Consider the following 57,317-nt stretch of genomic DNA (forward strand, 5'->3'; position numbering starts at 1 on the left):
CTGTGGGGCTATCTGTTCGGGTCCGTGCGGGGTGCTCGATCCTGCGACACGCCGGAGGCGCTGGCTCGGTTGGGGGGCTTGTGGCTGCGAGCATGGGTGGCGGTCTGTGCCCAGCCAGCCGAGGAGCGGTGACGACCCAATGAGCGACGTACGGGCACGCGTGTCCGGTGCGGATGCCGGTGACGAACCCGGTGGGGGCGAGGTCTCGGCCGAGCCCGCGGTACGGCCGCTCGCGGTCTCCGGCATCGTCGCCGCCGTCTGGTGCGCCGGGCTCGGGCTGACCACGCTCACCACGGTCACGCTCATTGGGTGGATCGCCGCGCCTCGTACCGCGCTCGGCACCGGGTTGCCCGGTGTGTTCCGTACCGCGGTGAACTTCTGGCTCGTCTCACACCACGCCGGTTTCTCGGTGCCGCACGGCCGCGTCGGGCTGCTTCCCCTCGGTCTGACCGTGCTGCCGGGCGCGCTGCTCTTCCGCGGCGGCGGGTGGATCACCCGGACCGGCCGTGTTCGCGGGCGGTACCGCATCGGCGTCGTGCACGCCGCGCTCGCGCTCGCCGTCCCGTACGCGGTGCTGGCCTTCCTCCTCGCCCTCCTCGCTCGCTCCACGGTGGTGTCGCCGTCGGCGTGGCAGGCGCTCCTGGCGTGCTTCCTGCTCGCCCTCGTCGCGGGCGGGCTCGGCGCGGCGCGGGCCCTGGTCGCCTCGACCACGAAGCGCTCGCCGTGGGTGGCGATCTTCATGCTGCTGCCGCACCGTGCGCGGTCGCTCGCCGCCGGGGTCACCGGCGCCATGACCGTGCTCATCGCGTCCGGGCTGCTGATCTTCCTCGTCTCGCTGCTCTTCCACATCTCGGAGCTAACCCACATCTACGGCATGCTCGGCACCGGCATCGTCGGCGGCATCCTGCTGACCATCGTCGCGATCACCTACCTGCCGAACGCCGCGATCTGGGCCGTGTCGTACGCCGTCGGCCCCGGGTTCGCGGTCGGCGCGGGCACGAGCGTGGCGCCGTCCGGCGTCTTCGTCGGCATGATCCCCTCGTTCCCCCCGCTCGCGGCGCTGCCGTCGCCCGGCCCGGCGCCGCTGGTCTCACTGCTCGCCCTGGCCGTTCCGTTCGCCGCGGGCGTCGCCGGAGGCGTGCTGACCGTCCGGTCCCTGCCGAGCGCGGTGGGCGAGGCGGCGCCGCTGTGGGGCTTCGTCTGCGGGGTGCTGACCGGCGGCGTGGTGGCGTTCCTGGCGGCGCTGTCCGGCGGGCCCGTCGGCGGTCACCGCATGGCGGTCATGGGGCCCTCCGCCTGGCAGGTCGGCCTGATGGCGGCCCTCGAGGTCGGCGTCTCGGCCGCCATCGCCGCCTGGGCGGCGAACTGGCACCTGCTGCGCCGCATGCCGCCGGCCGAGGACGACGCGCCCGCGCCCGAGCCCGCCGCCGAACCCGCCAAGGTCTCCGACAAGGTGCAGTTCGAGGATCCGGAGCCGGTGCTGGCCACGGTGGAGGTCCCGCCGCCGCTGCCCGACGGTGTGACGCCGATCGGTGAGCGTCAGCGGCTGCCCGGAGTGCCGCGCCCGCGCAAGGAGGCCGAGCCCGGCTCGGTCTCCCCGATCCGCAAGCGCCCACCGCGCGACCGCCCACGCTGACGGCGCGCGGAGGTCAGAACATCGAGCGGTAGCGGTCCATCGACCCCGCCGGCAGGTGCAGCTTGTGCTCGATCTTCGGGAAGTAGCGGTCCTGGCAGGTCTGCTTGTCGGTGATGGTCAGCGCGGAGGAGCGGCAGTTCTCGTAGTCGCTGAACTCCGTCGCGACCATCGCGCCGATGGCGATGCCGGCCACGGCGAAGCACAGCCCGATCGCCCCGACGATGATGCCCCCGATGGCGCCCGGCGCGCGGGTGAGGACGCGCTTGGCGCGGCGGCGGGCGCGTACGCCGGTGACGACGCCTGCGATCAGCAGCGCCAGGCCGAGCAGGGCGAGCCCCGGGATCGGCAGGAACAGCAGCAGCAGGCCGATGATGCTCAGCGACAGCGCGCGCATTCCGCCGCGCTCCACCGGGGTGGGCGGCAGCGGGGGCGGGGGTGCGGAAGGTGGCGGCCCGGGAAGCTGTGTCTGCGGTCCGCTCTCGCCCGGTCCTTGGGCGTCGCTCACGATGTCTCCTGGTTCGATCCGGCTGCTCTTGGGGGTCACGCTATGGCCTGCGGCTGGGGTGCGGGCGCCCGTGGGTGGCCGATCCCGGGCGGTGTGCGGCGCGTGAGGAGGGATTCACCTCGGTCACGGCTGCTGCCTCCTGGTGTCGGCTGAACCCGGCCGAACGCCGGCCGATAGGCTGGTACGGCCCGCCAACCCGTCTGTATCTCCTGGGAGTTACGGTGTCCGCCCGGCTCGTCGTCCTCGTCTCCGGCGCGGGGACCAACCTACAGGCGCTCCTCGACGCGTGTACCGATCCAGCCTACGGTGCCCGGGTCGTTGCCGTCGGCGCCGACCGTGACGGCATCGAAGGCCTGGCGAGGGCCGACCGTGCCGGAATACCGACGTTCGTCGCGCGGGTCAAGGACCACGAGACGCGCGAGCAGTGGGACGCCGCTCTGACCGAGGCGGTCGACAAGTACGACCCCGACCTGGTCGTCTCGGCCGGTTTCATGAAGATCCTCGGCGCGCGTTTCCTCGACCGCTTCGGCGGCCGCGTGATCAACACCCATCCGGCGCTGCTGCCCGCGTTCCCGGGTACGCACGCCGCGCGCGACGCTCTCGAGCACGGCGTCAAGGTGACGGGCTGCACCGCGCATTTCGTGGACTCCGGCGTCGACACCGGCCCGATCATCGCCCAGGAGGCGGTGCCGGTCCTCGACGACGATGACGAAGACACGCTGCACGAGCGGATCAAGGACGTCGAGCGTCCGCTGCTCGTGCGGACCGTGGGCCGCCTGGTCCGCGAGGGATGGACCATCGAGAGCAGCAGGAGAGTGAGGATCGGGTGACCCGGATCGCGATCAAGCGCGCGCTGATCAGCGTCTATGACAAGTCGGGCCTGGAAGAGCTGGCCACCGGCCTGCACCGGGCGGGTGTCGAGATCGTTTCCACGGGGTCGACGGCGGCCCGCATCGCCGCCGCGGGCGTACCGGTCATGAAGGTGGAGAAGCTCACCGGCTTCCCCGAGTGCCTCGACGGGCGGGTCAAGACCCTGCACCCGAAGGTGCACGCCGGGCTGCTCGCCGACCGGCGCAACGCCGACCACGTCCAGCAGCTCGAGGACCTGCACGTCGAGCCCTTCGACCTGCTGATCTCCAACCTCTACCCCTTCGCGGAGACGGTCGCCTCCGGCGCCGGCCCCGACGAGATCGTGGAGCAGATCGACATCGGCGGGCCCGCGATGGTCCGCGCCGCGGCCAAGAACCACCAGAGCGTCGCCGTCGTCGTCGACCCCGCCTCGTACGGCGAGGTCCTGGACGCCGTGCGCCGCGGCGGCTTCGAGGCGACCGAGCGCAAGCGGCTCGCCGCGGCGGCGTACGCGCACACCGCCGCCTACGACGCCGCGGTCGCCTCCTGGTTCGCCAATTCCTACGCGCCCGACGAGGTCGCCGAGGAGAGCGGCTGGGCGCCGATCGTCGCGAGCGTGTGGGACCGCAAGGCCGTCCTCCGCTACGGCGAGAACCCCCACCAGCGCGCCGCGCTCTACACCTCCCACGCCGGAGGGCTGGCCGAGGCCGAGCAGCTCCACGGCAAGGAGATGTCCTACAACAACTACGTCGACGCCGACGCCGCACGCCGCGCGGCGTACGACTTCACCGAGCCCTGCGTGGCGATCATCAAGCACGCCAACCCCTGCGGCATCGCCGTGGGCGCCGACATCGCCGAGGCGCACCGTAAGGCGCACGCCTGTGACTCGCTGTCCGCGTACGGCGGCGTGATCGCCACCAACCGGCCCGTTTCGGCGGAGATGGCGCGCCAGGTCGCCGACATCTTCACCGAGGTGCTGGTCGCCCCCGCCTTCGACGACGAGGCGCTCTCGCTGCTGACCGTGAAGAAGAACATCCGGCTGCTCGTCTGCCCGGAGGGCCCGGCGGGCGTCACGGAGTTCCGGCGCATCGACGGCGGCCTGCTGACCCAGAGCACGGACAAGATCGACGCGGCCGGCGACGACCCCGCCACCTGGGAGCTGAAGGCGGGCGCCGCGGCCGACGAGGCGACGCTGCGCGACCTGGCGTTCGCGTGGCGGGCGTGCCGTTCGGTGAAGTCCAACGCGATCCTGCTGGCGGCCGACGGCGCGACCGTCGGCGTCGGCATGGGCCAGGTCAACCGGGTCGACTCCGCACGGCTGGCGGTCACCCGAGCCGGTGACCGCGCGGCGGGCTCGGTCGGCGCCTCCGACGCGTTCTTCCCGTTCGCGGACGGGCTGGAGGTGCTCACCGAGGCGGGCGTGCGTGCCATCGTCGAGCCGGGCGGCTCCGTACGCGACGCCGACGTGATCGAGGCCGCGGAGAAGGCCGGGGTCACGCTGTACTTCACCGGCGTCCGGCACTTCTTCCACTGATGTGCGTCTCGGCGGCGCCGGCGCGGTTCACCGACACGATCCTGTATCACGGCCGTGTCCGGCACCCCGAGCACGGGCTCGTGCACGTGCTCGGGTACCAGAACGTCGCGGCCAACTACGCCACCGGCCCGAACGCCATGCTGCTGCACCTGCCCGGCGTCGGCATGACGCAGGACAACTTCGTCGACACGAGCGGCGCGCGCCAGGTTCTGCGGCGGATGGCCGACGCGATCATGCCGCGTTCGCCGGGATACGGCATGCCGGCGCCGGGCGGCGCGCCGGCGGGCGCCGCGCCGCCGCCGGTGCAGGTGTTCGAGCACGACATCTACACCGTCGTGCTCGCGACGAATGCCTCGCTGATCCCCGACGCGCTCCGTCTCGTGCCCGAGCATCGGCGGATCCCGGTCAACCGCCCGCTGTTCGACTTCTACGCCCAGAACTATCCCGAGCACGCCATCGCGCTGTGCTGCTTCGACAACCGCGACGCGACCCGCTCGGACCCGCTCCTGCTCTGGTACGTCCCACGGCATCCGGACCGCCGCGAAATGCCGGCCGTCGACTGCCATACCGGCGATGTCCCGCGGATCGGCACCTCCGCGCCGGCCGACCACTGTGTGATCCTCGGCACGGACGAGCCGGTGTCGGTCGAACCCGGCTCCTGGAGCTGGCACTCGGCCCCCATGTTCTGGTCCGATTCCGACCGTAGTGGCCCGGTGGGCCCCTTCCTGCCCGACGCGATCGTCGGCCGGACCTACACGGGCAGCCTGCCCAACGGCGACTTCATGATTCCGCACGCCGATCTGCTGGCGGGTCGCTTGTCGGCGATGAGCCGCGTCGGGCCGGACGGTGAGCCCCTGCCATCCCCACTCCCGTCCACGCCGCTGCCGCCCCCGCCCGTGCCTCCACCCCCCGTGCCTCCGCCGCCCGTGTCCCGGCCGCCGGTGCCTCCGCCACCGCTCCCACCGCCCTATATGCCTTATCGGCCCCGTCGCCGCCGGTGGTGGCCGTTCGGGCGCTGATCGCCGCCTGAGACAATGGCGCACGTGACCGCACAGATACTGGACGGCAAGGCGACCGCGGCGGAGATCCGTACGCGGCTCAAGGAGCGGGTCGCGGCCCTGCGCGAGCGCGGCATCGTCCCGGGGCTGGGCACGGTGCTCGTCGGCGACGACCCGGGCAGCCACGCGTACGTCGCGGGCAAGCACCGCGACTGCGCGGAGGTCGGCATCGCGAGCATCCGGCGCGACCTGCCCGCCACGGCGACGCAGGCGGACGTCGAGGCCGCCGTCGACGAGCTGAACGCCGACCCGGCCTGCACCGGCTACATCGTGCAGCTTCCGCTGCCCAAGGGGCTGGACGAGCAGCGCGTGCTGGAGCGGATCGACCCGGCCAAGGACGCCGACGGCCTGCACCCGGTCAACCTGGGCCGGCTCGTGCTGATGCAGCCGGGTGCGCTGCCGTGCACGCCGCGTGGCATCGTCGAGCTGCTGCGCCGCTTCGACGTGCCGATCCGCGGTGCCGACGTCACCGTGATCGGCCGCGGCGTCACCGTCGGCCGGGCGCTCGGCCTGCTGCTCGGCCGCCGCACCGAGAACGCCACGGTGACGACCTGCCACACCGGCACCAAGGACCTCGCCGCGCACACGCGCGGGGCCGACATCGTCGTGGTGGCCGCGGGCGTGCCCGGCCTCATCAAGCCGGACATGATCAAGCCCGGAGCGGCCGTGCTCGACGTCGGCATCACCCGTACGGACGCGGGGCTGACCGGCGACGTGGACCCCGGCGTCCGCGAGGTGGCGGGCTGGCTCGCGCCGATGCCCGGAGGCGTGGGCCCGATGACCCGCGCCATGCTGCTCACGAACGTCGTGGAAGCCGCAGAGAAGGCCGTCTAAGCCTGTCTCAAGCAGCGAGCTGTGTCAGGCCTAGCTCGCCGCCCGGCGGTTGGGGGCGCCGGGCGCGGCGGGGCGCCTGGGGGCGGGCTGACGTGGGGCTCCGGTCGTTCCGCCGCCCGGCCGGGGGCCGTCCGGGCGCCGCGCGGTCTCCGGCGTACGGCCGCCCTGGGGCGGCACGTGCACCGGCGGCAGCGGGCGTACGAGGCCGAGCGCGATGACCTCGTTGGCCAGCCGGGTGCGCCGGTTGGCGCCCTCCGGGATGCGGAACTTCTGGTAGAGCCGCAGCAGGTGCTGCTTGACCGCGGCCTCGGTCACGACCAGGTCGGTCGCGATCTCGCGCGCCGTGGCGGGCGCCACGAACGCCTCGTCGGACAGCGCCGGCCGGCACAGCGACGTGAGCACGTCGATCTCGCGCCGGGTCAGGTCGGGCGCGACGGCCCGGCGCAGCTCGACGTCGGGATCGACGTCTTCGCGCGGGATGCCGCCCATCCGGCAGCGGGCGGCGCCGAAGCTCACGACGTCGCCGTCTTCGAGGACGCGCCGGGCGATCGGCCGTCCGTTGACACGTGTGCCGTTGCGTGAGAGTCCGAGGTCCACCACGTAGACGTACGGGCCACGCCGGATCAACTCCGCGTGCAGCCGGGAGACGCTGGGCTCGTCGAGCCGGATGTCGACACCCCGCCCCCGCCCGATCGTGGTCACCTCGGGTCGCAGCGGCAGTACGGTGCCGCTCTCCTCGATCCGTATGAACGGGCCCTCCACGGCGGTCCCTCCCAGCTAGTTAGCGACCCCTGTCTGGCGGGTTACCCGGACCGGCCATGGTCACACCATCCTACTCGTCGGTAGGTACGAGTACGACGGGAATCTTGGGGCATGACGAGCATTTTGGACCGGTAAGTGACGGCCGCATTGACACCCTCGTGACAACCGAGACAGGGCCTCCCGACCGTATTGTCAGGGCCGGGCGACGGACGCGGCCCGCCCGGCGCTGCCAAGATAGGAGCCATGTCAGAGCCGTACGGTCCGCCTGAACCGGGCGGGTCGACCCAGCAGCCGTACGTCCCGGAGCCGCGCTCGGGGGCGGCCGATTCCGGCGGGCCTGGAGGGGATCCGGTCGGCCCGCACCCGATGCCGGGACCCTCGACTCCGCCGTCCGCGCGCGGCGGTGACCGGGCGCGGCCACGCCCGGCGGTGCCGCGCTGGCTCGGCCGGCTCCCGTACGCCTTCGTCCTGTGCGGCGTGGCGACGGGTCTCGTCGTCGTGGCCACTAATCACTTCCGGCGAGGGAGCATGCTCATCGCCGCCTCGGTGTTCATCGCGGCGCTGGCGCGGCTGGTGCTGCCGGAGAGCCAGGTGGGCATGCTGGCGGTGCGCCGCAGGTGGCTCGACGTGTTCCTCATGACGGCCGCCGCGGTCGGTATCACACTTGTCGCATTTGTCGCAAAGGGGTCCAGCGGCTGAATTACGTCGGCGCTCCGATAGCCTCATCAGCGAGCCCTACGAAGGACTGCTGACCAGTGTGGAGCGCAAGAGCCGATCGTGCCCTCGCTACCACGACGTAAGAAGGGACAGCTACAGCATGCCCAAGATCAAGGTAGCGGGCCCCGTCGTCGAACTCGACGGCGACGAGATGACGCGGATCATCTGGCAATTCATCAAGGACCAGTTGATCCTGCCCTACCTGGACGTCGACCTGCGGTACTACGACCTGGGGATGGAGCATCGGGACGCGACCGACGACCAGGTCACCATCGACGCCGCCAACGCCATCAAGGAGCACGGCGTCGGCGTCAAGTGCGCGACCATCACCCCCGACGAGGCCCGGGTCGAGGAGTTCGGCCTGAAGAAGATGTGGCGGTCGCCCAACGGCACCATCCGTAACATCCTCGGCGGCGTCGTCTTCCGCGAGCCGATCGTCGTCTCCAACATCCCCCGTCTCGTCCCCGGCTGGACCAAGCCCATCATCATCGGCCGCCACGCCCACGGCGACCAGTACCGCGCCACCGACTTCGTCGTCCCCGGCCCCGGCAAGGTGACGGTCGCGTTCGAGCCCGCCGACGGCTCCGAGCCGATGGAGTTCCAGGTCGCCGACTTCCCCGGCGGCGGCATCGCGATGGGCATGTACAACTACGACTCCTCGATCCGCGACTTCGCCCGCGCGACCATGCGGTACGCCCTCGACCGCAAGTTCCCCCTCTACCTCTCGACCAAGAACACGATCCTCAAGGCCTACGACGGCCGCTTCAAGGACCTGTTCGCCGAGGTCTTCGAGACCGAGTTCAAGGCCGAATTCGAGGCTGCGGGCATCACCTACGAGCACCGCCTCATCGACGACATGGTCGCGCAGGCCCTCAAGTGGGACGGCGGCTTCGTCTGGGCGGCGAAGAACTACGACGGCGACGTGCAGTCCGACGTCGTCGCGCAGGGCTTCGGCTCGCTGGGCCTGATGACGTCCGTGCTGATGACCCCCGACGGCCGTACGGTCGAGGCCGAGGCCGCCCACGGCACCGTCACCCGCCACTACCGCCAGCACCAGCAGGGCAAGCCGACGTCGACCAACCCGATCGCGTCGATCTTCGCCTGGAGCCGGGGCCTGGCCCACCGCGGCAAGCTCGACAACACCCCCGCGGTGACCGAGTTCGCCAACACGCTGGAGAGGGTCTGCATCGAGACCGTCGAGGGCGGCCAGATGACCAAGGACCTGGCGCTGCTCGTCGGCGGCGACCAGGGATGGCTGACCACCCAGGAGTTCCTCACCGCGCTGGACGAGAACCTCCAGAAGAAGCAGGCCTGAGTAGATAACGAGCCCCCTCACCCACGCTCTCGTCGTAGGTGAGGGGGTTTCTCGTCTGTACGCGCCGCTTCGGTTCGTACCCGCCGGAACGGCCGGAAGGGGCGCACGGTAGCCTGACCGGTGGAATGTCTCGACGGCGAGAGACCTCCACGGAGTTTCTGCGCTCGGCGAGGACCTCGTACCGCAGGAGAAACCAACGATGACCGTCAATGTGACCGTGACCGGCGCCGCGGGCCAGATCGGCTACGCGCTGCTCTTCCGCATCGCCTCGGGGCAGCTTCTGGGACCCGACACTCCCGTACGGCTGCGCCTGCTGGAGATCCCCGCGGCCGTCAAGGCCGCCGAGGGCACGGCGATGGAGCTGGACGACAGCGCGTTCCCGCTGCTGGAGGGCATCGACGTCACCGACGACGCCAAGCGTGCCTTCGACGGCACCAACGTCGCGCTCCTCGTCGGCGCCCGCCCGCGGACGAAGGGCATGGAGCGCGGCGACCTGCTCGAGGCCAACGGCGGCATCTTCAAGCCGCAGGGTGAGGCGATCAACTCCGGTGCCGCGAGCGACGTGCGCGTCCTGGTGGTCGGCAACCCGGCCAACACCAACGCCCTGATCGCCAAGAGCCACGCGCCCGACGTGCCGGCCGAGCGCTTCACCGCGATGACCCGCCTCGACCACAACCGCGCCATCGCGCAGCTGTCCAAGCGGCTCGGCGCCGCGGTCGCCGACGTCAAGAAGATGACGATCTGGGGCAACCACTCCGCGACGCAGTACCCCGACATCTTCCACGCCGAGGTCGGTGGCCAGAACGCCGCGCAGGCGGTGAACGACGCCGACTGGCTGCGCGACACCTTCATCCCGACCGTCGCCAAGCGCGGCGCCGCGATCATCGAGGCGCGGGGTGCGTCCTCGGCGGCCTCCGCCGCGTCGGCCGCGATCGACCACGTGCACACCTGGGTCCACGGCACCCCCGAGGGCGACTGGACCTCCATGGCGGTCGTCTCGGACGGTTCGTACGGAGTGCCGGAGGGCCTCGTGTCCTCCTTCCCGGTCGTCTGCAAGGACGGCAAGTGGGAGATCGTCCAGGGCCTGGAGATCAACCAGTTCTCCCGCGAGCGCATCGACGCCTCGGTGCGCGAGCTGGAGGAGGAGCGCGACGCCGTGCGCAAGCTCGGCCTCGTCTGACGGTCGCCGCGACGTAGAGCGGGTAGGCCGCCGGGTCCGTTCGTCGGACCCGGCGGTCTCTTCGTTACCGGCGCGCGCGGCGCAGAAGGTAGACCGCGGTGACGAGAGGCCCGGCGATCGCCAGCACGAGCACGGGGATCCCGACCCAGCCGGGGATCGTCGTGCCCGTGCAGTTCCCGACGCGATCGGACGGGCCGTCGACGTAGACGCACGTCTGGGTCGGCGAGAAGGCGATGATCCCGACCGCGACGGCGAGCCCGCCGGGCCACACGAGCAGGCCGACGAGCTTGTCGCGGAGCGTCCACCGCCGCGAGACGAGCAGCATGACCGCCCCGGCCACCCAGCCGGCCACCGGGACGATCACACCTCCGACAAGGAGAAGGAACACCGTCAACGCGTCATACCGCCGCATGCGTCCCAGCATGGCGGTTCCGGCCCACCGGCCACGCCGGTTTCCGGTGATCGGCCGGCACGGAGAGCCGGCGCGGAGAGAAGGGGGTCATTCTCGCGGCCGTCTCTTCGCGTACCGTGGAATTCGCGTTCGACTCACCACAAGGTCCGCAAGACTCGCGCGATGGGGGGCGCCGTGCCCGATCCCCAGGCTCTGCGTTCCGCGTGGCAGGCGCACACGGACGCCGAGTTCATCTCGCAGGACATCGACGCCGTCATGGCGACCATGGTCCCCGAGCCCGCAGTGATCCACGTGCCCACCGCCATGGGCGGCATCGGGTACCAGGGGGTACGGGACTTCTACACCCGGCTGTTCGTCGGCCACAATCCGGCGGACTTCACCATCGACTCGCTGTCCCAGACCGTCGGCACCGAACAACTCGTCGACGAGATGATCGTCTCGTTCACCCACGACAGCGCCGTCCCGTGGATCCTGCCCGGCGTGCCGCCGACCGGGGTTCGCGTCAGCGTCCCGGTCATCGCCGTCGTCGGCTTCGACGCCACCGCCGTACGCAGCGAACACATCTACTGGGACCAGGCGTCCGTGCTGGCCCAGGTCGGCCTGCTCGCGCCGGCGACGGTCTCCTCGCTGCCGGTGCTGGCCGACCAGCCGGCGGTCCTGGACGGGCGGGTCACCCTGAACGAGCTGGCGACCCCGGCAGGCCCCCGTCCGACCCCACACGAACCCTGAGCGCCAACGCGCCGCCGGTCAGGGAGCGTCGGTGCGGGCCGCGGTGACCACCATGGTGGTGTAGTGCATCGTGAAGCCGCCGCCGAGCGCGTCGATGGCGGCGCCGACGGCCTCCAGCACCACCGCCAGCTTGTCCGCCGGGAGGCGGGTGACCGAGCCCTGGGTGGGGATCTGCTCCAGCCACTCGTCCCGCGTGTAGAACCGCTCCCACTCGAACGGCCACTGCTCCGGCTCGCCGAACGCGCCCGCCTGCCGGATGCTCTCGGCGGCCTTGTCGAATCCTCTCTTGTAGACGTCCAGGGTTCGCGTCGTCGCGGTGAGATCGAACGGTGCGTCGGGCACGACCTGCTTGTAGGCCGTGCCGAACGCCTCCGCCACCTCGGGCGGAAGCTGGAACACGTGCCAGAACGGCGCCAGCCGGCCGCCGGGCCGCAGCACCTGCGCCGCCTTGGCCGCGCCGGCGACCGGGTCCACCCAGTGCCAGGCGGTGCCGGCGATGACCGCGTCGAACTTCCGGCCGGCGGGATCCCAGTCCTCGAACTTCGCCACCTCGACCTCGAATCCGCCGCGCCGCGCGAAGTCGGCCATCCGCGCGTCGGGTTCGACGCCGAGCACCGTGCAGCCGGCCGACCTGAACTGCCGGGCCGCCGTGCCGGTGCCGCAGCCGACGTCGAGCATGGCCGGGCCGGGGCTGGCGGCGATGATCGCCTCCACCATGGCGTCGGGATAGCCGGGCCGGGTCCGGTCGTATCGCTCGGCGTCCGTGCCGAACGACTCCGCCATCTCCCGTGCCTGGTGGGCCTCGCGAGGGGAAGCAGGTGGGGATTGCTCAGAAGGTACAGTGGGCATGCGCCCACTGTAAGTGGGCACATGCCCACTCGTCAACGGAGCGGCGCTCGACGCCGCGAGAGGGGAGACGCGGTGCCGACAGGCGTGGCGATCCGTGACGTGCGCGAGCAGCTGTTCGAGGCCGCCGAGCGAATCCTGCTCCGGGACGGGCCGAGCGCGCTGACCAGCCGGGCGGTCACCACGGAGGCGGGCTGTGCCAAGGGTGTCCTGCACCGGCACTTCGCCGACTTCGACGACTTCCTCGCCGAGCTGGTGCTCGATCGCGCGGGCCGGATGGCCGCCCAGGCGACCGCTCTGCGGGATGCGGCCGGGACCGGCACGGTCGTGGGCAACGTCGCCGACGCGCTCACGACGATCTTCCGATCGGTCGCCGTGGCGCTCGTCGCGCTGATCACCTTCCGGGACGAGCTGCGCGCCCGGCTGCGCCGGACCTGGCCGGCCGGCGTCCCGCTCCTCGCGGAGGCGGTGATCATGGTCGCCGACTACCTCATGGCAGAGCGCGACCTGGGTCGCGTCGCGGCCGGCGCCGACGTCGGAATGCTGGCTCCCACGCTGATCGGGGCCGGGCACCTGCTGTTCGCCGATCGCCAGGCGTCCCCACCGGAGCCCGAGGCCGTCCGCACCATGGTGAGCACGGTCCTGTCCGGGGTGCTGCCGAACCCCCCGGTCTCCGGCGGTGCGTGACGCCGACGGCGGCGGGCGCGCCGTCCGGTCGGCGCGCGGCGGCGCTCAGCGCAGGCGGCGGGCTCCGGCGGACGGGGTGGCCTCCAGGAAACGCGGCTCGGCCCAGCCGCGGCGCGCGTAGGCCTCCGTCACCGCCGCGCGTACCCGTTCGGCGCGGGCGGCCGGCGCGAGGGCGATCACCGAGCCGCCGAAGCCCCCGCCGACCATGCGGGCGCCGCGGGCGCCCGCGCGTACCGACTCCTCGACCGCCACGTCGGCCTCCGGCCACGAGACCTCGAACTGGTCGCGCAGCGACAGGTGCGACGCCGTCAGCAGCGCCCCGACCTCCCCGACCACTCCCGCGCGCAGCAGGCCGACCGTGGCCTCCACGCGGTGGTTCTCGGTCACCACGTGCTGGGTACGGCGGCGCAGCACCGGGTCGCCGAGCCGGGACAGGGCCTCGCCCAGGTCGGTGACGTCGCGCAGGGCGGGCACCCCGAGCAGTTCGGCGGCCTTCTCACACGCCGCGCGGCGGTCGGCGTACCCGCCGTCCACCAGCTCGTGTTCGGCCCGCGTGTCGATGACCAGCAACGTCAGGCCGGTCAGGTCGAGCGGCGCCTGCGTCGACAGGCCGCTGCGGCAGTCGAGCATCAGCGCGTGGCCCTCGGTGCACAGCAGCGACGCCGACTGGTCCATGATCCCGCACGGCACGCCGACGAAGTCGTTCTCCGCGCGCTGGGCGATGCGGGCGAGCTCCGGCCGCGGCACCTCCACGCCGTACAGGTCGCACAGGGCCACCGCGACCGCGCACTCCAGCGCCGCCGAGGACGACAGGCCCGCCCCCTGCGGCAGGTCCGCGTCGACGAGCAGCGATGCGCCGCCGACCGGGTATCCGGCCTCGCGCAGCGACCACGCGACGCCGGCGGCGTACGCGGCCCAGCCGTCCACCGACCCCGGCGCCGGGTCCGTCACCTCGGCGGTCGCGGGCGACTGCAGCGAGCGCAGCGCGAACACCCCGTCGTCACGCCGGGCGGCGGCGACCGTGACGCCCTGACGCAGCGCGAAGGGCAGCACCAGGCCGTCGTTGTAGTCGGTGTGCTCACCGATCAGGTTGACCCGGCCCGGTGCGTGCCAGACCCCGTCCGGCTCGCGCCCATAGGTCTCTCGGAAGCCCATCTCACCGCTCCTCGAATCGAGGAGCGATCATAGCGGCAGGCCGGCGGTCCGGCGTGGCCCGCTCCGAGGTGACGCGCCCATTGACTCGGGCACTGACGGGGTCATCATCGAAGAAACTTCCATTGATGAGTGGGGGGCAGGCATGCCGGTCACGTTGGCGGTGGCAGGGGCGGGCATCCGCGGCCGGAGCTACGCGCGCCACGCCGCGGCGGGCGGGCACGCCCGGCTGGTCGCGGTGGCCGAGCCGGACGAGAGCCGCCGTACGGCCATCGCCGCCGAGCACGGACTGCCACCCGAGAACGTCTTCACCGACTGGCGGGACCTCGCCGCCCGGCCCAGGCTCGCCGACGCGGTGATCGTCGCGACGCAGGACGCCCAGCACGTCGAGCCCGCGGTCGCCTTCGCCGATCTCGGCTACCACCTGCTGCTCGAGAAGCCGATGGCGCCCACCGAGGCCGGGTCGCGAAAGATCGCCGAGGCCGCCGAGCGGTCCGGCGTCATGCTCGCCGTCTGCCACGTCATGCGCTACTCCGCCTACACCCGCGCGCTCAAGGACCTGCTCGACCGGCGGCGGATCGGCGACGTGGTCAACGTCCAGCACCTGGAGCCGGTCGGCTGGTGGCACTTCGCCCACTCGTTCGTGCGCGGCAACTGGCGCAGCGAGGTCCTGTCCTCGCCGATGCTGCTCGCCAAGTGCTGCCACGACGTCGACTGGCTCGCCCACATCATCGGGCGGCCGGCGCGGCGCGTGTCCTCCTTCGGCGGCCTGACCCACTTCCGGCCGGAGAACCGCCCCGCCGGGGCCGCCGACCGCTGCCTGGACTGCGCGGTCGAGCCCGGCTGCCCGTACTCCGCCCCGCGCATCTACTTCCGCCTGGCCGGTGCCCCGGAGCGAGGAGACTGGCCGCACACCGCGCTCACCGCCGACACCTCGCCGGAGGGCGTACGCGAGGCGCTGCGCACCGGTCCGTACGGGCGATGCGTGTACACCGGGGACAACGACGTGGCCGACCAGCAGGTCGTCATGATCGAGTACGAGGGCGGCGTCACCGCCTCGCTCACCGTCACGGCGTTCACGCCCATGAGCTCCCGCCGGACCCGCGTGTTCGGCACGCGCGGCGCCATCGAGGGCGACGGACAACGCCTCACGGTCCACGACTTCGTCACCGGGCGGCACGAGACCGTCGAGACCGGCGACGACAAGGCCGTCCTCGACGGTGGTCACGGCGACGCCGACCAGGCGCTGGTGGCGGCGTTCGTCGCGGCCCTCGCCGCCGGCGACCCGGCACCGCTGCTCACCGACGCGCGCGCCTCCCTCGACAGTCACCGGCTCGTCTGGGCCGCCGAGCGCGCGCGGCACACCGGGACCGTCGTGACCATCCCCGAGCAGGTGCCCGAACCCGACGCCCCCCGATCGGAGTGACCATGAATCCTGCACGCTGGGCCGCGGGGGGAGCGGCACTGGCCGTCCTCCTGGCCGGCGGCTGCTCGTCCGGATCGTCGGCGGACTCCTCCGGTCGCGGGCCGATCACCTGGGCCATGTTCAAGGAGCCGACCGGGGCGCTGACGAAGATCGTCGAGGTGTGGAACCGCGCCGGCCGCGCGAGAAGGTCAGGGTGGTCGAGCTGCCCGAGGTCGCCGACGCCCAGCGGCAGCAGCTCGTCCAGAACGCCCAGATCAAGTCCGACGCGTTCGACGTGGTCACGCTCGACGCCGTTTGGACCGCCGAGTTCGCCGCGAACCGCTGGGTCGAACCGATCGACACGAAGACGCTGCCCACCGGCGCTTTCCTCGCGCCGTCGCTGCGCACCGGGGAGTACCGCGGCCGGCTGTACGCCGCGCCCTGGCTGACCGGCGCGGGACTGCTCTACTACCGCACCGACCTGCTGAAGAAGGCCGGCATCAGCCGGCCTCCGGTCACCTGGGCCGAGCTGACCGCCGACTGCGCCAAGGTCCGCAAGATCAAGGACATCGGCTGCTACGCCGGCCAGTACGACAAGTACGAGGGCCTCACCGTGAACTTCACCGAGGCGGTCGCCAGCGCCGGCGGCCAGGTGATCGACGCCTCGGGACGCCCGGCCCTCGGCACGCCCGAGGCCCTCAAGGGCCTGGAGTTCCTCGCGAACGGCTTCAAGGACGGCATGATCCCGCGTGCCGCCATCGGGTACCAGGAGGAGAACGGCCGCCGCGACTTCGAGGCCGGCAAGCTGCTGTTCCACCGCAACTGGGGCTATGTGTACTCCACCGCCGGCAAGAAGAACGGCACCAGCAAGGTGGTCGGCCGGTTCGGAGTGGCGCCGCTGCCCGGCCTGAACGGCCCGGGCACCTCTACCCTCGGCGGCAACAACCTCGCCGTGTCGGCCTTCTCCAAGCACCAGCGGACGGCCCTGGACTTCCTGGCGTACGCGACCGGGAAGGAGGCCGAGAAGAACTTCGGGCTCACGAGCGCCTACCCCATGTCCCTCACGGCGCTGTACTCCGACCCCGATCTGGTCAAGGCGCAGCCGTACCTGCCGACGATGCTGAAGTCGATCCAGGGCGCCCGGCCACGACCGCAGGTCGTCCGGTACGGCGACGTCACCGCGGCGATCCAGAAGGAGGCCTACGCCGCCCTGCACGGCGACGCGAGCCCCCAGCAGGCCCTGACACGGCTTCAGGCCGAGCTCGGCCCGCTGACTCGCTGACGAGCGTGATCAGGACCGGATGAACTCCCACGCGTCGGCCACCATCGCTCGCAGGTCGCGCTCGGGCTTCCAGCCCAGCCGGTCGGCGATCTTGGTGGAGGAGGCGATCAGCACGGCGGGGTCGCCGGGCCGCCGAGGGCTCTCGACCGCGGGGATCGGCTCGCCGGTGACCTCGCGGCAGACGTCGATGACCTCGCGCACGGAGTAGCCCGAGCCGCTGCCCAGGTTGAAGATCTCGTGTTCGCCGGGCGCGCAGGCGTCGAGGGCGAGCAGGTGCGCCACGGCCAGGTCCACGACGTGGATGTAGTCGCGGACGCAGGTGCCGTCGGCGGTCGGGTAGTCGGTGCCGAAGATCGAGACCGACTCGCGCCGCCCGAGGGGAACGGCCAGCACGTTGGGGATCAGGTGCGTCTCGACGGTGTGCCGCTCGCCGTACGTGCCGTACGCCCCGGCGACGTTGAAGTAGCGCAGGCTGACCCCGCCGATCCCGTACATGCGGGCGTACTCGGCGAGGGTCGTGTCGATGGCGAGCTTGGACGCGCCATACGGGTTGGTCGGCCGGGTGGGGTCGGTCTCGAGGATCGGAGTGCGCTCCGGCTCGCCGTACGTCGCCGCCGTGGAGGAGAAGACGATGCGCGGAGTCCGGTGCGCGCGCATGGCGTCGAGCAGGGCGAGCGACTCGCCGAGGTTCTTGTCCCAGTACAGGCCGGGCTTTTCCACCGACTCGCCCACCAGCGACTTGGCCGCGAAGTGCAGGACGCCGTCGAAGCCCTCGGACAGCACGTCGCCGGCCGCCTCACGGAGCGTCGCGCGGACCAGCGGAACGCCTTCCGGAACGGCGTCGGCGTGCCCGGTGGAGCAGTCGTCCAGCACGACGACCTCGTGCCCGGCCTCCAGCAGTTTCGCCGCGACGACACTGCCGATGTAGCCGGCGCCCCCCGTGACGAGAAGCTTCATCAGGACCTCCGGTATTCAGATGCGGGTACGCTTACAGGCCTAGTCTTTCCGACAACCCACCAGGACATGGACGCCCCACATAGACCCTGGCGTCTCCCATGACGGGGACGCTCGCGAGCGCCGCCATCGTCTTGGCGCTCATTCTGATCGAGGCGCTGTTCGTCGCGTCCGAGATCGCTCTTGTCTCACTCCGCGACAGCCAGGTCCGCCGGATCGGCGAGCGTGGCCGCCGCGGCGTCGCCGTGGCCCGGCTGGTCAGCGATCCCAACCGATTCCTGGCGGTCGTGCAGATCGGTGTCACGCTGACGGCCCTGCTGTCCTCGGCGTACGGCGCCGTGACGCTGTCCGACACCGCCAAGAAGGCCCTGGTCGAGCACACCGGGATGTCCGAAGGGCTCGCGGGCTTCGTGGGGGTCGTCGGAGTCACGCTGGTCATCTCCTACGTCACGCTCGTCATCGGCGAGCTGGCGCCCAAACGCCTGGCCCTCCAGCGGGCCGAGGGCGCGGCGTTGCTCGTCGGACCGTTCCTCGACCGTATGGCATTCGTCTCGCGCCCGGTCATCTGGCTGCTGTCCAAGTCCACCAACCTCGTGGTGCGGATGCTCGGCGGCGACCCGGCGACCTCCCGCGAGAAGATCACCGCCGAGGAGGTGCGCGCGCTGGTGGCGGGCACCACCGAGATCGCCCCGGACGAGCGGAACCTGATCGAGGAGGTGTTCGCGGCCGGCGAGCGCCAGCTGCGCGAGGTGCTGGTGCCGCGTACCGAGGTGGAGTTCCTCGACGCCACCACGCCGCTGTGCAAGGCGGCCCAGATCGCGGCCGGCAGCCCGCACTCGCGCTACCCGGTCTACCGCGAGTCCCACGACGACGTCGTCGGGTTCGTGCACGTCCGTGACCTGCTCGACCCGCAGCAGTCCGGCCTCACGACGCCCGTCGGCGACGTCGTACGGCCCGTGCTCTACCTGCCGGCCAGCAAGCGCGTGCTGGCCGTGCTGTCGGAGATGCGGCGCGAGGGCCACCACCTGGCGATCGTCGTGGACGAGTACGGCGGCACGGCCGGGATCGTGACTCTGGAGGACCTCGTCGAGGAGCTGATCGGCGACATCCGCGACGAGTACGACGTCGAGGACTCCCAGGCGCGGCGGCTGCACGGCGGCGCGCTGGACGTCGACGGCCTGCTGAACATCGACGACTTCGCCGACGAAACCGGCGTTGAGCTGCCCGAAGGCCCGTACGAGACGGTCGCCGGCTACCTCATGGCCGTTCTCGGTCATCTGCCCCAGGTAGGGGAGATGACCATGGTCGGCGGGCATCGTCTCTCTGTCACCGAGGTGGACGGGAGGCGGGTCGCACGGGTGCGTGTCACACCGCCGCCGGTCGCCGAGCCGGTCCCTGAGCCGGAGCCCGACGAGTCCTGAGAGAATTCACCTATGCCCACCGAGCCGAATCCGCCGACGACCCGGCCGGACGGCGTGCGTCCGCGCGTACTGTCCGGCATCCAGCCGACCGCTGACTCGTTCCACCTCGGCAACTACCTGGGCGCGCTGCGCCAGTGGGTCGCCCTGCAGGACACGCACGACGCGTTCTACTGCGTCGTCGACCTGCACGCGATCACGGTCCCGTACGACCCGGAGGTGCTGCGGCGGCGCACGCGGGTGGCGGCCGCGCAGCTGTTCGCGATCGGGATCGACCCCGAGCGCAGCACGCTGTTCGTGCAGAGCCACGTGCGTGAGCACGCCGAGCTGGCGTGGGTCCTCGGCTGCCTGACCGGGTTCGGCGAGGCGAGCCGGATGACGCAGTTCAAGGACAAGTCGGCCAAGCAGGGCACCTCCGCGACCTCGGTCGGCCTGTTCACCTACCCGGTGCTCCAGGCCGCCGACATCCTGCTCTACCAGGCCGACCAGGTGCCGGTGGGCGAGGACCAGCGGCAGCACCTGGAGCTGACCCGCACGCTCGCGCAGCGCTTCAACCACCGGTTCGGCGAGACGTTCGTGACGCCGGAGGCCTACATCCCCGAGGCCACCGCGAAGATCACCGACCTGCAGGAGCCGACGGCCAAGATGAGCAAGTCCTCATCGTCGCCGCAGGGCATCCTCGACCTGCTCGACGACCCGGGCCCGCTGCGCAAGAAGGTGATGCGCGCGGTGACCGACACGGGCACCGAGATCGTCGCCGACGAAGAGAACAAACCCGGCGTTACTAACCTTTTGCGCATTTACTCCGCGTTGAGCGAGACGCCGATCCCGGACCTGGAGAGCCGGTACGCGGGTCAGGGGTACGGCGCGCTGAAGAAGGACCTCGCCCAGGCGGTACTCGACACCTTCACGCCCATTCGCGAGCGCACCGAAAAGCTCCTCGCCGACGAAGAACAGCTCGATCGCCTGCTGGCCCGCGGCGCCGACCGCGCGAGCGCCGTCGCCCGGCAGACCATGGACGCCGTTCGCGATCGGGTCGGGTTCCTGGGCCGTGCCTGACCCGGCGGAGCGGACCATCGGGGTGGCCATCCCGATACCCGACCCGTACGGCCGGGAGCTCCAGCGGTCGCGCGAGTCCTTCGGTGATCCGCTCGCCCGCTCGATCCCGACGCACATCACGCTGGTGCCGCCCGTGCGCATCGCCTCGGCGGCGCTGGAGGGGATCGAGGAGCACCTGCGCGCGGTGGCGGCGCGGGAGCGGCCGTTCCGGATCATGCTGCGCGGCACGGGAACGTTCCGCCCGGTCTCGCCGGTGGTCTTCGTCGCGCTGGCCACCGGCATCAGCGAGTGCGAGCACCTGGAGCTGCGCGTACGCCGCGGCCCGCTCGACCACACGCTGAACTTCCCCTACCACCCGCACGTCACGGTCGCCCACCACCTGTCCGACGACCTGCTCGACCGGGCCTTCAAGGAGCTGTCCGAATACCAGGCGGAGTTTCCGGTCCGGGGATTCTCGCTGTACGAGCACGGCGTCGACGGCGTCTGGCGGCCACGGCGTGACTTCGCGTTCGGCACCGCCGGTTCGGGATGATTCCGAAGTCGGGTTTCGGCCTTTTGCATTTTTGTGCCCTGCCGGGGTAGTCCGTCGAAATGACGGCGGTCCTGGACAGCGTGCGCCGGTGGGCCACCGCGGGCGAGGATGCCGTGAAGCGCGTGCTGCGCCGGGCGCGTGCCCGCTGGCGGACGGTCGACCACCTCGGCCGCGCCTACATCCGGTACCGCGACCAGCGCGGCGACCGGATGGCCGCCGCGCTCACCTTCTACGGCTTCCTGTCGTTCTTTCCGCTGGTCGCCCTGGCGTTCGCCGTCACCGGTTACGTCGTGGCGATCAGCCCGCACGCGCGCGAAGCCGTCGCCAAGGCGCTCGACCAGCTCCTGCCCGGGCTGTCCCACCGGCTGCCGGTCGAGCAGATCGCCGCGGCCAAGGCGGGCGCGAGCGTGTTCGCCCTGCTCGGGCTCGCCTGGAGCGGTCTCGGCTGGATCGGGGTCTGGCGCGAGTCGCTGCGCACGATCTGGCAGGGTGCCGAGGGCGAGGGAAACCCGGTCGTCAACCGGCTGCGCGACCTCGGCGTGCTGTGCCTGCTCGGGCTGGTGCTGCTCGCCTCGGTGGTCCTCTCCTCCACGGCCTCCTCGACCACGCACGCCGTGCTCGGCTGGTTCGGCCTCACGGACGTGACCGGTGCCGGCATCATCCTGCGGCTCATCGCCCTGGCCATCGCGGTCGTCGCCGACGGCGTGATCTTCTTCATCCTGTTCACCACGCTCGCCGGCACCAGGGCGTCCTGGCGCCACCTGCTGCGCGGATGCCTGTTCGGCGCCATCGGGTTCGAGGCGCTCAAGATCGTCGGTGCCCTGTTCATCGCGCACACCATGCGCAACCCGGTGTACGCCTCCTTCGCCGTGATCGTCGGGCTGCTGGTGTGGATCAATCTCGCCTCGCGGTTCATCCTGTTCGCCGCCGCGTGGACGGCGACCCGCCGGGTGATCCTCGCGGTGGACGCCAAGCCCTCCGAGGAAGAGGGCAAGGACGAGGACGAGAAGGACGACAAGGACGAGGACGACAAGGGCAAGGCCGACAAGGACGACAAGGACAAGGCCGACAAGGACGAGAAGGGCGACGCCGGGGACTCCTGACGGTCAGGGGCGCGCGGGTTCGTCGCCGTGCGGCTTAGAGCCCGCGCGGATAGGGACTGCGCTACGCGCGCCCCTATCCGCGCGGGCTCTTGTCGCCGTCGGGAGGGTCGAACGGCCCGCGGTGGCTCCGGTCGTCGACCACGGTGTCCTCCGCGTCGTCCCGCACCGTGTCCTCGGCCCGGTCCTCGGCCGTCGCACCGTTGGAGGCGGCGTCGGCGACCGTGTCCTGGCCGGACGGGGTCCCCGGCTCGTCGGCTGGACCGTTCTGCGTCGGGTTCGGCACCGTCGACCACGAGTCCGGGCGGGGGCGGTCGCCCGGGTTCAGGGGCGCACCGGCCACCTTCACGTCGCCGGGCGGCGTGCGCCGGGTGCGCGGCGGGTTCGCGTCCGGGCTCTCGGGCGTGGCCCAGGCGCCGTCGCCCGCGCCGTCCGCGGACGGTGTGTACGGGTCCGGGCCGGCCGCGGCGGGACGGCGTCGGCGCCGCAGGCCCAGCGTCAGGCCGGCGATGATCGCGACGGCCGCGCCCGCGGGCAGGCCGATCTTCCACCAGTCGAGGTCGCCGGAGGACGTGGTCCGTCCGCCGGCCGCCTGCTTGTGCGCGACCGCCTTCGGCGTGGGCTTGGCGGGCGGCGGGATCGGGTCCACGAGCGTGCCGACCGGCTCGGCCTTGTCACGCTCGGCGAAGCCCCAGTCGAGCAGGGCGCGGGCGTCGGGCCAGAAGTCGGACTGGGCGTGCATGAGGGAGATGATGATCGTGTGCCCGTTACGCCGGGCGGCGCCGACGAAGCTGCCCAGCGCGTGGCTCGTCCAGCCGTTCTTGCCGCCGATCATGCCGCGGTAGCGGTTGCCGACCAGGAGATGGTCGTGCGTGCCGATCTCCCAGCCGCCGGTCTTCTTGCCCTTCTTGCGCTCCTCCTTGGTCGGCGGCGCCGGCCAGTGGTAGGTCGTCGCCTTCACGTACTTGATGAAGTCCGGCAGGGTGAGTCCCTGCTTCATGATCAGCGCTAGGTCGTACGCGGAGCTGTGCTGCTGCGCCAGGGTGAGTGGCGGGTCGTCGTCGAGGCCGTTGGGCGTACGGGCCACCGTGTCGTTCGCCCGGATCCGCTTCGCCTCGGCGTTCATCGCCGCGAGTGTCGTCTTCATCCCGCCGCCGGCCTCGGCCAGGGCGATGGCGGCGTCGTTGCCGGACTGCATCAGCAGGCCGTGGAACAGCTGGTCGACCGTGTAGGACATCTTCTCGTCCAGGCCGACCGCCGAGCCGGAGGCGTTGACGGCGTTCAGCGAGGGCCGGACCTTCTTCTTCGGGTCGAGCCGGGGGATCAGCGTGATGGCGGTGAGCGTCTTCAGCGTGCTCGCCGGGCGATAGTGGCCGTGCGGGTTCTTGGCCGCCAGCACGCGGCCGGTCTCCAGGTCCGCGATGACGTACGAGGACGCCTCGATGTGCGGCGGCTCCGGCACGCTCTTGTCCCGGATGTACCCGTGGCTCGCCAGCCTGTCGCCGCCGACGGTGTCCCCGGCGGGAGGAGTGGCGGCGAGCACGGCGCCTGCGGGTGCGGCACCGGCGGGAACCGCGAACCCGCACAGACACCCCGCAGTGCCGCAGAGAGCGAACAAAGAGACGACTTTTCTCATGGCGGCCCATCACTAGACGACCGGTACTTGAGTGACCACTTCGGTCTACCCGCGATAATGGTGCCTGATGAACATCTCTCGGCGCGCATCCGGATTTGTACTTGGTCTTGCCGCATTCATGATCTTTGAATGGCTCATGCTCGCGAAGAATCTGGGTAGCGGCCCGGGCCGGCCCACGGCGTACTACGTGCTGCACGGGATCCTGGTATGTGTGAACATCGTGCTGGCGGTCATCCTCGGCGTCATCGGCTGGCGGGCGTGGGCCTCCCCGCGGCGCGGATAACACCAGGAACCGGAGCGGCGAGCCGACGAGCGAGCGGAGCGGCCGGTGAGGGACGAGCCGTCCGCGTAGCGAGTGAGGAGGCGAGCGCGACCATGGGGACGAGTGGAAGGGTGAGGGGCATGGATTCGGAGTCCGGACTGCCGATCCAACCGGTCTACGGCCCGGGAGCGCCGGCCGGCTGGGATCCCGCGACCGCGTTGGGCGAGCCGGGCGGATTCCCCTACACCCGTGGCGTGTACCCCACGATGTACACCAGCCGCCCGTGGACGATGCGCCAGTACGCCGGGTTCGGCACGGCGGCCGAGTCCAACCGGCGCTACCACCAGCTGATCGAGGCCGGCACCGCAGGCCTGTCGGTCGCCTTCGACCTGCCCACCCAGATGGGCTACGACTCCGACGCGAAGATGGCGTACGGCGAGGTCGGCAAGGTCGGCGTCGCGATCGACTCCATCGAGGACATGCGCCTGCTGTTCGACGGCATCCCGCTCGACCGGGTGTCGACGTCGATGACCATCAACGCGCCCGCGGCGGTGCTCCTGCTGCTCTACCAGCTCGTCGCCGAGGAGCAGGGCGTCTCCGGCGACCGGCTCACCGGCACGATCCAGAACGACATCCTCAAGGAGTACATCGCCCGGGGCACCTACATCTTCCCGCCCAAGCCGAGCCTGCGGATGGTCGCCGACACCTTCCGCTACTGCCGCGACGAGATCCCGCGCTGGAACACCATCTCGATCTCCGGCTACCACATGGCCGAGGCGGGGGCGACGCCCGTACAGGAGATCGCCTTCACGCTCGCCAACGCCAAGGAGTACGTCCGCGCGGCCGTCGAGTCCGGCCTCGACGTCGACTCCTTCGCGCCCCGGCTGTCGTTCTTCTTCGTGGCCCGCACCACGCTGCTGGAAGAGGTCGCCAAGTTCCGCGCGGCCCGCCGGATCTGGGCGCACATCATGCGCGACGAGTTCGGCGCGAAGAACCCCAAGTCGCAGATGCTGCGCTTCCACACCCAGACGGCCGGCGTCCAGCTCACGGCGCAGCAGCCCGAGGTCAACATGGTGCGCGTCGCCATCCAGGCGCTCGGCGCGGTCCTGGGCGGCACCCAGTCGCTGCACACCAACTCCTACGACGAGGCCATCGCGCTGCCCACCGAGAAGGCGGCCCGGCTCGCCCTGCGCACCCAGCAGGTGATCGCGAACGAGTCCGACCTGACGAGGACCGTCGACCCGTTCGCGGGCTCGTACGCCGTCGAGTCGATGACCGACGACATCGAAGACGCGACCCGGGCGCTGATCGACCAGGTCGAGGAGCTCGGCGGCGCGGTGAACGCGATCGAGAAGGGCTTCCAGAAGGCCGAGATCGAACGCTCCGCCTACCGCACCGCGCTGGAGATCGACAACGGCGAGCGCGTCGTGGTCGGCGTCAACAAGTTCCGCATCGAGGACGACGAGCCGTACGAACCGCTCCGCGTCGACTCGGCGATCGGCGAGGCGCAGGCCGCCAAGCTGGCCAAGCTGCGCGAGGAGCGCGACGGCGCCGAGGTGAGCCGGCGGCTCGACGAGTTGCGCGCGCTCGCCGAGAAGGAGGGCGCGCAGGCCGAGGGCGGCGACCTGTCCGCCGGCCACGCCAACCTCCTGTACCCGCTGCGCGAGGCGCTGCGGGCCCGTGCCACGGTCGGCGAGGTGTGCGACGCTCTGCGCGACGTCTGGGGTGTGTACGTTCCGCCGGACGCGTACTGATTCCGGAGCGGCGAGCCGACGAGCGAGCGGAGTGGACGGTGAGGGACGAGCCGTCCGCGTAGCGAGTGAGGAGGCGAGCGCGACCATGGATACGAGCGCGACCATCGAATACTGGAGGCGGGAATGGCCGAGACGGCCTGGCAGGCGAACATCGACGGCTTCGAGCAGGCGGCGCGGTCCATGATCGCGCTGGCGGGCGAACTGAGCCCGGCCGACTGGGACCGCCCGACGGAGTGTCCGGGCTGGTCGGTCAAGGATCAGTACTCTCATATCCTGGGAGTCGAACGCTGGCTGCTCGGCGACGCCGACGACGGTGAGGCCCGCACCACGGCCAACACCGGCCTCGACGTCGAGGCGCGCCGCGCCGACCCGCCGGGTGAGATCCTCGGCGACCTGCGCGACGTCATCGAGCGCCGCATCGCCCAGCTGCGTTCCGGAGCGGTCGACCTGAGCGAGGTCATCACGACCCCGTTCGGGGCGTCCATGCCCTACGGCGACTTCATGCGTCACCGCGCCTTCGACGTGTGGATGCACGAGCAGGACGTGCGCCGGGCGGCCAGGCGGCCGGGCAACCTCGACGGGCTCGCGGCGGACTGCTCGCGGCTGATCCTCGAACGCTCCCTGCCGTACGTGGTCGGCAAGCGCGCGGCGGCCGAACCCGGGCAGGCCGTGGTGGTCGAGACGCCGGAGCACCGCTGGTGTGTCGTCGTCGGCGACGATCGGCGGGCGCGGTTCCACGACGACGGTGTCGATCCGACCGTACGGCTGCGGATGGAGTGGGAGACGTTCTTCCGGCTCGGCGGTGGCCGCGTGACGGGCGACGCGGCCGACGTGGAGGTCAGTGGCGACCCCGACCTGGCGCGCCGCGTGCTGGCGGGCATGGCGATCACGCCCTGACCTGATCAATTTGATCATTAGTAGGGATTGCGCGTAGCCGAAACGGGTGGCGGCGATGAGCGGACGGGTGCTCAGCTTGAGTCAACCGCTCATCGCGGGGCAAAGACGTCGGGAGGCCGGGCGCCATCGGCGGCATCATGGTCACCTGATCCGGCGTGGGGCGCGGTCGCTGCCGCGCGTCGGACGTCCTGGCCGGATTGTGCCACGTACGCGGCATTAACCTGCAAGGATTGAGATCGGAGGTTGGCCGTGGCCATCGAGTTCAACGCATCACGAGGGGCGACTCTCGGCGTCGAGTGGGAGCTTCAGCTCGTCGACGCCGAGACCATGCGCCTGCGCCAGGACGCGCGTGAGGTGCTGGCCGCGCTGCCCGGCCCCAGCGATGCCCGGGAGAACCCGAAAATCCGGCACGAGCTCATGGAGTCGACCGTCGAGATCGTCACCGGTATCTGTGACACGGTCTCGGAGGCCCGCGCCGACCTCGCCGCGACAATCGCCGACCTGCGGTCCGTGACCGACCCGCGGGGCACCGCGCTCGCCTGCACCGGCACCCACCCGATCAGCGACTGGCGCGACGCCGTCATGGCACCGGTCCAGCGCTACGCCGAGCTCGTCGAGCAGATGCAGTGGCTCGCGCGGCGCATCCAGACCTACGGCGTGCACGTCCACGTCGGCGTGCGCTCCCCGGAGAAGGCCGTGCCGATGGTGAACGCGCTGTCGGCCTACCTGCCGCACTTTCTCGCGCTGACCGCCTCCAGCCCCTTCTGGAGCGGCCACGACACCGGCCTCGCCTCGAGCCGGGCGATCGTGTTCGGCCAGCTCCCCACGGCCGGGCCGCCGCACCTGCTCGCCGACTGGGGCGAGTTCGAGGACTACATGGACACGCTGCTGCGGGCCGGCACGATCCGCAGCATCAAAGAGGTGTGGTGGGACATCCGGCCGCATCCGGACTTCGGCACCATCGAGATCCGGATGTTCGACGGCATCCCGACCCTTCGTGAGGTCGGCATGGCGGCGGCGCTCTGCCAGTCGCTCGTCGAGCTCTTCGACCACCAGCTCGACCGGGGCTACACCCTGCCGAGTCCGGCCACCTGGGTCGTACGCGACAACAAGTGGCGTGCGACGAGGTACGGCCTGGACGCCATCGTCATCACCGATGACCAGGGCACGACGGCCCCGCTCCGCGACGAGCTGTACGAACTGGTGCACGAGCTGGAGCCCATCGCGGACCGGCTCGGCTGCGCCGAAGACCTGAAGGTCGTCTCGGAGGTGCTCGACCACGGCGCCCCGTACGAGCGTCAGCGCGGCATCATCGCCGCCGGCGGCTCGCTCGAGGACGTCGTCGGCGCCGGCATCACAGAGTTCCGGGAGGACAGATTCGTGAATCCACGGGAGGTGACACATGCGGGGATCTGAACTCCGCGGAGGTGAGCCCACGGACGAGCCTGGGACGGGAGAGTTGCGGGCGCAGCTCGACTCCTACCTCACCGGTCAGGAAGACCGGCTGATCGCCTTCCGGCGCGACATCCACATGCACCCCGAGCTCGGCTACGCCGAGCACCGCACGACCGCCTGCATCGCGGAGGAGCTGACCGCGGCCGGGCTGCACCCGGTGCCGCTCCCCAAGGGCACGGGCCTGATCTGCGAGGTCGGCTGCGGCGACGGGCCGGTCGTGGCCCTGCGCGCCGACATCGACGCGCTGCCCCTGCCGGACGAGAAGGACGTCCCCTACCGCTCGACGGTGCCGGGCGTCACGCACGCCTGCGGACACGACGTCCACACCACCGTCATGCTGGGCGTGGCACGGTTCTTCGCCCAGCAGGCGAAGGCCGGCCGGCTGCCCGGCCGCGTGCGCCTGATCTTCCAGCCGGCCGAGGAGAACCCCGGCGGCGCCCTCGACGTCATGGCGGCCGGCGGCATCGCCGGCGTCGACCGGATCTTCGCCCTCCACTGCGACCCGCGCGTGGAGGTCGGGCAGGTCGGCCTGCGGGTGGGCCCGATCACCGCGGCGTGTGACAAGGTCACGGTCCGCGTCACCGGCCCGGGCGGACACACCGCGCGCCCCCACCTGACCGCCGACCTCGTGTACGCCCTGGCGAAGATCGTCACGGAGCTTCCGGCCGCCTTCTCCCGGCGGGTCGACCCCCGCTCCAGCCTCAGCCTCGTGTGGGGGCGGGTGTCGGCGGGCTCGGTCGCCAACGCGATTCCGGACGAGGGCATCGCGCAGGGCACCGTGCGCTGCTTCGACGACGAGGCGTGGCACGCGGCACCCGACCTGATGAAGGCGCTTCTGGACTCCGTCGCGAGCGCGTACGACGTGAAGTCCGAGCTCGACTACGTCCGTGGTGTTCCGCCGACGATCAACGAGAAGTCGACCGTCGACCTCCTCCGCCAGGCCGCGAAGAACACCCTCGGCGAGGACAGCGTGGTGCCGACGCCGCAGAGTCTCGCCGGTGAGGATTTCGCCTGGTACCTGGAGTCGATTCCGGGGGCGCTCGCCCGGCTCGGCGTCGCCCCGCCCGGTATGGCCGGGGCCTACGACCTGCACCGTGGGACGTTCGACGTGGACGAGCGCTGCATCGCGAACGGCGTGCGGTTCATGGCCGCCGCGGCGTTGCTTGCGCTCGGCGAGGCCCGCAACAGCCCGGTCGAGCCGGAGGCCGTCGAGAGCGCCGCCACCGTATGACGCCGGTCCTGCGGCGCGCCGACGAGAACGCGCCGCAGGTGACCGTCGGCGACTCACGGCTCTCCGCTCGTGGCGAGGCAAGCGCCCGGACGGCACTCATAGGCCCTGACCTGTGACGATGCGCTTTCGCCTTGATAACGGACACGTTGCGACACGGTAGGTTTGTTTCGTCCGGTCCCCGGGGCCCAATAGGGTCCAAAAGATTCGTGCCAGTGGCACATTTCGGGTGGGGCTGGGACAAACGGAGGAGCTACCTTGCGCCGTGGAGTGAAGATAGTCGCCATCGCGGCGAGCGCGGTCATGGCGCTCAGCGCCGCCGGCTGTGGCGGGAAGAAGGCGACCACCGGTGGCGGCGGTGGCGACGGCAAGAAGAGCCTGAAGGTCGGCCTCGCCTACGACGTCGGCGGGCGGGGTGACAAGTCCTTCAACGACGCCGCGTACGCCGGCCTGCAGAAGGTCCAGAAGGAGCTGAAGCTCGACGTCAAGGACCTCGAGGCCAAAGAGGGCGAGAGCGACAACGACAAGATCCAGCGGCTCGAGCTGCTGGCCAAGTCGGGTTACAACCCGGTCGTCGCGGTCGGCTTCGTGTACGCCACGGCCCTCGGCAAGGTCGCTCCGAAGTACCCGAACACCAAGTTCGCGATCGTCGACGACGACACCATCCAGCAGCCGAACGTGACCGACCTGCTCTTCGCCGAGCAGGAGGGCTCCTACCTCGTGGGCGCGGCGGCGGCCAAGAAGTCCCAGACCGGCAACATCGGCTTCATCGGCGGCGTGCAGACCCCGCTGATCAAGAAGTTCGAGGCCGGGTACGTCGCGGGCGCCAAGAAGATCAACCCGAAGATCAAGGTCCAGATCAAGTACATCTCCCAGCCGCCGGACTTCAGCGGCTTCAAGGACCCGGCCAAGGGCAAGACGATCGCCCAGGGCATGTACGACCAGGGCGCCGACGTGGTCTACGCCTCGGCGGGCCTGTCCGGCACCGGCTCCCTCGAGGCGGCGACGGCCGCGAAGAAGTGGTTCATCGGCGTCGACTCCGACCAGTGGCAGACGGCGTCGGCGGCCGAGAAGCCGTACGTGCTGACCTCGATGCTCAAGCGCGTGGACACCGCGGTGTTCAACTTCGTCAAGAGCGTCGGCGACGGCACCGTCCAGAAGGGCGACGTCCGCTTCAGCCTCAAGAACGACGGCATCGACTACTCCACGTCCAACCCGCAGGCGCTGGGCGACATGACGACCACGCTGAACGACCTCAAGCAGCAGATCATCTCCGGAAAGATCACGCCGCCCGAGAAGTGACGGCGTTCAGTGCTCGGGCCCGGGAGGCCGGCCGACTCGGTCGCTCTCCCGGGCTCACTGGCGTAGGAGCAGCCCATGTCCACCACTGAGCCGGCGGTCGAGCTGCACGGCATCACCAAACGTTTCCCCGGTGTCGTGGCCAACCACGACATCGACATCGAGGTCGCGGCGGGCACCGTGCACGCGATCGTCGGGGAGAACGGCGCGGGCAAGTCCACCCTGATGAAGATCCTCTACGGCATGCAGCGGCCGGACGAGGGGACGATCAAGGTGGCCGGCGTGGAGGTCGCCCTCCACAGCCCGTCCGACGCCATCGCCCGCGGCATCGGCATGGTGCACCAGCACTTCATGCTCGCCGACAACCTCAGCGTGCTGGAGAACGTCGTCCTCGGCGCGGAGAAACTCCACGGCATCGGCGGGAGGGCCCGGCGGCGGATCAGGGAGATCTCCGACCAGTACGGCCTCGGCGTCGAGCCCGACCGCCTCGTGGAGCAGCTCGGCGTCGGCGCCCGCCAGCGCGTCGAGATCCTCAAGGTGCTCTACCGCGGCGCGAAGATCCTCATCCTCGACGAGCCCACCGCGGTCCTGGTGCCGCAGGAGGTCGAGGAGCTGTTCGGCAACCTGCGCGAGCTCAAGCGTGAGGGACTCACCGTCATCTTCATCTCGCACAAGCTGGATGAGGTGCTGTCGGTGGCCGACACGATCACGGTGATCCGGCGGGGCACCACCGTCGACACCGTACGGCCCGGCGACGTCACCGCCCGGCAGCTCGCCGAGCTCATGGTCGGCAGCGAACTGCCCGTACCCGAGCTGCGCGAGTCGACCGTGACCGACGTCCCCGTCCTGACCATGGACGGCGTGACCGTACGCGACGCCACCGGCCGCGCGGTCGTCGACGACGTCTCCCTGACCATTCACGAGGGCGAGATCCTCGGCATCGCCGGAGTCGAGGGCAACGGCCAGGCGGAGCTGGTCGAGGCGATCATGGGCATGCTGCCCCTCGACGCCGGCGTCATCCGGCTCGGCGACACCGAGCTGACCGGCATGGCCACCCGGCGGCGCCGCGAGGCCGGCATCGGTTTCATCCCCGAGGACCGGCACCGGCACGGCCTGCTGCTGGAGTCCCCGCTGTGGGAGAACCGCATCCTCGGTCACCAGACCCGGCCGCCCAACGTCAAACGGGGGCGGCGGGGCGGAGCCACGGGGGGGAAAGCAGGCGTGCTGATCGACCGGCAGGGCTTCCGGAGCGACACCGAGCGGATCGTCCGCGACTACGACGTACGAACGCCGAACATCGACGTCACCGCCGCCTCGCTGTCCGGCGGCAACCAGCAGAAACTGATCGTCGGCCGGGAGATGTCGAACGACCCCAAGCTGCTCATCGCCGCCCACCCGACACGCGGCGTCGACGTGGGCGCGCAGTCGGCGATCTGGGACCACCTGCGGCACGCGAGAGCCGAGGGCCTCGCGGTGCTGCTCATCTCGGCCGACCTCGACGAGCTGATCGGCATGTCCGACACGCTGCGGGTGATCCTGCGCGGCCGGCTCGTCGGCGAGGCCGATCCCGCCACCATCACACCGGACCAGCTCGGCTCCCTCATGACCGGCGCCGGAGAGGGGAGCGCCGCGTGATCTACCGCCTGTTCGCGAGGTCCTGGACCCGCACCCTCGTCGCGGCGTTCGTCGCGCTCGTCTTCTCGATCGCCCTCACCTCGATCGTGCTGTCGATCAGCGGGTTCAACCCGCCGTCGACGTTCCAGGCGATGTTCGAGTTCGGCAAGGAGCCGGACAGCATCGTCAACACGCTGAACAAGGCGTCGAGCTACTACCTGTCCGCGCTCGCCGTGGCGGTCGGGTTCCGGATGAACCTGTTCAACATCGGCGTCGACGGACAGTACCGGCTGGCCGCGATGCTCGCCGCCGCGGCGGGCGGCGCGTGGAACCTGCCCGTCGTGCTCCACCAGATTGTCATCGTCGCCGTCGCGGTGCTGGTCGGCGGCCTCTGGGCGGCCGTTCCCGCCCTGCTGAAGGTGACCCGCGGGGTGAGCGAGGTCATCTCGACGATCATGTTGAACTTCATCGCCACCGGCATCATCGCCTACCTGCTGAATCCCGGCCGGCTCGCGGTGCAGCTCGGCCCGAACAACATCGGCACCAAGACGATCTCCCACTCCGGGCGGGTACCCGGCACCCCCTTCCCCGGCACCGACCTGAAGCTCTACAGCCTCCTGGTGCTCGCGATCCTGGCCGGCATCGGCTTCTGGTTCATGATCAACCGGACGAGGTTCGGCTTCGACCTGCGGGCGACCGGTCTGTCGCAGAGCGCGGCCGTGGCCAGCGGTGTCGACGCCCGGCGCATGGTCGTCATGGCCATGGTCATCTCCGGCGCGATCGCGGGCCTGATCGGCATGCCGCAGCTGCTCGGGGAGTCCTACACCTACTCCCTGAACTTCCCGACCGGCATCGGGCTCACCGGGATCGGCATCGCGCTGCTCGGCCGCAACGGCCCGGTCGGCATCGCGTTCGCGTCACTGCTGTGGGCGTTCCTGGACGTGTCATCGCAGATCCTGGACTTCAACGACATTCCCAAGGAGATCGTGGCGATCACCCAGGCCGCGGTGCTCCTGTCGGTGGTCGTCGTCTACGAGGTCGTCAACCGGGTCGGCCAGCGCATCGACCAGCGGCATGTCGCCGCCCAGCTCGGAGAGGTCGCCGCATGATCGAGCAGGAGATCCGGACTCCGGCGCCGGACACCGGCGACCGCGAGCGGCGCCGTACGCGGGTACTGGTCGTCGGCGGGGGCATCTTCGTCGCGCTGATCCTGCTGCGGCTGATCACCGGCGAGTCCGACATCACCTCCAGCGGCACCATGGGCGCGACCCTGGCCCTCGCGGTGCCGATCGGCATGGCCGCGCTCGGCGGCATGTGGTCCGAACGCTCCGGCGTCATCAACATCGGCCTCGAAGGCATGATGACCTTCGGCACCTGGGGCGCGGCCTTCGCGTCGTACTTCAGCGGCAACCCGTGGCTCGGGCTGCTCGGCGGCATCGTCGCCGGAGCCGTCGGCGGGCTGCTGCACGCGGTCGCGACGGTGACGTTCGGCGTCGACCACATCGTGTCCGGCGTCGCGATCAACATCCTCGCGCCCGGCGTGACGCGGTACCTGTCGGACCTGCTGTTCACCGACGAGAAGGGCGGTGGGGCGACCCAGTCGCCGCCGCTGCCGAGCTTCCCGACGTGGAGCGTGCCCGGGGTCGGCAAGCCGCTCGGCTCGCTGGAGAAGCACCACTGGATCCTCGTCTCCGACCTGGCGGGCCTGGTCCGCGGCGTGCTGACGGACCTCTCGCCGATCACGCTGCTCGGCATCCTCCTCGTGCCGGTGTCGTACTACCTGCTCTGGCGCACCGCGTTCGGATTGCGGCTGCGCTCCTGCGGGGAGAATCCGGTCGCCGCCGAGTCGCTCGGCGTGAAGGTCTACCGGATGAAGTACTCCGCCGTGGTCATCTCGGGCGCGCTCGCCGGTATCGGCGGGGTGTTCCTGGCCATGGTGGCGTCCTCGAACTACCAGGAGGGGCAGGTCAACGGCCGCGGCTACATCGGCCTCGCCGCGATGATCTTCGGCAACTGGCGGCCGGGCATGGTCGCCGGTGGCGCCGGCCTGTTCGGGTACACCGACGCGCTGCAGCTGCGCGGCGGCGCCGGCGCGGTGCACGCCATGCTGTTGCTGATCGGCATCGGGCTGCTGGCGCTGGCGGTCTGGCGTGGGTACCGGCGGCGGGTCCTCGCGGCGGTGATCTCAACCGTGGTCGCCGTGGGCGTGCTCGTGTGGTTCTTCCTGACCGACGCGCTGCCGCGGGAGATCGTCACGTACAGCCCGCACATCACGACGCTGCTCGTCCTCGCGTTCGCCGCGCAACGGCTGCGGATGCCCGCCGCCGACGGCATGCGTTATCGACGAGGCGGAGGACACTGATGGCCGACATCGACTGGCCCGCGCTGCGGGAGGCGGCCCGTGCGGCCATGGCCCGCGCGTACGCGCCGTACTCCGGCTATCCGGTCGGCGCCGCGGGCCTGACGGACGACGGCCGGATCGTGACCGGCTGCAACGTGGAGAACGCCTCGTACGGGGTGGGGCTCTGCGCGGAGTGTGGCCTGGTCTCGGCGCTGCACGGCACCGGCGGCGGACGCCTCGTCGCGGTCTCGGTGGTCGAGGGCCACGGCGACCCGGTGATGCCGTGCGGGCGCTGCCGCCAGCTGCTGTGGGAGCACGGCGGGCCGTCGATGCTGCTGGAGACCACGCGCGGCGTACGGCCGATGAGCGAGGTACTGCCTGACGCGTTCGGCCCGAACGACCTGGAGAAATGACCATGAGTTTCGACGCGGTCGACGTCATCCGTACGAAGCGCGACGGTGGTTCGCTGAGCCCGGAGCAGATCGACTGGGCGGTCGCCGCGTACACGCGCGGTGAGATCGCCGAAGAGCAGATGGCCGCGCTGGCGATGGCGATCCTGCTGCGCGGGATGACCCGGGCCGAGGTCGCGCGGTGGACCGAGGCCATGATCCGCTCGGGCGAGCGGATGGACTGGTCCCGGCTCGACCGGCCGACCACCGACAAGCACTCCACCGGTGGCGTCGGCGACAAGATCACGCTCCCGCTGGCGCCGACGGTCGCCGCCTGCGGCGCGGCCGTCCCGCAGCTGTCCGGACGCGGTCTGGGCCACACCGGCGGAACGCTCGACAAGCTGGAGTCGATCCCGGGCTGGCGGGCGTCGCTGTCGAACGAGGAGATGCTGGGCGTCCTGGACAAGGCGGGAGCGGTGGTGTGCGCCGCCGGCTCGGGCCTGGCCCCGGCCGACCGCAAGCTGTACGCCCTGCGCGACGTCACCGGCACGGTCGAGTCGATCCCGCTGATCGCCAGCTCGATCATGTCCAAGAAGATCGCCGAGGGTACGGGCGCGCTGGTGCTGGACGTGAAGGCGGGCTCGGGCGCGTTCATGAAGAACGTCGGCGACGCGCGCGAACTGGCCCGGACCATGGTCGGCATCGGCAGCGACCACGGCGTGAACACGGTGGCCCTGCTGACCGCGATGGACACTCCGCTCGGCCTCGCCGTCGGCAACGCGGTGGAGGTGGCGGAGTCGGTGGAGGTCCTGGGCGGCGGCGGCCCGGCGGACGTGGTCGAACTGACCGTGGCGCTGGCCCGCGAGATGCTCGCGGCGGCGGGCCTGACCGGCGCGAAGGACCCGGCCGAGGCACTGCGCGACGGCTCGGCGATGGACATCTGGCGTTCGATGATCAGCGCCCAGGGCGGCGACCCGGACGCCGCGCTGCCGGTCGCGAACGAGACCTGTCAGGTGACGGCCCCGGCGACGGGCGTCCTGTCCCGGCTGGACGCGTACGGAGTGGGCGTGGCGGCGTGGCGCCTGGGCGCCGGCCGCGCCCGCAAGGAGGACCCGGTGTCGCACGCGGCGGGCATCACGTTGCACGCGAAGCCGGGCGACCGCGTCCGCGAGGGCGAGCCGCTGCTGACCCTGCACGCGGACACGGCCGACCGCTTCGGCCGGGCCCTGGAGGCGTTGGAGGGCGCGTACGAGGTCGGCGAGGCGTTCACCCCGCCCCCACTGATCATCGACCGCATCGCATGAGAACCTGAGCGCGCCCCGCCCCGTCGCGGTATCGATCTGGAGAATGCTGAGGTGACCCGTTTCCGCGTCGCCGCATACGTGATCAGGCACCGCTCCGTCGCCGAACTCCTGGTCTTCGACCACGTCGGCCTGCCGCAGGCGGGCACCCAGGTGCCCGCGGGCGGTGTCCGTCCAGGTGAGGAGCTGGAGCAAGCCGTATTGCGCGAGGTCGCCGAGGAGACCGGCCTGCTCACCACCTCGGTGATCAGGCCGATCCTCGTGGAGGACAAGCCCCATCCCGACACCCGTCAGCCGCGCCGGACCACCTACTTCCACCTTCAGGCGCCCGCGGACACGGCCGACGCATGGCGGCACACCGTCGGCGGCGGTGGAGACGACGCCGGTCTGACGTTCGCCTGCCGTTTCCTGCCACTGCCGCTCGAACGACCGCTGGCGGACGATCAGGACGCATGGCTGGGTCATATCGATCCCCGGTGGAGGACCCCGACCGGCGACCGTCGATAACTTGTGGATAACTCCGCCCTCCGGACCCTGTGGCGGGGGACAAGGCACTCCACAGTCTGTGGATAACTTTTCCCGCGGGAGAGCGGCCGACAAGGCGGGATAGGGTCGTTCGGCCTGGTGGTCAGGGCTTTCGTGTGGCTTTCCCCAGGGCTCCGGTAATCAACAGCCTGCGCTGGGAACTGTGGATGAAGGTGGTGTTGTCCCCTGTCCCGAGGCCTCCTGCCGCCGGAGGGGGGACTGATCGGCGCCCATCCGGCCTGCCTGCGGGTAATGTGCGACACGTGACCAACCGGCCTTCGCTCGATGACATCCGGCGGGCCCCCAAGGTGCTGCTCCACGATCACCTGGACGGGGGGCTCCGCCCGGCGACCATCGCCGAACTCGCCCGTGAGACGGGCTACGACAGGCTGCCCGCCACCGACCCGGACGACCTGCGCGCCTGGTTCGCCGAGGCGTCCGACTCCGGCTCGCTGGAGCGCTACCTGGAGACCTTCGACCACACCGTCGGCGTGATGCAGACCGCCGAGGCGCTGACCCGGGTCGCGTACGAGTGCGCCGAGGACCTGGCGCGCGACGGAGTCGTGTACGCCGAGGTCCGCTACGCCCCCGAGCAGCACACGCGCGGCGTGGGCGGCGACGGGTCGCGCGGGCTGTCGCTGGAGCAGGTCGTCGAGGCCGTGCTCAAGGGTTTCGCCGACGGGGGCCGCGACTTCGGCATCCGCGTCGGCGTGCTGCTGACCGCCATGCGTCACCAGGCGCGCAGCATGGAGATCGCCGAGCTCGCGGTCCGCTACCGCGACGCCGGGGTGGTCGGCTTCGACATCGCCGGCGCGGAGGCGGGATACCCACCCACCCGGCACCTCGACGCCTTCGAGTACCTCCAGCGCGAGAACGCCCACTTCACCATCCACGCGGGCGAGGCGTTCGGGCTTCCGTCGATCTGGCAGGCCATCCAGTGGTGCGGCGCCGACCGGCTCGGTCACGGCGTCCGCATCATCGACGACGTCACCGACCGCCACGGCGAGCGGCCACAGCTCGGCCGGCTCGCCGCGTACGTGCGCGACAAGCGCATCCCCCTGGAGATGTGTCCCAGTTCCAACGTGCAGACCGGCGCCGCCAAGTCGATCGCCGCCCACCCCATCGGGCCGCTGCGGCGTCTCTACTTCCGCGTCACGGTCAACACCGACAACCGGCTGATGAGCGGCACCACGCTGTCGGAGGAGTTCGCCAAGCTGGTCGAGGCGTTCGACTACGGCTGGGACGACCTGCAGTGGTTCACGGTGAACGCCATGAAGTCGGCGTTCATCGGCTTCGACGAGAGGCTGGAGCTCATCAACGGCGTCATCAAACCCGGATTCGCGCAGCTGAAGTGGCGTTCGCACTCATGAGCGCCGGCGTGTTCCCCAAGGCGGCGCCCGGCGCCCGTACGTTCCGTTCCGGCGGCATCCGGTTCTGCGGCTGGGCCTGGATGGTGTTCGCCGTCCTCAACCTCGCCGACCTGGCCTGGCGGGGCCGCGACATCGCGTCGGCGGTGGCCGCCGCGGTGATGCTGCTGGGCTGCGGCATCGCCTACGCCGTCGCCCTGCGCCCGCGTATCGTCGCCGACGACGAGGCCGTCCGCTTCCACAACCTGCTGCGCGACCTCCACCTGCCGTGGGGGACGGTCGACCGCTTCGAGGGCGGCGACGCGGTCTACGCGTACGTCGGCGAGGAGCGGCACCGCGCCTTCGTACTGCAGACCTCCCCGCGTGCACGGGCCAAACAGGAACTGAAGGCCCGGCGCGAGGACAAGAAGCTGCCCGAGCCCGTAGCCGAGTACATGCGCGGCCGCACCGCCACCGACTTCACCGTAGAGCAACTCCGCGAACTGGCCACCGAACACAAAGACGCCGAACAAACCCCGGTGACCTCGACCTGGGCATGGCCCGCAATCATCGCCCTGGCCGCCCCAGCCCTCCTGACCGCGGTAACCATCATCATCGCCTCAACCTGACACAAGACGACAAAAGCCAAGGAACCCCTCCACCCCAGCCACGCCAAAAGGCCGTCCCGGGGGCAAAAAGAAAGCCCCCTTCTCCTCCGGCAGCAACCGCAGGGGGCGTGGGGGCGTAGCCCTTCACGTCGGCCGTGCCAGGAGGCCAGCCTTTCTGGACAAAAAGAAAGCCCCCTCCTCCGACCCCAACCCGTGGGAGGCGAAGCCCTTCACATCGGCCGCGCCAGGAGGCCGTCCTCGGGCCAAAAAGAAAGGCCCTCCTCGGGCAGCAACCCGTGGGGGGCGTGGGGGGCGAAGCCCCTCACATGGGGGGTTCCAGGGGGTCACCCCCTGGGCTAGCACTGAGAGCGGGCCCCACCCCTGCGCCAGCAGGGCAGGGGAACCCGGCTCCGCGAGCGGACGACGGGATTCGAACCCGCGACCCTCACCTTGGCAAGGTGATGCTCTACCAACTGAGCCACGTCCGCGTGACCCCGTAAGAATACCGGATCCTCAGACGAGTCCGGCGTCATGGGCGAGCAAGGCGACCTGAACCCTGTTGTTCAGATCCAGCTTGGTGAGCAGCCGCGAGACGTGCGCCTTGACGGTCGCGACGCTCATGTACAGGTCGGCGCCGATCTGCGCGTTCGACTTGCCCTGCCCGATGGCGACCACGACCTCGCGTTCCCGTTCGCTGAGCTGGTCGAGCAGCGCCAGCGCGGGGCTGCGCCGCACCTCGGTGACCTGCGCGATCAGTCGCCGCGTGACGCTCGGGGACAGGATCGGATCGCCGGCCGCGACCTTGCGGATGGCGTTGATGATGTCGGCCGGCGGGGTGTCCTTCAGCAGGAAGCCGCCGGCCCCCGCCCGCAGGGCCCGTACGACGTGCTCGTCCGCGTCGAACGTCGTCAAGATGATGATCTCCGGCGCGTCGTCGCGGCGCCGTACCTGCTCGGTGGCGGCCAGCCCGTCCACCCTCGGCATCCGGATGTCCATGAGCACCACATCGGGCGCGTGCTCGGCCACCAGCGCGCCGACCTTGTCACCGTCGTCGGCCTCGCCGACGATCTGCAGATCCTCGGCCCCGGCGAGCATCATCGACAGCCCCGTACGGACCAGGGCGTCATCATCAACGATCAGAACGCGGATGGTCACGCCGCACAGACTAGTGCCGTGTCAGCCAACGTTTGCCTCGTTGGGGAGGTGGGGTTGGCTGATCCTCGCTGTGGTGGGCGAGTGACTCCCCACTTCTGGTGGGGCGGGCCACGGCCGGCCAGGGGACCCCGGGTGCGGTGCCGTGATGGGGGGACCGTCGGGGGTCACGCCGGGACCGTCCGGCACCGGGCAGGTGCCGTCCGGCTCGACGGTGCGTGATCACCACCGGGAAGGGATTGCCGGTGGTGGTGGTGCCGCCCGGGTCACGCCGGGCGATGTTGGCGCCGCCGACCAGGTCGCGGTGCCCACTGAACCCGCAACGAATGCAGGTGAAGTTCCGATTCGAGGGTTTGGGAACCCGCCGGTGGCAGGCGGGGCAGGTCGAGGACGTGCCCCGCTCGTCCACCAATACCAACGCGATCCCGGCTTGTTCGGCCTTGTCGGTCAGGCATCGGATCAGGTGCCCGATCCGCCAGGCCTGGACTCGTTGGTTATGCCTCCGCCCGGCTTTGAGGGCCAGGACGCCGCGCGGGTCACCGACCACCAGCGTCCCGATCCGCCGTGCGACGGCCCAGTCGATGACGGTTTCTGCGGCCTCGTGCTGAGCTTGGCGGACCCGTCGTTTGTGGCGGGCTTCGAGTTTGCGTTGCCGGGCCCGAATTTTCCGCCATCGTCGTGACCCGGCCTGACCCGGATTCGGTGCCCGCTGCACCATCGCGCGCTGCCGGTGTTTGGTGTCTTTGAGGTGGAGGTGGGTTTCGGCGCGGATCGCCCGTCCCGACACCACCAACCCCTCCCCGTCCGGGCCCGCCACCGCGAACGGGTGAATCACCCCCGGGTCGACTCCCGCCACCCGATGTGTGTCTGGCTCCTGGCCCGATGGATAAGTCGTGACGGGGACTTCGGCGGTGACATCGACGAACAACCGGCCGCCCTCGTACACCAAAGTGACCGACCGTACCTGCTCGGGCGGGTAGGGGACCTGTCGGGCCAACCGCACCCACAACGGCGCACTCCCGCGACCGATCGGCAGCCGCAATCGCTGACCGTCGAGGGTGAACGTGCCGTGGTAGTACCGCACCGGCATCAACCGGCGTTTCCGCCGCGGGTACCGTGCCGTTTCCTCGCCGTCTTTTCGGCGTTTGGCCGTGGCGAACCAGGCGTCGCTGTAGCGCCGCAGCACCGACCGCGCCCCGACCGAGTCCAACTCCCCGAACGTGCCGGGGCCCGCCGCCGACAACTCCCGGCACAACGCCTGATACCCCACAATCGGCCGCAGCCCCCGCTGCCGCCGCCAGCGGTTCATGTCCAGCGCACACGCCCATACATCACCCGCGGCGACCAGCAGCCCGAAACACCGGCGACGCTGACCGGCCGAGATCCGCAGACCGACACGGGCGGTCCGCAGCAACACCCGCCCAACACCATCGTCACGTCGAGGCACCAGATGATTACAACAGGCGCCTACGACAAAAACCCGGCCCTCCAAGCCACCGCACAAACTCATCACGCGCCCGCCGACTCGCGCACCGACAGGGCAAACGTTGCCTGCTACGGCAGGTACTAGCCGTGTCCCCGGCCGATCAGCCCCTTTCGTCCGATCCGGGGAACGGCCCTTTCACTCCGGCGGTTCAAGAGGCGGGCCAGGGGAGCCAGGCGCGGACGCGGAAGTCGCCCTGGTGCGTACGGCCGTGTTCGAGGCGGCCGCCGGCCAGCGTCGCGCGTTCGGTGAGGCCGATCAGGCCCGCTCCCGCGCCCGGGATCTCCGGGGCGGCCTTCACCAGCGGGTTGCGCACCTCGACCGTCAGGCCGGTGCCGGCCGACCCGTCCACCATCACCTGGACGGCCGCGCCGGGTGCGTGCTTGCGGGCGTTGGTCAGCCCCTCCTGCACCGTGCGGTACGCGCTGCGGCCGATGTTGGCCGGGACCATCGTCACGTCGCGGATGCGGTTCTCCCAGCGCACGGCCATGCCGGCGCGGCGGGACTCGTCGATCAGGGCGGGCAGGTCGGTGAGGCTGGGCTGCGGGCGTTCGGGTGCGGAGTCGCTCGCGTCGTCGCGGAGAACGCCGATCACCTCCCGCAGGTCCTGGAGCGCCTGGTGCGCGCTGGCCCGGATCACCCCGGCCGCCTGCGCGATCTCCTCCGAGGGCGCGTCGGGGCGGAACTCCAGCGCCCCCGCGTGCACGCTGAGCAGCGAGATCCGGTGGGCGAGCACGTCGTGCATCTCCCGCGCGATGCGGGCGCGCTCCTGGTGGCGGGCCTGTTCGACGCGGAGTTGCTGCTCGGACTCGGCCCGTACGGCACGGTCGCGCAGCGACAGGACGAGCTGCCGCCGCGCCCGGACGAACATGCCCCACGCGACGACGGCGCCGATGACGATGACCGTCCACAGGACGCCGACCCAGTACGACTCTCTCGGATCGGGATAGAACGCCGAGTAGATCGCACCGCTGACGAAGTGCGCGGCGGCGACCAGCGCGACCGTACGGAACCGCCGGTGGACGGCGACGGTGAACACCAGGATGGCCCCCGCGCCGGTCGAGGTGGTCGAGACGGTTCCCAGCAGGGCGAGGACGAGCGCGATCGGCACCGGCCAGCGCCGGCGCCACCAGAGCAGCAGACACGCCACCGCGCCGAGGGCGACGTCGGGAAGCCGCGGCGGATGGTGGGCCGGGTGAGGCCCGTGCCCGGTGATGTACAGCATGAAGGCACCGAAGCCGGACGCCAGCAGGAAGCAGAGGACGTCGATCACCCAGTCACGGGCGGACCGGCGCACGCGGTCCTCGCCGCTTGCCAGCAGTGCGGGAAGCAGCCAGGGGTATTCCGGCCGGGGGGCCTCGGTGCCGCTCATGGTCCCCTACGGTAAGCGGGCCGCCGGGCTGCGCCTAGCGACCAAAGTAGGCGCTCGGCTAGCCGGGAGTAGCAGCCGCTGGCCTGCGGGGATGCGCTCTGTACGACCCGGCCGGAAGCCCGCGCGCCGGCGTTCGCCGAACGCCTCTCAGAGACTGCCCGAAACCCCATGCCCGCCTCGTCGCGTCGACGCTTGGACGGGAGGAGGGCTCCGGGCGGTCGGTCAGAGCCCGAGGGCGTCCGCCACGGCCTCGCGGAGGGCAGTGAGGTCCGCGGCGGCCTTCGTACGGGCCTCGTCCACCGAGGTCGTCACCGGGACGACGACCTCCAGGTAGCACTTGAGCTTCGGCTCGGTGCCCGACGGCCGGACGATCACGCGTCCCCCGCCGGACAGGCGCAGTCGCACCACGTCCGCCGGAGGCAGGCCGTCGAGGCCCTCCGCCAGGTCGTCGATCTCGGTCACCGTACGGCCCGCGAGCTCGCCCGGCGGTGACTGCCGCAGCCGCACCATCGCGTCCGTGATGACCGACAGGTCCTCCACCCGTACGGACAGCTGTGCCGTCGCGTGCAGGCCGTACCGCCGTGCCTGGTCGTCCAGCAGGTCCAGCAGCGTACGGCCCGACTCTTTGGCCGAGGCGGCCATCGCGGCCACCGTGAGGGCCGCGCCGACGCCGTCCTTGTCGTGTACGGGCACGCCGTCGTCGCCGCCGACCGAGTAGCCCAGCGCCTCTTCGTAGCCGTAGACGAGCCGGTCGCGGTCGGTGCCGGCCTTCATGATCCATTTGAAGCCGGTCAGCGTCTCGGCGTACCGGACGCCGTGCTCGGCCGCGATCTTGCGCAGCAGGGACGAGGACACGATCGTCGTGGCCACGAGCCGGTCGGGCCCGTCGGTGTGCCGCAGGACGTACTCCGCGAGCAGCCCGCCGACCTCGTCTCCGGTCAGCATCCGCCCGCCGGCGGCGACCGCGCACCGGTCGGCGTCCGGGTCGTTGGCGATCACCAGGTCGCGGCCCTTGCCGAGGGCGAGCGCCAGGTCCATGGCGCCGGGCTCCTCAGGGTTCGGGAAGGCCACGGTCGGGAAGTCCGGGTCGGGGACGGCCTGCTCGGCGACGACGCTCGGCTCAGGGAAGCCGCACCAGGCGAACGCCCGGCTCAGCACTTCGCCGCCCACGCCGTGCAGCGGGGTGTACGCGGCCGTCACGTCGCGCGCCGTGCCGAGGGGCAGCCGGGCCAGCGACCGCAGGTACGCCTCAACGATCGTCTCGTCCAGCACCCGCCGGCCGGTGTCCCGCGGCAGCTCGTCCACCCGGCCGACCGCGTCGATCGCCGTGGAGATCTCCCGGTCGAGCGGCGGGATGATCTGCGCGCCGTCCTCCCAGTAGACCTTGTAGCCGTTGTCCTGCGGCGGGTTGTGGCTGGCCGTGACCATGATCCCGGCGGCGCAGCCCAGGTGGCGCACGGCGTACGCGAGGACCGGCGTCGGCAGCGGCCGGGGCATCAGGTGCACGGTGATCCCCGCGCCCGACAGCACGGCCGCTGAGTCCTCGGCGAACACGTCGGACTTGTGCCGCGCGTCGTAGCCGATCACGACCGAGACGCCGCCGGAGGACTCCTGGAGGTCATCGCGGGAGGTCAGCACGGCGGCGAGGCCCGCCGCGGCGCGCATGACCGTCACGCGGTTCATGCGGTTCGGACCGGCGCCCAGCGCGCCGCGGAGCCCCGCCGTGCCGAACTCCAGCTTCGCCCCGAACCGCTCGGCTAGCGCCGCCGGGTCGTCGAGCAGCGCCCGCAGCTCCGCCCGCGTCTCCGGGTCGGGATCCTGATCCAGCCAGGCCTCGGCCCGCGCCCTGTCGCCGCCGTGCATGTGCGTCTCCCTCACAGGCCGCGGATGAGCTTTCCGAGGAGTTCGCCCATGCGTGTGGCGGAGGCCCGGCCGGCGGCCAGGACCTCCGCGTGGTCCAGCGGCTTTCCGGCGAGCCCGGCGGCGATGTTGGTCACGAGCGAGATTCCCAGAACCGACGCGCCGCCCTCCCGCGCCGCGATCGTCTCCGGGACGGTCGACATGCCGACGAGGTCCGCGCCGAGCGTCCGCAGCATCCGGATCTCGGCCGGCGTCTCGTACGAGGGGCCGGGCAGCGCGGCGTACACGCCCTCGTCCAGGCTCGGGTCGATCTCCTTGGCCAGGGTCCGCAGGGCGGGTGAGTAGGCGTCGGTGAGGTCGATGAAGTTCGGGCCGGCGATGGGATTGTGGCCGGTGAGGTTCAGGTGGTCGGAGATGAGCACCGGATCGCCGACCTTCTGCCGCTCGGGCCGCATGCCCCCCGCCGCGTTGGTCAGCACGACCGTCTTCACGCCCGCCGCGAGGGCCGTACGGACCCCGTGGGCGACCGCCGCGGGTCCGTGGCCCTCGTACAGGTGCGTGCGGCCGAGGAAGACCAGAGCCGTCTTGTCACCGATCTCGACGAGGCGGATTCGCCCGTAGTGCCCCGGCACCGCCGGCGGCGCGAACCCGGGCAGCTCGGTCATGTTCACCTCGGCCGCGGGCGCGCCCAGCGCGTCGGCGGCGGGAACCCAGCCCGAGCCCATGACGAGGGCGACGTCGAAGGCGTCGGCGGAGATGTGCCGGCGCAGCCCGTCGGCTGCCCAGCGGGCGAGATCGTAGGCGTCGTTGCTCACAGCCGCCAAGATTACCCAGGTCTGGCCCGTTTCCCGATCAGTCGCCGAGGGACTTGCAGGGCCGGGTGCGGAGTTCTTTGACGTAGTCGTCCGGAGCCCCGGCCTTTTCCGCCGCGTCGGCGAGAATACCCAGGTAGCGGGCGGAGGGCAGGCCGCCCTCGTAGTCGTCGAGGACGTAGAGCCACGCGAGCACGTCGCCGTCGAGCGTGGCGATGCGGACGCGGATCTTGCGGTAGACGCCGAGCGCGGCGCCCTCCCACTCGTCCAGCGCCTGCTCGTCGAACTCCGGCACGTCGTACAGCACCACGAAGACGTGCTCGCCGGAGGCCTCGACCACGGTGGCCAGGGCGCCCTCGAAGCCGACGTCCTCGCCCCCGAAGGTCAGCCGCCAGTCCTGGAGCCAGCCGGTGGTGCGCAGGGGCGAGTGCGGAGCCCGCTCCGCCATCTGGTCGGGATCCATGTTGGAGGCGTACGCCGCATACAAGGCCACGATCGCCCAGGGTACGGCCTGGACGGGCGCCGCGGCACGTTAACTCCCGGAGTGCGGGAGAATGAAGCATGTGAGTACACGCATAGCCATCATCGGAGGGGGCCCGGGCGGCTACGAGGCCGCGCTCGTCGCCGCGCAGCTCGGCGCCGATGTGACCGTCATCGAACGCGACGGCCCCGGCGGTGCTTGCGTGCTGACCGACTGTGTGCCCTCCAAGACACTCATCGCGACATCCACCCGCATGGCGACTCTCTCGGAGTCCGCCTCGCTGGGCGTCCGCTTCTCCGGAGGTGCCGACGGCGTCGTCGGCGGCCTCGAGGTCGACCTCCCCCTCGTCAACAAGCGCGTCCGTGAGCTCGCCTGGGCGCAGTCCGCCGACATCGAGGACCGGGTCTCCGCCGAGGGCGTCCGGATCGTCCACGGCGCCGCCCGCCTCGTCGACCCGCAGATCGTCGCCGTCGGCGACGAGCGGATCCAGGCCGACGTCGTCCTCATCGCCACCGGCGCGACCCCGCGCGTGCTGCCGGGGTCCGAGCCCGACGGCGAGCGCATCCTCAACTGGCGCCAGCTGTACGAACTGCCGGAGCTTCCCGAGCACCTGATCGTCGTCGGCTCCGGTGTGACCGGCGCCGAGTTCGCCGGCGCGTACCTCGCTCTCGGGTCCCGCGTGACGCTTGTCTCCTCGCGTGACCACGTGCTGCCCAACGAGGACGAGGACGCCGCCCGCGTGCTCGAGGACGTCTTCCAGCGCCGCGGCATGGAGCTGCTGGCCCGTTCGCGGGCGGCGGGCGTCCGCCGCGTCGGCGACGGCGTCGAGGTGACGCTGACCGACGGCCGCAAGGTCGGGGGCTCGCACTGCCTCATGACGGTCGGCATGGTGCCCAACACCAAGGGCCTGGGCCTGGAGGAGGCCGGCGTACACCTCGACGACCGCGGCTTCGTCCAGGTCGACAAGGTCTCCCGCACGTCGGCGGCCCACGTGTACGCCGCGGGCGACTGCACCGGCGTCCTGATGCTCGCCTCGGTCGCCGCGATGCAGGGCCGGATCGCCATGTGGCACGCCCTCGGCGAGGCGGTGCAGCCGCTGAAGCTCGGCTGGGTGGCCGCGAACATCTTCACCGACCCGGAGGTCGCCGCGGTCGGCGTCACGCAGGCCCAGATCGACTCGGGCGAGGTGCCGGCGCGCATCGTGAAGCTGCCGCTGTCGACCAACCCGCGCGCGAAGATGCAGGGCTTCCTCGACGGCTTCGTGAAGCTGTTCTGCCGGCCGGCGACGAGCATCGTGCTGGGCGGCGTGATCGTCGCCCCGCGTGCGAGCGAGCTGATCCTGGGCCTGTCCATGGCCGTCCAGCAGCATCTGACGGTCGACCAGGTCGCCCACACCTTCGCGGTGTACCCGTCCGTCTCCGGCAGCATCACCGAGGCCTCCCGCCGACTGATGCAGGAGTCGGCCTACTGAGATCCCGATGGCCGGGGCCGTTGCGACGACCCGGCCGGCGACGTCCTGGTCAGAAGGACGTCCTGGTCAGAAGTACGTCGAGGTGAGGTCGCCGGTGGGCCAGGTTTTCACCGCGTTCGCGGCCGTGTGCAACGCGGGGTCGATGTCGGAGTAGCTCGGGGCGCTGCCCTCCTGCCGCTGGTCGAACAGCACCGCCCACGCCAGCCCGTCGTAACGGCGCACCAGCAGCGTGCTGGTGCCCGCCAGGCTCCCGTCGTGCCAGGTGTTCATGCCGGTGCCGCCGGTGACCGGTCGTACCATCCAGCCGCACCCGTAGTACCAGCCGTTGCCGTTGATCCCGGTCTCGGGCTTGGCGAACGCCTGCTTGATCGAGGCCGCGGTCAACACGCTCGTCCCGCCGTCGTAGATCCTCGCGAAGCGGGTCAGGTCCATGGCGGTGGCGAGCCATGCGCCGTGCGAGTCCATGTTCTCCAGGTTGAACCCGCCGTACTGGGTGGGCACCGTCTTGCCGGAGTTGTCGAAGACGGTGGGGGCCGTGTAGATCGAGTAGTAGGGCACCTCGCCGCTCGCCTGGGTGAGCGTCCGGCCACCGTCACGTCCTTCAGCCGTGGGTCGGTACCTTAACGGGATTCGGGGGCTCGACGGCGGCGACGTCGGCGATCCACAGGCTGTGGACGACCGTCAGCGTGCGGAGCCGTCGAGAACCGGTCACGACCGTCAGCGTGCGGGGCCGTTGGGGCCATGACCGTCAGCGTTCGTGGCCGTCGGGGACCGGCAGGCCGTGCTGGCGCAGGCGGGCGCGGCGGATGTCGTTCGAGTTGACCATCACGACGAAGGTGCTGCCCAGCAGGGCCAGCAGGCCGACCGCGACGCGGATGCCCCACGAGGCGGGCAGCAGGCCTAGCAGCACGCAGACCGGCACCATGAGCGCGAGGTGGCGGGCCAGCATGCGGCCGCGCCACCCCGCGTCGGTCAGGTCGTGCCGGACCCAGCTGTGGTTCTCCTCCGGCAGCCGGAACCCCGCGGCGTAGCGGACACGCCGCAGGGGGCCCGGGTCGCCGGGCAGCCGGCTCAGGGCCGGCTCCGGTCGGCGGGTGCCTTACCAGTCGCCCCCGCCGAAGTCGCCGCCACCGAAGTCGCCACCGTCGAAGCCTCCGAAGTCGCCGCCGCCGATGTCGAAACCGCTGTCGCCACCGCCGACGTCGCCGGAGTCGAAGCCACCGTCGAAGCCGCCGCCTCCCCAGCCGCCGCCCCAGCCACCGCCGAGACCGCCGCTGAAGATCGAGCCGAGCGCCGTGCCGATCAGCAGACCACTCAGCATGTCACCACCGCCGAAGCCGGAGTAGTAGCCCCCGGCGTACGGCGCGTACATCGGACCGGCGTCCCAGTAGGGCCGCTGGTAGCCGCCGACGGTCACCATGCGCGCGTCCGGGGCCTGCCCGGACAGCACCCGCTGGGTGTCGGCCGCGCACGCGGGCACCGAGCGCGGCGCACCGCCCGGCGGCGCCCAGGAGACGTCCTGGACCGAGGGGCCGTGCTGCGGGTTGAAGAAGCAGGGCGCCCGCCGTTCGGGCACCGGCCGGCCGTCGACCCGCGCGCGTACGGCGGTCATGAAGTAACGGCCGTCCTCCAGCGCCGTGGTGACGTTGCGCATATCCTCGGGCCGCTGGGCGGCCTCGACCGCGGCCTTCGCCTGGTCGTAGGAGTTCAGCGCCTTCTGGTAGTCGTCGCGGGCCGCAGGGTCGAGGGCGGGGTCCATGACGTTGAGGTTGAGGGCGGAGATGTCCTCACCGAGCCGCGTGACGTCCTCGTACACGCTCTCCTTGAGCTCGGCCATCTCCTGTTCCTTGCGCCGCTTGCGCCGGCGGGAGACGAAGAAGATCCCGAACACCGCACCGAGGACCAGGAGAACGAGGACGCCGAGCAGGACCAGCCCGGCGGTGGTGCCGGAGCTCTTCTTGTCCTTGATCGCCTTGTTGAACTGCTGGTTGAGGTTGAGCAGGAGGTCCTTGAGGCTGGACGACTGGCCGCGCGCCTGCGCGACGAGGTCGCTGACCTTGCTGGTGCCCAGGCCCTCGTGGGATCCGGCGATCACCTTGGAGCCACGGCCGTCGAGCAGGATCAGCGTGCCCTTGCGGCCCAGGGCGCGGTCGAGCTGGGTGAGGCCGCTCGCGCTGACGCGCTCGGTCTTGACGACCGCGATCCGGATCGTGGAGTCGTCGTCCTTGAGCGCGCTGATCACGGCCTGCCGGTCGGAAGAGGACAGCGACGCGCCGGCGTCCTGCGACAGGTAGAACCGCTGGGACTTCAACCCCTGCACGACGCTGTTGAACGGATCCGCGCCGGCCGGCGACGCGAGTCCGAAGAGCATGGCGACGACCACGGCCAGTACGGCGGGGATCGTCAGACGGCGTATCTTCATGAGGCCTTCAGGTGAGCAGTTTTTGCCTTTGTTTTACTACGACGGACGAACGCACGGGTCGGTTCCGGATCAGCGGCGGTGAAGGTCACCGCGCAGAACGCGCTGCACCAGGTCCCCCCTGAACTGACCGTAGCCGGTTGTAGCCCACACGCTACGCGCGGGATCCACCTCGTAGTACGGAGTCGCGCCGTCCCGCAGCACGTCGGGGGTCTCCCGCGCCCGTACGGCCCTCGCGCAGGCCGCGCAGGCGCGTACGGTGATCCGTTCCCGGCCGCCGACCGCGCGCCACCGCACCGACACCGGCCCGTCGCCGTGCAGCGGGTTGAAGAAGCACAGCGGCGTGGGTCCTCGCCCGCCGCGCGCCGCCTCCGACGCGTCGTGCCCCATGTCGATCAGTACCAGCACGCCGGCCAGATCCGGCACCGTACGGGCCGCGTCGAGCGCCTTGCCGGCCGCGCTGTAGGCGTCGAGGGCCTCGCGCAGGCGGGCGGAGTCGCCCTGCGCGTCCTCCAGCGCCTCACCCAGCCTGACCAGTTCGGCCTCGGCGTGTTCACGCAGCGAGGCGGCCGAGCGGGCGTCGGTCAGCACCGGCCGCGGCCGTCGCCGCCGGACGACACGCGTGCGCCGCCACCGCCAGACCGCGAGCGCCGCGACGGCGGCCACGGCGACCGACCCGCCGCCGAGGGCGTACGCGGTGGCGTGCCCACCGCTCCCGCTCTTCCGCCGGGGCTCGCGGATCCGCTGGTCGAGCGCCTTGGACTGCTTCTCGTACGCCGCGTGCGCCTGCCCGGAAGTGATCAGCTGGACACACCGGATCAGCCGGTCCGTGAGCGAGGCGCTGTCCAGGTTCGGGTCCAGGTTCACCGCCCCGGCCGCCTCGATGGAGTCGCGGTCCACGCCGTACTCCTGCGCGCTGATCTCGTTGGGCGAGTCCTCGTCCAGGGTCAGGATGACGCAGTCGCGGGCGAGCCGGTGGTGCACCGCGTCGGCGAGATGCCCGGCGTCGGGGAACTCACCGCCGGCCGCCAGCGGCACGATCACCGCGAACACCGGTACCGGCGCCGCCTTCACCGCCGCCACCAGCCGCCGCGGATCCGGCACCGCGGAGGTCAGCGACGGCGCGACGTACACCGGAGACCGCCGCAGCGACGCGACGATCTTCGTCAGGTCACTTGCCAAGGACCCTCCCGACCAGGTCGCCGAGCTGCCCGTACCCGGTCTCGGCCCAGGGCGTCGCGGCCTCGTAGTACGGGCGGCCCCGGTCGAGGAGGACGTCGGGCGCCCGCCGGTCCCGTACGGCCTTCGCGCACGTGGTGCACACGCTCACCTCGAGCCTCGGGCGCGTGCCGGGCGCCCGCCAGCGCACCGTGATCGTGCCCTCGCCGTGCCGGGGGTCGAAGTAGCACAGCGGCGGGCCGCCCCGGCCCTTCTGGACGAGGGCGAGCACGCCCGCGAGGTCGGCGGTGGAGCGCGCCCGGTCGAAGGCGCGGCCCGCGGCCGTGTAGGCGTCGAGGGCCGGTTCGAGGGGCGGGTCTTCCTCCAGCGACTCGCCGAGCGCGACCAGCTCCGCCTCGGCGCGGGCGCGCAGTTCGTCCTCGCCGGCCTCCCGCGCGGTGCCGAACACGGCACGGGGCAGGCGCAGCGCCTCAACGGCCGCGCGGGCCCGGCGGCGGCGCAGCCACACCAGCCCGGCCGCCGCGAGCACGACGGCGCCCGCCGCGGCCGGTACGACGACCGGGAAACCGCCGTCGTCTTTCGCGTGCGGGCGGGTCTGGGGCCGGGCGGAGGGGCGTGGGGTGAACGCCGCGTCGTGGTCCTTCTCGTACGCCTCGGAGCCCTTGCCCGTCGCGATCAGGTCGACGCAGCGAGCGAGCCGCGCCGCGAGCGTGGTGTAGCGCTTCTCGTACGAGACCGCCCACCCCGCGTCGTTCGCCGCCTGCCGCCGCTCGTCCGTGCCGCCCCACATGGTGACGTCGAAGACGTCGCCGAAGTCCGTGTTGAGCGTGACATAGGCCCCGTCGCGGCCCAGGTACGACTGCACGACCGTCGTGACCTGCGTGGAGCTCTGCCACGTGCTGCCCGCGACGATCGGGACGAGGATCACGAATATGGGGGTCCGCGAACGCCGGATCCGTTTCACGATCTCGTCGCGGCGCGCCTTCGGCAGCGCGCTCTCGTACGCCGGGTCGACGTAGATCGGCGTACGGCGCAGCGCACGGGCGATCGCGGCTCCGTCACTCGACACCGAGGTACTCCAGCACGTGTTCGGGCAGGTCCTTGTTCGTCCCGCGGATCTTCTCCCAGAGACCGGGAGCCTCGTAGTACGGGCGTTCGCGGCCGTCGATCACCAGCGCCAGCGGCCGGTGCCGGTTCGCCTTGGCGCACTCCTCGCACATCGGCTGCCGCCTGCGGGACAGGCTGCCCAAGGCCGTCCGTACGCGGCGCGCCGCGGTGCCGTGGAGCGGGTTGACGACGCAGCGCGGCTCGGGATCGGCGGTCCCGCTCCGCAGCGCGTCCTGCCCGTCGAGGGAGAGCACGACCACGGCGAACCGGCTGCCCGGATCCTGCTTCTCGTCCCACAGCAGCTTGGCGGCGTCATAGTCGGCCATCGCCCGTGGGTACCCCGGATCGTCCTCAGCGGCGGCGCCGATCGCCCGCGCCAGGCGTACGAGCTCCGCCCAGGCCATGCGCCGCAGCCGCCGTGGGCGCAGCGTCGTGGCGGAGCCGCGCGCGCTACGGGCGACGCCGATCACAGCGGCGACGATGGCCCACAGGAACGCGAGCAGCACGCCGCTCATGGCCAGCGCGGGAAAGAACGTCTTGAAGAACTGCCCGGCCAGTCCGACCTTGCCGGGTCTCTTGGTGGACGAGTCGGCCTCGGGCGCGTCCGGCACCGGCGGGTCGGAGGGCTTGGCGGCGGGCGCGCGGGCGAACGCGTCGAGGACGTCGTGCAGCCGCTCCGGAAGCGGCTTGCCGTTCGTCACCTGGGAGAACTCCAGACTGTCGCCCCGCGGCACATGGTAGGAGGTCCAGTCGAGGCTGCCGCGCTGGTCGGAGATCAGGTAGATGCCGTCGCGGCCGAGCCGGCGGTGCAGCAGATAGGTGAAGTAGTCGGCGTCGCCGGCCGACTCGTCGTCGGAGTCCAGCGGGACGACGGCCAGGTAGATCGGCACACCGGCGCCGGCGATCTGCCGGCGGAGCGCGGTGCGTTCATGCGCGTCGAGCAGGGAGGACACGTCGGGATCAACGAACACCGGCGACTGCCGCAACGCCGCCGCGACCCGATCGACCCGCACCATCGAGACGGGCGACCCCGCGTCCGCGAACGCGACCGGCGCGGGAGCGAGGGCGGCGGGGGCGGGGGCAAGAGCAAGGGCGAGTGCGGCCGCCGCGATCAGCCTCATCGTGTCTTTCCGCTCTTCGCGCGGTGGGCGATCTGGGTGCTCTTCCTGCTCTTGCGGCGCAGCCGGACGATGAGGATCCAGAGTGCGGCGAGCAGCGCGACGCCCATGCCGGAGTACACGCCCGCCTGCTGGGCCAGGTCGTTGTCGTCGTCGGCCTCGCGGTACGGCTTGGGGTACCGGCCGGCCCGGTCCTCGGCGTATGCCCTCTCGTACCGCTGCTGCGCCTGGCCGGACCGGATGTCGTCGACGAACCGTTCGATGACCCGCGCGAGGCCCGCGTTGTACGGCTCGGCGAAGGTGACCTCGCGCTCGGCGGCCGTCACCGGGAGGTTCGTGCCGAACTGCTCGACCGTCAGGCCGATGCCGCTCGGGGGCACGACGAGGTAAACGCCGCCGCGGTCGAGCTTGTCGTGCAGCAGTGCGATGAGCCGGTCGGGTGTCCCCTGCGGATCATTCTCCACGGTCGTGTCGGACACGACCGCGAGGTACGTGGGCACCGGCATCCGCTTGATCGCCGTACGGACCCGCGCCGCGTCCCGCGCCGTGATGGCACGTGGCGCCAGATCGGTGATGAACACCGGGTCGCGAGCGAGTCGTGCGGCGACATAGTCGGCGCGCGTGGTGACCGGCGGGGCGGGCGGTGCGGTGACCGCGAGCGCCGTTCCGATGATGAGGGGGATCATCGGAACGGCTCAGGCGTCTTTGATCTCGCAGATCACGGCCCCGCTGGAGACCGTCTGGCCCACCTCGGCGCCGAGCCCGGTCACCGTACCGGCCTTGTGGGCGGTGAGCGGCTGCTCCATCTTCATCGCTTCGAGCACCACGATCGGATCACCGACCGCGACGGTCGCGCCGTCCTGCGCGACGACCTTGACGATCGTGCCCTGCATGGGACTGACCAGAGCATCGCCACCGGCCTGCTGTTTGCCGGACTTCTTCTTGCCCTGGCGCTTGGCAGGCCCCTTGTTCGCCGTCGTGGTGGTCGCCGCCCCGAGCCCGGAGGGCAGCACGACCTCGATCCGCTTGCCGCCGACCTCGACCGTGACCTTCTCCCGCTCTTCGGGCTCGGCCGCCTCGGCCGCACCCTCGTACGGCGGGATCCTGTTGTCGAACTCGGTCTCGATCCACCGCGTGTGCACGCGGAACGGCTCGTCGGTGAACGCGGGATCGTCCACGACCGCCCGGTGGAAGGGAATGACGGTCGGCATCCCCTCGATCTCGAACTCGTTCAGCGCCCGCCGGGCCCGCTGGAGCGCCTGCCTCCGGTCCGCCCCGGTGACGACCAGCTTGGCGATCATCGAGTCGTACATCTGGGGGACGGTCATGCCCTGCTCGAACCCGGTGTCGAGCCGCACACCGGGCCCGCTGGGCGGGCTCCAGGTCCGTACGGTGCCGGGAGCGGGGAGGAAGTTGCGCCCGGCGTCTTCGGCGTTGATGCGAAACTCGAAGGAGTGCCCGCGCAGCACGGGATCGCCGTACCCGATCGTCTCCCCGTCGGCGATCCGGAACTGCTCGCGTACGAGGTCGACCCCGGCCACTTCCTCGGTCACCGGATGCTCGACCTGCAGGCGCGTGTTGACCTCCAGGAAGGAAATGGTGCCATCCTGGCCGACGAGGAATTCACAGGTGCCCGCGCCGACGTATCCGGCCTCTTTCAGAATGGCCTTGGAACTGTCGTACAGCGTCTGCATCTGCTCGTCGCTGAGGAACGGCGCCGGCGCCTCCTCCACCAGTTTCTGGTGGCGGCGCTGCAGCGAACAGTCACGGGTCGACACGACGACGACGTTGCCCTCTTTGTCGGCGAGGCACTGCGTCTCGACGTGACGCGGCCGGTCGAGGTACCGCTCGACGAAGCACTCCCCACGCCCGAACGCGCCCACGGCCTCCCGCACGGCGGAGTCGTAGAGGTGGGGGATCTCCTCGATCGTCCGCGCGACCTTCAGCCCGCGCCCTCCACCACCGAACGCCGCCTTGATCGCGATCGGCAGGCCGTGCTCCTGAGCGAACGCGACGACCTCGTCGGCGTCCTTGACAGGATCTTTGGTACCGGCGACGAGGGGCGCCCCGACCTTCTGCGCGATGTGCCGAGCCTCAACCTTGTCCCCGAGCGCCTGAATGGCCCGGGGCGGCGGCCCGATCCAGGTGAGCCCGGCGTCGATTACGGCGGTGGCGAAGTCGGCGTTCTCGGCGAGGAAGCCGTATCCGGGGTGAACGGCGTCAGCACCACTCTCTTTGGCGATGTTGAGCAGCTTGCCGATGTCGAGGTAGCTCTCACCCGCACTCTGCCCGCCGAGCGCGTACGCCTCATCGGCCACCTTGACGTGCAACCCGTCGAGGTCCGGCTCGGAGTACACGGCCACACTGGAAATGCCGGCGTCCGAACACGCCCGCGCGATGCGAACGGCGATCTCACCTCGGTTGGCGATCAGGACCTTGCGCACGTTGCGGCTCCTCGCTCTCGCTGGATCGCCAAGAGTTTAGTGCCGCCTCAGTGACCGCTTACAGGGTGGTGTCGGAGCATCAGCCGGCACTACTGGGGTCCTTTCGCGGGGTCATCACCAGCTGCCGCCACCCCCGCCACCGTCTCCTCCGCCGACGTCTCCTCCACCGCCGGAGAAGCCACCACCGGACGACCACCCGCCCGACGAGCTTGAGGACGTCCAGGACGGTGTGGTGTAGGTGGTGCGATAGGAGCTGGAGCGGCGAGGTGAGGCCCCGCTACCACGTCGTACGGGTGAGGGGCGGGGCGGAGGCGGCTCGTTGACGACGTCGGCGAGGGCGCTGATCCTCCTGGGCGCCTGGTCGCCCGCGCCCTCCGCCGGGACGTACCACGGCAATTCGTCCTCGAGCAGATCGAAGATCTTTCCCCAGTCGCTCATTGCCCCGTCGACCTGTCCGAATGCCACGGCGTACGGGAAGGCGAGGGAGACCAGCGCGGCGTCGATCTCCAGATCGCCCGGCTCCTTCGCCCATGCGCTCAGCGTGTCGGCGTAGTCGTTCACCTCCGCTGTGGCCCGCACTCCAGCGGCCGTGCGGGCGGGCCGCCGGCCGATGACCCCGACGGCCACCGCACTGGCGAGGAAGGCGACGGAGACCCAGCCGAAGCCGGCGGTCGGCACGCCGCCGACCGTACCGGCGCTCACCGACAGGAGGGACACCACGCCGACAACGACGAGTCCCACGACGACCCAGGCGGCGAAGGCACGCTGAACGCCGATCCGCCACGGGAACCACCCACGATGGCACGCCTCCTCCTCAAGGAGATCGCAGGCCGCCTTCCACCGATCCCAGCCGCGCCTTCGCAGCGCCGCGAGGGTGACCTCGTCGCTTCGGCCGATGGCGATGCCGATCACCTTCGCCTCGTACTGGGCCAGTTCGTCGGCGGGACGTTCGCCACGAACGAGTTTCGTGCTGACTCGCTTCCCGGAGACCGTCGCCTCCTTGGTACGAGGTCGGCCAGTGACCACCACACCGGACGATGAGCCGGCCGAATACCTCCGCGCGCTGGCGGCCGGCCTCACCAAGTGCGGCATCCCCGTCCAACTCCGCATCGACGCCGACGAGCGCCGCTATCTGCGCGCATCCCACCCGTCGATGCCCTTAAGCACGGACGTCTACTGCGTCGGAGATGGCAGTGGAACCTGGTGTTTCTGCTCGGAGTGGGGCAGCCCGATCGCTCCAGCAGACGATCAAATTTCCACCATCGGGTACCTCATAAAGCTGCTACACAACCTGCGGTGACGTTCATCTGTGCCTCGACGCGGTGCGAGGAGATGATGCCAGGTCGCTTGGAAGCTATGCGGCCCGAACAGCATGGCGCACCCCCAGCAGTGCCACAACCGGCGCTTCAGCGGGCTCCTGCTCGTCACACACACGCCGAGCCGCCGCGGAAACTTGTCATCTGCCGCTTTCCCCGACACTCACCGATCGCCGCCGCCATGGGCCTGCGTCGCTCGTCCGCGCTGAGTGGGGCGGCGCGATCGCGGAGCCGGCCGGCGATGGGAACGGGCGTCCATGTCGCATATCGAGCGCCGATCCGGGGCTGTAATATGACGTATGTGCCGGTCCATTATAGCTGTACAGTAATGTCTATGTCAGGTGGATATCGCGCAAGCTAGACAGGCCACTGTCCAGATTCGGACAGGCGAGACGCAGCCCGGCGGCGTCGAATTGACGATGCAATGTAGAAACTACAGGCAAGAACTCGTAAGCTGGCTCCCTATGTCCGACAGGTCGCAG

Annotated in this window: 54 protein-coding genes and 1 tRNA gene; 32 read left to right on the forward strand and 23 right to left on the reverse strand. The window is 71.0% G+C overall.

Features of this window, described 5'->3' with window-relative positions; all coding sequences use genetic code 11:
• Positions 1-139: 139 nt before the first annotated feature.
• Positions 140-1,636, forward strand: a complete 1,497-nt coding sequence (locus tag ABEA10_RS41805) for a cell division protein PerM (protein ID WP_345473750.1) — start codon at positions 140-142, stop codon at positions 1,634-1,636.
• Between the two features lie 13 nt (positions 1,637-1,649).
• Here the strand turns inward: ABEA10_RS41805 and ABEA10_RS41810 are convergent, their stop codons facing one another.
• Positions 1,650-2,141, reverse strand: a complete 492-nt coding sequence (locus ABEA10_RS41810) for a hypothetical protein (RefSeq protein WP_345473752.1) — start codon at positions 2,139-2,141, stop codon at positions 1,650-1,652.
• A 221-nt stretch (positions 2,142-2,362) separates the two neighbouring features.
• Between ABEA10_RS41810 and purN the strand changes: the two genes are divergently transcribed.
• Genes purN through ABEA10_RS41830 form a run of 4 tightly spaced genes read left to right on the forward strand, consistent with a single transcriptional unit; the run spans position 2,363 to position 6,416 of the window.
• Complete coding sequence (gene purN / locus ABEA10_RS41815) at positions 2,363-2,971, forward strand: phosphoribosylglycinamide formyltransferase (RefSeq protein ID WP_329251005.1); 609 nt, start codon at positions 2,363-2,365, stop codon at positions 2,969-2,971.
• Positions 2,968-4,524, forward strand: coding sequence for a bifunctional phosphoribosylaminoimidazolecarboxamide formyltransferase/IMP cyclohydrolase (gene purH / locus ABEA10_RS41820; protein ID WP_345473756.1), 1,557 nt, complete (start codon positions 2,968-2,970; stop codon positions 4,522-4,524). Before purN ends, purH begins: the two co-directional genes overlap by 4 nt.
• Positions 4,524-5,543, forward strand: coding sequence for a hypothetical protein (locus tag ABEA10_RS41825; RefSeq protein ID WP_345473758.1), 1,020 nt, complete (start codon positions 4,524-4,526; stop codon positions 5,541-5,543). Before purH ends, ABEA10_RS41825 begins: the two co-directional genes overlap by 1 nt.
• A gap of 24 nt (positions 5,544-5,567) precedes the next feature.
• The gene (locus ABEA10_RS41830) at positions 5,568-6,416 is read left to right on the forward strand and encodes a bifunctional methylenetetrahydrofolate dehydrogenase/methenyltetrahydrofolate cyclohydrolase (RefSeq protein WP_345473760.1); all 849 of its coding nucleotides are present in this window, start codon (positions 5,568-5,570) and stop codon (positions 6,414-6,416) included.
• 30 nt (positions 6,417-6,446) lie between these two features.
• Here the strand turns inward: ABEA10_RS41830 and ABEA10_RS41835 are convergent, their stop codons facing one another.
• On the reverse strand, positions 6,447-7,178 hold the full coding sequence (locus tag ABEA10_RS41835; RefSeq protein WP_329251016.1) for an FHA domain-containing protein: 732 nt from the start codon (positions 7,176-7,178) through the stop codon (positions 6,447-6,449).
• A 243-nt stretch (positions 7,179-7,421) separates the two neighbouring features.
• Here ABEA10_RS41835 and ABEA10_RS41840 point away from each other — a divergent pair, with 243 nt between their 5' ends.
• The 3 genes from ABEA10_RS41840 to ABEA10_RS41850 all read left to right on the forward strand — a co-directional run bounded on the left by ABEA10_RS41840 (position 7,422) and on the right by ABEA10_RS41850 (position 10,390).
• Positions 7,422-7,877 (forward strand): DUF3017 domain-containing protein, encoded by a 456-nt coding sequence (locus tag ABEA10_RS41840; protein WP_345473763.1) that lies wholly within the window; start codon positions 7,422-7,424, stop codon positions 7,875-7,877.
• A gap of 118 nt (positions 7,878-7,995) precedes the next feature.
• A complete protein-coding gene (locus ABEA10_RS41845) occupies positions 7,996-9,210 on the forward strand; it encodes an NADP-dependent isocitrate dehydrogenase (RefSeq protein WP_345473765.1) in 1,215 nt (404 codons plus the stop codon).
• Positions 9,211-9,409: 199 nt separating this feature from the next.
• Complete coding sequence (locus ABEA10_RS41850) at positions 9,410-10,390, forward strand: malate dehydrogenase (RefSeq protein ID WP_345473767.1); 981 nt, start codon at positions 9,410-9,412, stop codon at positions 10,388-10,390.
• 64 nt (positions 10,391-10,454) lie between these two features.
• On the opposite strand, the gene ABEA10_RS41855 is transcribed toward ABEA10_RS41850, so the two are convergent.
• A complete protein-coding gene (locus ABEA10_RS41855; protein WP_345473769.1) occupies positions 10,455-10,802 on the reverse strand; it encodes a hypothetical protein in 348 nt (115 codons plus the stop codon).
• A gap of 174 nt (positions 10,803-10,976) precedes the next feature.
• Between ABEA10_RS41855 and ABEA10_RS41860 the strand changes: the two genes are divergently transcribed.
• Positions 10,977-11,531 (forward strand): hypothetical protein, encoded by a 555-nt coding sequence (locus ABEA10_RS41860; protein WP_345473771.1) that lies wholly within the window; start codon positions 10,977-10,979, stop codon positions 11,529-11,531.
• Between the two features lie 18 nt (positions 11,532-11,549).
• Here the strand turns inward: ABEA10_RS41860 and ABEA10_RS41865 are convergent, their stop codons facing one another.
• Entirely contained in the window at positions 11,550-12,314 is a 765-nt protein-coding gene (locus tag ABEA10_RS41865) for a class I SAM-dependent methyltransferase (protein ID WP_345473773.1), read from the reverse strand.
• Positions 12,315-12,452: 138 nt separating this feature from the next.
• Between ABEA10_RS41865 and ABEA10_RS41870 the strand changes: the two genes are divergently transcribed.
• A complete protein-coding gene (locus ABEA10_RS41870) occupies positions 12,453-13,064 on the forward strand; it encodes a TetR/AcrR family transcriptional regulator (RefSeq protein WP_345473775.1) in 612 nt (203 codons plus the stop codon).
• Between the two features lie 45 nt (positions 13,065-13,109).
• Here the strand turns inward: ABEA10_RS41870 and galK are convergent, their stop codons facing one another.
• The gene (gene galK, locus ABEA10_RS41875) at positions 13,110-14,219 is read right to left on the reverse strand and encodes a galactokinase (RefSeq protein ID WP_345473777.1); all 1,110 of its coding nucleotides are present in this window, start codon (positions 14,217-14,219) and stop codon (positions 13,110-13,112) included.
• 142 nt (positions 14,220-14,361) lie between these two features.
• On the opposite strand from galK, the gene ABEA10_RS41880 reads away from it, so the two are divergent.
• Together ABEA10_RS41880 and ABEA10_RS41885 are read left to right on the forward strand one after the other, a co-directional pair.
• Positions 14,362-15,642: a Gfo/Idh/MocA family protein gene (locus tag ABEA10_RS41880; RefSeq protein ID WP_345473779.1), complete on the forward strand. Its 1,281-nt coding sequence runs from the start codon at positions 14,362-14,364 to the stop codon at positions 15,640-15,642.
• A 160-nt stretch (positions 15,643-15,802) separates the two neighbouring features.
• Positions 15,803-16,903, forward strand: a complete 1,101-nt coding sequence (locus ABEA10_RS41885; protein ID WP_345473780.1) for an ABC transporter substrate-binding protein — start codon at positions 15,803-15,805, stop codon at positions 16,901-16,903.
• 9 nt (positions 16,904-16,912) lie between these two features.
• On the opposite strand, the gene galE is transcribed toward ABEA10_RS41885, so the two are convergent.
• Complete coding sequence (gene galE / locus ABEA10_RS41890) at positions 16,913-17,860, reverse strand: UDP-glucose 4-epimerase GalE (protein ID WP_345473781.1); 948 nt, start codon at positions 17,858-17,860, stop codon at positions 16,913-16,915.
• Positions 17,861-17,958: 98 nt separating this feature from the next.
• Between galE and ABEA10_RS41895 the strand changes: the two genes are divergently transcribed.
• The 4 genes from ABEA10_RS41895 to ABEA10_RS41910 are packed head-to-tail and all read left to right on the forward strand — an operon-like array spanning position 17,959 to position 21,969.
• Positions 17,959-19,278: a hemolysin family protein gene (locus ABEA10_RS41895; protein WP_345473784.1), complete on the forward strand. Its 1,320-nt coding sequence runs from the start codon at positions 17,959-17,961 to the stop codon at positions 19,276-19,278.
• Positions 19,279-19,290: 12 nt separating this feature from the next.
• Positions 19,291-20,334, forward strand: a complete 1,044-nt coding sequence (gene trpS, locus ABEA10_RS41900) for a tryptophan--tRNA ligase (protein ID WP_329251056.1) — start codon at positions 19,291-19,293, stop codon at positions 20,332-20,334.
• Complete coding sequence (locus tag ABEA10_RS41905; RefSeq protein WP_345473788.1) at positions 20,327-20,866, forward strand: 2'-5' RNA ligase family protein; 540 nt, start codon at positions 20,327-20,329, stop codon at positions 20,864-20,866. The genes trpS and ABEA10_RS41905 overlap by 8 nt, the downstream gene beginning before the upstream one ends.
• Before the next feature lie 59 nt (positions 20,867-20,925).
• Entirely contained in the window at positions 20,926-21,969 is a 1,044-nt protein-coding gene (locus tag ABEA10_RS41910) for a YihY/virulence factor BrkB family protein (protein WP_345473790.1), read from the forward strand.
• 73 nt (positions 21,970-22,042) lie between these two features.
• On the opposite strand, the gene ABEA10_RS41915 is transcribed toward ABEA10_RS41910, so the two are convergent.
• Positions 22,043-23,602, reverse strand: coding sequence for a D-alanyl-D-alanine carboxypeptidase family protein (locus tag ABEA10_RS41915; RefSeq protein ID WP_345473792.1), 1,560 nt, complete (start codon positions 23,600-23,602; stop codon positions 22,043-22,045).
• A 67-nt stretch (positions 23,603-23,669) separates the two neighbouring features.
• Between ABEA10_RS41915 and ABEA10_RS41920 the strand changes: the two genes are divergently transcribed.
• From ABEA10_RS41920 to ABEA10_RS41985, 14 genes are all read left to right on the forward strand, one after another.
• Positions 23,670-23,885, forward strand: coding sequence for an SCO4848 family membrane protein (locus ABEA10_RS41920; protein ID WP_425551029.1), 216 nt, complete (start codon positions 23,670-23,672; stop codon positions 23,883-23,885).
• Between the two features lie 119 nt (positions 23,886-24,004).
• Positions 24,005-25,618: an acyl-CoA mutase large subunit family protein gene (locus ABEA10_RS41925; protein WP_345473796.1), complete on the forward strand. Its 1,614-nt coding sequence runs from the start codon at positions 24,005-24,007 to the stop codon at positions 25,616-25,618.
• Between the two features lie 123 nt (positions 25,619-25,741).
• Positions 25,742-26,515: a maleylpyruvate isomerase family mycothiol-dependent enzyme gene (locus tag ABEA10_RS41930; protein WP_345473798.1), complete on the forward strand. Its 774-nt coding sequence runs from the start codon at positions 25,742-25,744 to the stop codon at positions 26,513-26,515.
• A gap of 249 nt (positions 26,516-26,764) precedes the next feature.
• Positions 26,765-27,931: a glutamate--cysteine ligase gene (locus ABEA10_RS41935; RefSeq protein ID WP_329251075.1), complete on the forward strand. Its 1,167-nt coding sequence runs from the start codon at positions 26,765-26,767 to the stop codon at positions 27,929-27,931.
• Positions 27,918-29,201: an amidohydrolase gene (locus ABEA10_RS41940; RefSeq protein ID WP_345473801.1), complete on the forward strand. Its 1,284-nt coding sequence runs from the start codon at positions 27,918-27,920 to the stop codon at positions 29,199-29,201. Before ABEA10_RS41935 ends, ABEA10_RS41940 begins: the two co-directional genes overlap by 14 nt.
• Positions 29,202-29,468: 267 nt before the next feature.
• The gene (locus tag ABEA10_RS41945) at positions 29,469-30,500 is read left to right on the forward strand and encodes a BMP family lipoprotein (RefSeq protein ID WP_345473803.1); all 1,032 of its coding nucleotides are present in this window, start codon (positions 29,469-29,471) and stop codon (positions 30,498-30,500) included.
• 75 nt (positions 30,501-30,575) lie between these two features.
• Positions 30,576-32,132, forward strand: a complete 1,557-nt coding sequence (locus ABEA10_RS41950; protein WP_345473804.1) for an ABC transporter ATP-binding protein — start codon at positions 30,576-30,578, stop codon at positions 32,130-32,132.
• Positions 32,129-33,220 carry an ABC transporter permease gene (locus tag ABEA10_RS41955; protein ID WP_345473806.1) on the forward strand — a complete coding sequence of 364 codons (1,092 nt, stop codon included), beginning with the start codon at positions 32,129-32,131 and terminating at the stop codon, positions 33,218-33,220. Before ABEA10_RS41950 ends, ABEA10_RS41955 begins: the two co-directional genes overlap by 4 nt.
• Complete coding sequence (locus ABEA10_RS41960; RefSeq protein ID WP_345473808.1) at positions 33,217-34,473, forward strand: ABC transporter permease; 1,257 nt, start codon at positions 33,217-33,219, stop codon at positions 34,471-34,473. Before ABEA10_RS41955 ends, ABEA10_RS41960 begins: the two co-directional genes overlap by 4 nt.
• Complete coding sequence (locus ABEA10_RS41965; RefSeq protein ID WP_345473810.1) at positions 34,473-34,865, forward strand: cytidine deaminase; 393 nt, start codon at positions 34,473-34,475, stop codon at positions 34,863-34,865. The genes ABEA10_RS41960 and ABEA10_RS41965 overlap by 1 nt, the downstream gene beginning before the upstream one ends.
• A 2-nt stretch (positions 34,866-34,867) precedes the next feature.
• The gene (locus tag ABEA10_RS41970; RefSeq protein WP_345473811.1) at positions 34,868-36,145 is read left to right on the forward strand and encodes a thymidine phosphorylase; all 1,278 of its coding nucleotides are present in this window, start codon (positions 34,868-34,870) and stop codon (positions 36,143-36,145) included.
• Positions 36,146-36,196: 51 nt separating this feature from the next.
• On the forward strand, positions 36,197-36,649 hold the full coding sequence (locus ABEA10_RS41975; protein ID WP_345473813.1) for an NUDIX hydrolase: 453 nt from the start codon (positions 36,197-36,199) through the stop codon (positions 36,647-36,649).
• A gap of 281 nt (positions 36,650-36,930) precedes the next feature.
• Entirely contained in the window at positions 36,931-38,037 is a 1,107-nt protein-coding gene (locus tag ABEA10_RS41980; protein WP_345473815.1) for an adenosine deaminase, read from the forward strand.
• A complete protein-coding gene (locus tag ABEA10_RS41985) occupies positions 38,034-38,642 on the forward strand; it encodes a hypothetical protein (protein ID WP_345473817.1) in 609 nt (202 codons plus the stop codon). The genes ABEA10_RS41980 and ABEA10_RS41985 overlap by 4 nt, the downstream gene beginning before the upstream one ends.
• A gap of 394 nt (positions 38,643-39,036) precedes the next feature.
• Here the strand turns inward: ABEA10_RS41985 and ABEA10_RS41990 are convergent.
• The 7 genes from ABEA10_RS41990 to ABEA10_RS42020 form a co-directional block, all read right to left on the reverse strand.
• Positions 39,037-39,109, reverse strand: a tRNA-Gly gene (locus ABEA10_RS41990).
• 25 nt (positions 39,110-39,134) lie between these two features.
• On the reverse strand, positions 39,135-39,776 hold the full coding sequence (locus ABEA10_RS41995; protein ID WP_329251108.1) for a response regulator transcription factor: 642 nt from the start codon (positions 39,774-39,776) through the stop codon (positions 39,135-39,137).
• 10 nt (positions 39,777-39,786) lie between these two features.
• The gene (locus tag ABEA10_RS42000; RefSeq protein WP_345473820.1) at positions 39,787-41,265 is read right to left on the reverse strand and encodes an RNA-guided endonuclease InsQ/TnpB family protein; all 1,479 of its coding nucleotides are present in this window, start codon (positions 41,263-41,265) and stop codon (positions 39,787-39,789) included.
• Positions 41,266-41,407: 142 nt separating this feature from the next.
• Positions 41,408-42,628 carry a sensor histidine kinase gene (locus ABEA10_RS42005; protein WP_345473822.1) on the reverse strand — a complete coding sequence of 407 codons (1,221 nt, stop codon included), beginning with the start codon at positions 42,626-42,628 and terminating at the stop codon, positions 41,408-41,410.
• A 222-nt stretch (positions 42,629-42,850) separates the two neighbouring features.
• Complete coding sequence (locus ABEA10_RS42010; RefSeq protein WP_345473824.1) at positions 42,851-44,491, reverse strand: phospho-sugar mutase; 1,641 nt, start codon at positions 44,489-44,491, stop codon at positions 42,851-42,853.
• A gap of 11 nt (positions 44,492-44,502) precedes the next feature.
• Complete coding sequence (locus ABEA10_RS42015) at positions 44,503-45,303, reverse strand: purine-nucleoside phosphorylase (RefSeq protein ID WP_345473826.1); 801 nt, start codon at positions 45,301-45,303, stop codon at positions 44,503-44,505.
• Between the two features lie 37 nt (positions 45,304-45,340).
• Complete coding sequence (locus tag ABEA10_RS42020) at positions 45,341-45,793, reverse strand: gamma-glutamylcyclotransferase family protein (protein ID WP_329251124.1); 453 nt, start codon at positions 45,791-45,793, stop codon at positions 45,341-45,343.
• Positions 45,794-45,863: 70 nt separating this feature from the next.
• Between ABEA10_RS42020 and ABEA10_RS42025 the strand changes: the two genes are divergently transcribed.
• A complete protein-coding gene (locus tag ABEA10_RS42025) occupies positions 45,864-47,252 on the forward strand; it encodes an NAD(P)H-quinone dehydrogenase (protein ID WP_345473828.1) in 1,389 nt (462 codons plus the stop codon).
• A gap of 66 nt (positions 47,253-47,318) precedes the next feature.
• On the opposite strand, the gene ABEA10_RS42030 is transcribed toward ABEA10_RS42025, so the two are convergent.
• The 9 genes from ABEA10_RS42030 to ABEA10_RS42070 form a co-directional block, all read right to left on the reverse strand.
• On the reverse strand, positions 47,319-47,810 hold the full coding sequence (locus ABEA10_RS42030) for a serine hydrolase (protein WP_345473830.1): 492 nt from the start codon (positions 47,808-47,810) through the stop codon (positions 47,319-47,321).
• Positions 47,811-48,000: 190 nt separating this feature from the next.
• Positions 48,001-48,327, reverse strand: coding sequence for a DUF5313 family protein (locus ABEA10_RS42035; RefSeq protein ID WP_345474040.1), 327 nt, complete (start codon positions 48,325-48,327; stop codon positions 48,001-48,003).
• Positions 48,328-48,351: 24 nt separating this feature from the next.
• Positions 48,352-49,674, reverse strand: coding sequence for a hypothetical protein (locus ABEA10_RS42040; RefSeq protein WP_345473832.1), 1,323 nt, complete (start codon positions 49,672-49,674; stop codon positions 48,352-48,354).
• A gap of 69 nt (positions 49,675-49,743) precedes the next feature.
• Positions 49,744-50,853, reverse strand: a complete 1,110-nt coding sequence (locus ABEA10_RS42045; RefSeq protein WP_345473834.1) for a hypothetical protein — start codon at positions 50,851-50,853, stop codon at positions 49,744-49,746.
• Positions 50,843-51,919, reverse strand: coding sequence for a hypothetical protein (locus ABEA10_RS42050; protein WP_345473836.1), 1,077 nt, complete (start codon positions 51,917-51,919; stop codon positions 50,843-50,845). The genes ABEA10_RS42045 and ABEA10_RS42050 overlap by 11 nt, the downstream gene beginning before the upstream one ends.
• Positions 51,909-53,078, reverse strand: coding sequence for a hypothetical protein (locus ABEA10_RS42055; protein WP_345473838.1), 1,170 nt, complete (start codon positions 53,076-53,078; stop codon positions 51,909-51,911). The genes ABEA10_RS42050 and ABEA10_RS42055 overlap by 11 nt, the downstream gene beginning before the upstream one ends.
• Positions 53,075-53,761 (reverse strand): hypothetical protein, encoded by a 687-nt coding sequence (locus ABEA10_RS42060; RefSeq protein ID WP_345473840.1) that lies wholly within the window; start codon positions 53,759-53,761, stop codon positions 53,075-53,077. Before ABEA10_RS42060 ends, ABEA10_RS42055 begins: the two co-directional genes overlap by 4 nt.
• Positions 53,762-53,770: 9 nt before the next feature.
• Positions 53,771-55,519 carry an acetyl/propionyl/methylcrotonyl-CoA carboxylase subunit alpha gene (locus tag ABEA10_RS42065; RefSeq protein WP_345473841.1) on the reverse strand — a complete coding sequence of 583 codons (1,749 nt, stop codon included), beginning with the start codon at positions 55,517-55,519 and terminating at the stop codon, positions 53,771-53,773.
• 114 nt (positions 55,520-55,633) lie between these two features.
• Positions 55,634-56,545, reverse strand: a complete 912-nt coding sequence (locus ABEA10_RS42070; RefSeq protein ID WP_345473842.1) for a DUF2207 domain-containing protein — start codon at positions 56,543-56,545, stop codon at positions 55,634-55,636.
• Between ABEA10_RS42070 and ABEA10_RS42075 the strand changes: the two genes are divergently transcribed.
• A complete protein-coding gene (locus ABEA10_RS42075; RefSeq protein ID WP_345473844.1) occupies positions 56,538-56,819 on the forward strand; it encodes a hypothetical protein in 282 nt (93 codons plus the stop codon). The genes ABEA10_RS42070 and ABEA10_RS42075 overlap by 8 nt on opposite strands.
• Positions 56,820-57,317: the final 498 nt, after the last annotated feature.

Source organism: Actinoallomurus oryzae (assembly GCF_039541955.1).
Taxonomy (GTDB): domain Bacteria; phylum Actinomycetota; class Actinomycetes; order Streptosporangiales; family Streptosporangiaceae; genus Actinoallomurus; species Actinoallomurus oryzae.

Bases quoted from the DNA above. Each gene is read 5' to 3' on its own strand.
- ABEA10_RS41805 (WP_345473750.1), top strand. From the start codon at position 140: ATGAGCGACGTACGGGCACGCGTGTCCGGTGCGGATGCCGGTGACGAA.
- ABEA10_RS41825 (WP_345473758.1), top strand. From the start codon at position 4,524: ATGTGCGTCTCGGCGGCGCCGGCGCGGTTCACCGACACGATCCTGTAT.
- ABEA10_RS41840 (WP_345473763.1), top strand. From the start codon at position 7,422: ATGTCAGAGCCGTACGGTCCGCCTGAACCGGGCGGGTCGACCCAGCAG.
- ABEA10_RS41845 (WP_345473765.1), top strand. From the start codon at position 7,996: ATGCCCAAGATCAAGGTAGCGGGCCCCGTCGTCGAACTCGACGGCGAC.
- ABEA10_RS41850 (WP_345473767.1), top strand. From the start codon at position 9,410: ATGACCGTCAATGTGACCGTGACCGGCGCCGCGGGCCAGATCGGCTAC.
- ABEA10_RS41855 (WP_345473769.1), bottom strand. From the start codon at position 10,802: ATGCGGCGGTATGACGCGTTGACGGTGTTCCTTCTCCTTGTCGGAGGT.
- ABEA10_RS41865 (WP_345473773.1), bottom strand. From the start codon at position 12,314: ATGGCGGAGTCGTTCGGCACGGACGCCGAGCGATACGACCGGACCCGG.
- galK (WP_345473777.1), bottom strand. From the start codon at position 14,219: ATGGGCTTCCGAGAGACCTATGGGCGCGAGCCGGACGGGGTCTGGCAC.
- ABEA10_RS41880 (WP_345473779.1), top strand. From the start codon at position 14,362: ATGCCGGTCACGTTGGCGGTGGCAGGGGCGGGCATCCGCGGCCGGAGC.
- galE (WP_345473781.1), bottom strand. From the start codon at position 17,860: ATGAAGCTTCTCGTCACGGGGGGCGCCGGCTACATCGGCAGTGTCGTC.
- ABEA10_RS41895 (WP_345473784.1), top strand. From the start codon at position 17,959: ATGACGGGGACGCTCGCGAGCGCCGCCATCGTCTTGGCGCTCATTCTG.
- trpS (WP_329251056.1), top strand. From the start codon at position 19,291: ATGCCCACCGAGCCGAATCCGCCGACGACCCGGCCGGACGGCGTGCGT.
- ABEA10_RS41910 (WP_345473790.1), top strand. From the start codon at position 20,926: ATGACGGCGGTCCTGGACAGCGTGCGCCGGTGGGCCACCGCGGGCGAG.
- ABEA10_RS41915 (WP_345473792.1), bottom strand. From the start codon at position 23,602: ATGAGAAAAGTCGTCTCTTTGTTCGCTCTCTGCGGCACTGCGGGGTGT.
- ABEA10_RS41920 (WP_425551029.1), top strand. From the start codon at position 23,670: ATGAACATCTCTCGGCGCGCATCCGGATTTGTACTTGGTCTTGCCGCA.
- ABEA10_RS41925 (WP_345473796.1), top strand. From the start codon at position 24,005: ATGGATTCGGAGTCCGGACTGCCGATCCAACCGGTCTACGGCCCGGGA.
- ABEA10_RS41930 (WP_345473798.1), top strand. From the start codon at position 25,742: ATGGCCGAGACGGCCTGGCAGGCGAACATCGACGGCTTCGAGCAGGCG.
- ABEA10_RS41940 (WP_345473801.1), top strand. From the start codon at position 27,918: ATGCGGGGATCTGAACTCCGCGGAGGTGAGCCCACGGACGAGCCTGGG.
- ABEA10_RS41950 (WP_345473804.1), top strand. From the start codon at position 30,576: ATGTCCACCACTGAGCCGGCGGTCGAGCTGCACGGCATCACCAAACGT.
- ABEA10_RS41960 (WP_345473808.1), top strand. From the start codon at position 33,217: ATGATCGAGCAGGAGATCCGGACTCCGGCGCCGGACACCGGCGACCGC.
- ABEA10_RS41965 (WP_345473810.1), top strand. From the start codon at position 34,473: ATGGCCGACATCGACTGGCCCGCGCTGCGGGAGGCGGCCCGTGCGGCC.
- ABEA10_RS41970 (WP_345473811.1), top strand. From the start codon at position 34,868: ATGAGTTTCGACGCGGTCGACGTCATCCGTACGAAGCGCGACGGTGGT.
- ABEA10_RS41985 (WP_345473817.1), top strand. From the start codon at position 38,034: ATGAGCGCCGGCGTGTTCCCCAAGGCGGCGCCCGGCGCCCGTACGTTC.
- ABEA10_RS42005 (WP_345473822.1), bottom strand. From the start codon at position 42,628: ATGAGCGGCACCGAGGCCCCCCGGCCGGAATACCCCTGGCTGCTTCCC.
- ABEA10_RS42010 (WP_345473824.1), bottom strand. From the start codon at position 44,491: ATGCACGGCGGCGACAGGGCGCGGGCCGAGGCCTGGCTGGATCAGGAT.
- ABEA10_RS42040 (WP_345473832.1), bottom strand. From the start codon at position 49,674: ATGAAGATACGCCGTCTGACGATCCCCGCCGTACTGGCCGTGGTCGTC.
- ABEA10_RS42055 (WP_345473838.1), bottom strand. From the start codon at position 53,078: ATGAGGCTGATCGCGGCGGCCGCACTCGCCCTTGCTCTTGCCCCCGCC.
- ABEA10_RS42060 (WP_345473840.1), bottom strand. From the start codon at position 53,761: ATGATCCCCCTCATCATCGGAACGGCGCTCGCGGTCACCGCACCGCCC.